This is a genomic window from Vulcanibacillus modesticaldus, assembly GCF_001730235.1.
Lineage (GTDB): Bacteria > Bacillota > Bacilli > Tepidibacillales > Tepidibacillaceae > Vulcanibacillus > Vulcanibacillus modesticaldus.
In genome coordinates this window covers 1-46,485 of sequence record NZ_MIJF01000008.1, presented here as the reverse complement: position 1 = coordinate 46,485, position 46,485 = coordinate 1, and the positions used below count along the sequence as shown (strand labels likewise).

The window sequence follows — 46,485 nt, the reverse complement described above, 5'->3', positions numbered from 1 at the left end:
TAGAAAGAGTATTTGCAGATATGAAAGAGAAACATGGTTTGCGTTGGACTACGTTAAGAGGTTTGAAAAAAGTCTCGATGCAGGCGATGTTAGTTTTTGCTGCCATGAATTTGAAAAAGCTAGCGAATTGGACGTGGAAGAGACGTCCGAATCGCTCTCAATTTTTTATTTCATCCAAGATTTTAAGCATTTTTGACAAAAATAACTTCATACTAGGTAATTTAGCATGAGGTTAGTCTTCAGTCTGAAAGAGTCACCCAAGTGACTCTTTTTTAAAAACGATATTCATATATCCATTTATAACGTTCATAAAAAAATAATACCCTTTGGATATAATGCCTTGTTTCACCATATGGTATCCGATTTACTTTTTCAAGGGTACCATCCCAAATTCCTTCCTTAAACCACTTTGATACTTTATTAGGTCCAGCATTATATGCCGCAATTGTAGCAACTATGTTTCTATCAAACTGATGAAAAATATTTGATACATACCAACTTCCTAAAGCAATGTTTACTTTAGGCTTTGCTAAATCCTCTAACTTATATGAAAAACCTGCTTGATCAATAATCCATATCGCTGTATCAGGCATAATTTGCATCGGTCCTACTGCACCTTTTTTAGAGGTTCTATCCTCTTCAAAACTGGTTTCTACTTGAATAATAGATAAAATCAAAAATGGATCGACATCAAAACGTCTTGAATATTCCTCAATCTCATGTTCATACTTTATTGGATAAATCAATTCCCAGAGCCATTTAGTATTGATCGATAAAAAAACTAAAAAGAGTAATGTATAAATTATTAAATTTTTTTTGGAAATAAATACGCTTAACATTATTTTATTTATCCAACTTTCCCATTTATCTTTTTTATAATGTCAATGACCTGTTTTTTAGTTTCCTCAATGGTTTTATCGTTATAAATTACTATGTCAGCCCATTTAATTTTATCATCCAAAGGGATTTGGGAATTAATCTTAGATAATGCTTCATTTCTATCGATATGATCACGTTCCATTAATCTCTTTATTTGAGATTCTTTATCTACATACACTACAATAATAAGATCAAATAAAGATTCTCTTCTTGATTCAAATAATAATGGAATATCTACGATCACACGTTTGTATGTAACCTGGAGTTTTTTTGCCCTAGATAATATTTCAGAAATAATTATTGGGTGAGTGATCTCATTTAATTTTTTTCGTTTATTTTCATCTTGGAAAATAATATTACCCAATTTTTTGCGATTGATGGATTTATCGGGTAATAAAATTTCCTCACCAAAATAATCAACAATTTTTTTCCAGGCCTCTCTACCAACTTCTACAACTTCTCTAGCAATTAGATCTGCATCAACAACAGGAATCCCCTCATTCATAAAAAGTTTTGTTACTGTACTTTTTCCACTAGCTATTCCGCCTGTTAGCCCTATTAACATTTTATTCACCCTAATACCAGTAATTTTGAATTTAAAAAAATTTCATGATCCCAATAAGCACCAATATTATTCCAGGTACTATGGTAAACTTTTGCAACCATTTGATCTCAGAAAACCAAAACCCCAATCTCATCCCAATACGGATAAACAAGCCACTCATACCTGCTATTGTAATTGCAGTAAATAATGGTTTAAATCCAACCAAAGCAGCTCCTAAACCGGCCCCAAAAGCATCAAGCGAAAGGGCTAAACCCAAAAATACAGCTTCCAAAGATGAAATTTTTCCTGAACGGTCTATATCAGCCTCCATTGGAGTTTTTAATATTTGGATTACTAATCCTAATTTCTTTATTTCAATTGAAAGAAGCTTTTTCCCTTCCTGTTGTGTCTGTTTTTTTATTTCTTCATTATCATTTTGCTTATGATGATTAGATACTTGGAATATTGCCCATAAGCCAACGATAATCAAAATTATTGCACCTATCCATTTTGCTAAATATGGGGATATCATTATACTAATCCATACACCTAATTGCATAGATAATAAAATCATTGATGCAGAAGCCAAACTGATTATGAAAATAGATGTGTTCGGAATTTTTACCTTTCTAAGCCCATATGTTACCCCAACGCCAAAGCTATCTAAACTCACGGCTAATGCTAAAATAAAAAGATAAATAGTGTTCATTCTCTTATCCCCTCCACTGATATTTCTTAAGATGAAGGGGTTAATAAGCCCCTTTTTGAATCTTATATATCTTATGGAAGGAGCTTAGGCACTGTGAATAATGTTTATAGCTTTAGCCGATATTTTTATTTTTGACATGTTGGACAATAATGAGTTCCTCTCCCACCTACCTTTATTTTCTCTATGGGCGTTCCACAATAATGACATGGTAGATTCGTTCGACCGTAGACAATCAAATGATCTTGCATCGATCCTTTTCCATGCAAACTTTCAAACGTCCTAATCGAAGAGCCACCCTTTTCAATTGCTTTATTAAGTACTTCAATCATTGAATTAGTTATCCGGGCTATTTCTTCATCAGTTAAGGAAGTTCCCAATCTTAAAGGATGAATTTTACTCATAGCTAGGGTGTCATCAACATAAATATTTCCCAAACCACTTATTATCGTTTGATCTAATAAAATTTTTTTGATTGCAATATTTCTTTTTTGCACTTTTCTTTTAAATAATTCTTGATCGAATAAAGGGTCTATTGGTTCTTGCCCTAATTTTTTTAAGGAAGCTAATTTTTCTTCTTCTCCCTTAAAGACTAACTCCATTGTTCCGAATTTTCTAACGTCATGGTATTGAAGTTCACTTCCGTCATTAAAGTAAAAAACCACATGAACATGTTTGTCCAAAGAAACACTTTTTTCAGCTTTATATAGATATTTTCCTTCCATCCTTAGATGGGAAACAAGGGTTACTTGATCGAATCTGAATAGGAGGTATTTTCCTCTTCTATCTATCTTATGCAATGTCTGACCCTTTAATAACATCTTAAATTCTTCTATGTCATGTGGATGCCTAATTATCCTAGGATAAAATACATCTACCTTAGTAATTGTTTTGCCGATGATCTGTTTCAGTAATGCTCGCCTAACTGTCTCAACTTCTGGAAGCTCAGGCATATGAATCTCCTTTCCTTGCTACTTGGCTTCGTACCATGTCTTTCCTATGTTTATATCCACTTTAAGTGGTACTTTTAAGTCCATGGCTTCTTCCATAGTTTCTTTTACCAATGTTTTCATTAGATCTATCTCAATAGGATCAACCTCAAAAATTAATTCGTCATGAACTTGTAGTAACAATCTGCTATTTAAATTACGGTCTTCAATCTTGTTTGCGATTCGGACCATTGCTATTTTAATAATGTCTGCTGCTGTTCCTTGGATTGGGGTATTCATTGCTGTCCTCTCTGCAAAACTCCGAATATTGTAATTTGAACTGTTGATATCTGGTAGGTATCTGCGCCGATTCAATAATGTACTCACATATCCTTTTTTCTTAGCTTGCTTGATAATTTCTGTCATATAATTTTTCACACCAGAAAATACAGAAAAATATTTATCGATAAATTCTCCTGCTTCTTTTCTCGATATGTTTAAATTTTGAGATAATCCATAATCACTTATCCCATACACAATACCAAAATTGACTGCCTTAGCTTGTCTTCGCATCAAAGATGTTACCTCATGTTCAGAAACATTAAATACATCCATTGCCGTTTTGGTATGAATGTCTAAATCGTCGATAAAAGCTTGAATTAAATTTTCATCTTCTGAAATATGTGCCAACACCCTCAACTCTATTTGAGAATAATCAGCTGACAAAATCAACCATTCTGATTCTGATGGAATGAATGCTTGTCTAATTTTACGTCCTTCTTCAAGTCTAATTGGGATATTTTGAAGGTTTGGATCAGTGCTACTTAACCGTCCTGTTGCCGTAACTGCTTGGTTGAATGATGTATGGATTTTATGTGTTTCTGGGTCTACTACCTTTAATAAACCTTCAACATATGTGGAATATAATTTTCCTAATTGACGATAATGTAATATTTTACCGATTATCGGATGATATGGCTCAAGTTTTTCTAAAACATCAGCACTGGTTGAATACCCCGTCTTAGTTTTTTTAATCACTGGTAACTGTAGTTTATCAAATAAAATTTCTCCAAGTTGCTTAGGAGAATTTATATTAAACTCTCGACCAGCTAATTCATATATTTCATCTGTTAAACCTTTTAACTTCTGATTAAATTCATCACCCATCTGTTCTAACCGATTCACATCGATTAAAACTCCATTCTTTTCCATTTTAGCCAATACCCTAGATAGTGGTAGCTCAATATCATATAAAAGCTTTTCCATCTTATTTTCAACAATTTTGTTGTTTAACATAGGTACCAAGGAATATATGATGTATGCTTTACTACTTATATGTTCCATAATAACTTCAGGATCTGGTATAACCTTTTTAGCACCTTTTCCATAAATTATATCATCTGCCTGTAAATCATTATAGCCATGTTCTTTAGCGATTTTCGCCAAATCATTTCCACCATCAGCTGGATTTAAAATATAATTACTTAATAATAAATCTGCTGTAACGCCATTCAACTTAAAATTATTCCAATATAATACCATCTCTATCCTTTTGCCATCATATACCCACTTAGGTGCTGTTGGGTCCGATAACCATTCTTTAAGTTCTGTCCAAGCAATCATTTCTTCAAGTGTTAAATATACCTGTTCTTCACCATCTGATAAAGCTAACCCATATATTTCCTTATCATGTGTTTTTTCGTAATTCGTTTCAACATGTAGTGCTATTTGTTCTTTTTTATGGAATTTTTCATTCCAAACCGATTTAATTTCTTTGGAATAAGTTTGATAATCAATCTTCTCGTAATCTTTTTCTAGATTATTTTCTGTGCTTTCAATCCCTAATCTTTCAATTAATGTGTTGAATTCCCAGTTAATAAATAATTGTTTTACCTCTTCTAGATCTGGCTCTTTCACTTTTAAGTCATCTATCTCAAAACCAATTGGTACTTCTTTGAAGATAGTAGCCAATTTTTTACTTAAGAGTGCCTGTTCTTTATTTTCTGCCAATTTTTCTTTAAGTTTTTTTCCTGAAACTTTTTCAATGTTTTCCAAAACACCTTCAACAGTTTCAAATTGATGTAGCAGTTTTATGGCTGTTTTTTCACCGACACCTGGTACACCAGGAATGTTATCTGAAGTGTCACCCATCAATCCTTTAAGATCAATTATTTGTTTCGGAGTCAATTGATATTTATCCATTATCTCTTTTGGACCAAATATATCAACTTCTGTTATGCCCCTACGAGTGAGAAAGATAGAAACCTTATCAGAGGCCAATTGTAGCATATCTTTATCTCCAGTGTAGATGATTGTCTCGATTTCCCTTATTTCAGCTGATTTGCTAATAGTACCGATAATATCATCAGCTTCATATTCCTCTAGCTCAAAATGTTTTATTTGTAAAGCATCTAACAATTTTTTGAGCATTGGAAATTGGCTAGATAATTCACTAGGTGTCTTTTTTCTTTTTCCTTTATAATCCTGATAATCGGTATGCCTAAATGTCACTTTTCCAGCATCAAAAGCAACTAGCATATAATCTGGCTTTATCTCTTTTACTATTTTGATAATAATTTGTGCAAATCCATATACTGCATTTGTATATAAACCTTCTTTATTAGTAAGTAAAGGTAAGGCATAAAATGCCCGATTGGCAATGCTGTTACCATCTATCAATACTAATTTCCCCATTATTTCACCTCATTGAATTCAACGTTTATTAGGAAAGTTTAATCCTCCTGATTTTTAATCATATCACACAATTATTTTAACATGCAAAAACAGCCAACGATATATCGAAGGCTGTTTAAGTATTTATTGATCTATGGAATTTATATCAATAAAAGGAACTGTTCCTCCTGTTACACTTGGTAATTTTCCATCCCATTTTTTAATTTCTTCCATTTGTGCCTCAATTTTTCTTAATTCAATTAACTCAGGGGTAACTTCTTGTTTTTGAAGCCTTAATGATTCAGCCTCTGCCCTTGCTTGCTCAACTTTTTGTTTAGCTTCAATTTCTATCCTTTGTAAGTCAAGTTGAGCTTTTAAAGCTTGTTGTTCTGCAATTTGTTTTTGTTCAATAGCATCATTATATTCTTCACTAAATTTAAACTCAGTGATATTAATATCATCTAATTGCATGTGGTAATTTGCCAACTTGTTAGACAAGGTTTCTTTTATCTTTGCACTTACTTCAGATCTCTTTGATATCAATTCTTCAGCTGTATATAAGGCTGTCACAGCTTTGACAGCTTCACCTACTGCCGGGTCAACAATTCTTTCTTTATACGCTAAACCTACACGTTGATACAAATCTTGTACTTCTTCTGGGATAAGGTGAAAGTTAACAGCTACTGTAGTTGATACAACCTGCAAATCTTTTGAGGCAGCTGTTTCTTCAGATTGTGCTTTTTGTACCCGTACTTCTAATGGGATAACTTTTTGAACAAATGGAATTATAAAATGGATACCTTCTTCCAATGATACTGGTTTTACTGCTCCTAGTTGCAATACTACTCCCCTATGTCCGGCTTCTACGATGACATATGAGTTAAAAGCAATTCCTATAAATAATACTAAAATTAATATAAGGGATATAGTACGTCCTAACTTAAAATTAGACTTAGGCTTCATATCTATTACCTTTTCTTCCATGTTTATTCCTCCTATCTTAAATACATAACAATCATCTTATACGTAATCAATTATGATTAGGTTTCATATATATCATACTTTTTTTTAGGAAATATAATAGTAAATTTTGAACCCTTTCCTACTCTACTTTCAACATGAATACTACCACCATGAGATTCAATAATATGCTTGACTATTGCAAGTCCAAGTCCCGTTCCCCCTGATTCTCTCGATCTGGCCTTATCTACTCGATAAAATCTCTCGAATATCCTTGGTAAGCTCTTCTCCGGAATTCCAATTCCAGTATCTTCGACCTCTATTTTAATGAAGTCTTTATTATGTTGATATAACCTAACTGTAATCGAACCGTTCTCCGGTGTATATGCAATACCATTATTTATTAGATTGATCATAACTTGTCTTAAGCGATCTTCATCGGCTTCTACTTGGACTTCATCCAATTCTTCGTAAATAGATATTTTATTTTTTTCTATTTGTGGTCGCATTGTTGCTATCGTTGATTGAATTAAAGATTTTAAATCTACTTTCGAAAAATTTAATATTTCTTTATTTTGTTCTATTTTTGTTAAATCCAATAGATCAGATATAAGTCGATGTAGACGGTCACTTTCTTTATGGATAATCTGTAAAAAGGTTCTTCTCGTGTCTTCATCATTTATTGTTCCATCTAATAATGTTTCGGTAAATCCTTTGACGGCAGTAATAGGTGTTCTTAATTCATGGGAAACGTTAGCAACGAATTCAGTTCTCATTTTCTCTAACCGTTTTATTTTGGTTATATCGATTAAAAGAACCAAAACATTATTTATCTCTCCACTAGAATCTAAAATTGGCACCACATTAGCATCTAAATATTTCTTTGTGGGATAATAAATGCCTATCTCAGTATGAATAGATTCTTTATTATTTATTGCGCGCTCTATCAACTCACTGATAGATTCTTGTTTTCCTACTTCATAGTGATATTTCCCTATCAAAGTATTTTCTGAAACACCAATTAGCCATTCCACTGCCGGATTTGCAAAGATTATTATTCCATTTTTATCTATAAGAATTACTCCACTTGACATGTTATTTAGCACTGTCGACAATTTTTTTTCATTTTCATGGATTGTTTTCATTTGATTTTCTAAGCTATCAGCCATTATATTGATGGCTCTACCTAATTGTCCTATCTCATCTTCCCTATTTATGTCTAACCTTTCACTATAATCTTTTTTGGTTATTTTTCGTGCAATTTCGGTGATATGTTCAAGCGGTTGAGTAATTCTATTTGTTAATTTAGTGCTGATAAAAATTGTAATCAAAAATACAATGGTAAGAGCTAAAATTAAGTTATACCAAAATCCTTTAATTGACGACCTGATCTCATGTAAAGGAAGTGCTAAACGGATAACCCCCAACAAATTATTATCCTTATAAAGTGGTGATGCTAAATATAACATATCAATTCCTAAAGTATCACTATAACGGATTTCCTTCCCTACTTTTCCTGATAACGCCACCAATACCTCTGGTCTATTCAAGTGGTTTTCCATTTTATTTTTATCATATTGAGAATCAGCTAAAACTTCCCCCTTTGTATTGATTAGCGTAATCCTTGTTGAAATGTCCTCTCCAAGTTCTTTTGCAAACTCCTCAAGATTATCCGTAAAATCGTATCTATCTTCAAGAGAAATTATCGTTGTTATCATATTAATTTCTTCAAAAAGCCGTTTTTCTAAGGCGTCAATATAAATATTTTGAATTAAATAAGAAATGTAAATTCCTAAAAAAAGAGCAAAAACTCCTATTATAAAAGTATAAATAAGCGTTAATCGATGCTTTATCCTTCTCATCTTATAACATCCTCAAATTTATAACCTATTCCTCTAATTGTTTTAATATATTTTGGCTTTTTTGTATCTTCTTCTATTTTGTCACGGAGATGGCTAACATGAACGTCCACTATCCTCGAATCTCCCATAAAATCATAATTCCAAACGGAATTTAATAACTGATCTCTTGTTAAAACCTTACCCCTGTGCTTTATCAAATATAACAATAGTTCAAATTCTTTCGGTGTTAAATCAAGTAGTTTTTCATGTAAACGCGCTTCATACTTATCCTCATCAATAACCAAGTCGCCGATTTTAACCCGATTACTCTCTTCTCTTTTCTCATTTACTCTATAGGATTCAATATTAGCTAAGCGCCGTAAAATTGCTTTAACACGCGCTGTTAATTCTCTTGGGCTAAATGGTTTAGTCATATAATCATCTGCACCAAGTTCTAGTCCCAGAATTTTATCCAGTTCTTCATCTTTAGCTGTAAGGAGGATAACGGGAATTTCGATATGATTTTTTCTTAATTCCTTTAATACTTCTATCCCATCTAATTCTGGTAACATAATATCTAAAACCATCAAATCAAATTTTTCTTGATTACATAATGAAACAGCATCTTTTCCATTATTGGCCGTATGAACGATATATCCTGATTTTTCTAAATTAAACTTCACTAAAGTAACTATTGATGGTTCATCATCTACTACCAATATGCTCTTTGCCATTAATTCCAAATCCTTTCACAATACAAATATTATTTTCAATTGCTATTATACTAAAAAATGTTATAATATTTATCAACATTTTGTCTCTTAATTAGATATTTGATATTATTAATTATGTCTTTATCATAACTACAATAAAATAAGGAAGGTTATTATGCGACATCGAATTTGGACTATTCGTATACTAATATCTTTAGGATTATCATTACTTTCTCTAATCATCGCATTCTTTTTAAAAGATAGTTTATTTCTCAATTATATTAATACATCATTTATGATCGGACTGTTTTTCTTAGTAATTAGCGGGATCTCTTATGTGATCATTTCAGGTTTTTTTGATGTTTTTGTAATTGGCTGGAAAAACTTGTTTTTTAAAAAAGATCCCTATGTGGATAAAAACCACTGGTCATACGATAATAATGTTAGTACGGTTGATGATGAAATTAAAAAACTAAGAAAAAAAGCTAAATTAGAATTATTTATCTATTTACCTCTATTCATTGGCTTTTTTCTAATTTCTCAATCATTCATTCTTCTGTTTTTGTTTTAAACTATTTATTAATTTTTAAGTTAAGCAAAGAACAAAAATGTTGACTCAAAATTAATTTTGGATTGTATTTTGTATAAGTGCGGCTTTTGCTTATCCACAAAAAATACCCTCGTTTCTGATGAAACGAGGGTTCCTTATTAATATAAATGACAAGCCACAAAATGGCCAGGTTGAGCTTCCTTAAATTCAGGCCTTTTTTCAGCACATATGTCCATAGCTTTAGGACAACGAGTTCTGAAAGGACAACCACTAGGTGGGTTCATTGGACTTGGAACGTCCCCTTCAAGAATAATTCTCTGACGAGTACGTTCAATCTCTGGATCAGGAATTGGAATGGCAGACAATAATGCCTCAGTATATGGATGAAGTGGATTTTCGTATAACTCAATACTTTCTGTTAACTCCACAAGATGACCCAAATACATAACTCCAATACGATCACTAATGTGTTTAACCATTGATAAGTCATGGGCAATAAATAGATATGTTAATCCTTTTTCTTTTTGAAGGTCCTGTAATAGGTTAACAACTTGAGCTTGAATTGATACATCCAACGCTGAAATAGGCTCATCAGCGATGATGAAATCAGGATCTAATGCTAATGCCCTTGCAATACCAATCCTTTGACGTTGACCACCACTAAATTCATGTGGAAATCTATTAGCATGTTCACGATTAAGGCCTACTGTATCCAATAAGCTATAAATACGTTCCAATCTTTCTTTGCCAGATAATAAGTTATGGATATCAATTCCTTCACCAATGATATCTGCAACTGTCATTCTTGGATTTAATGAAGCATAAGGGTCTTGGAAAATCATTTGCATTTCACGATTGAATTTTTTTAATTCTCTTCCCTTTAATTTTGTAACATCTCGACCCTTGAAGATTACCTCTCCTTCAGTAGGTTCATATAGTCTAATAATTGTTCTTCCTGTTGTAGATTTACCACAGCCAGATTCACCTACAAGTCCTAAGGTTTCTCCTCTTTTAATTGAGAAGTTCACACCATCAACTGCTTTAACTACACCATTTCCAACATTGAAATGTTTTTTTAGATTTTTTACCTCTAAGATAATTTCATTATTATTTTGCTTCATTATTTGCACCTCCAATCTTTATCGGTACATCCACTTTTGGTGCATCAGGGTGCTGAAGCCAACAATGTACTTTATGATCATCAGTAATCTTGGTTTCTTCTGGGAAGTGATTTACGCACACTTCCATCGCATAATCACACCTTGGATAGAATGGACATCCCTTTGGAGGATCTAGCAAATCTGGTGGTGTACCTTCGATTGATTCTAACCGTTGTCCTTTAGAATCCAATCTAGGAACAGATCGCAATAATCCCCAAGTATATGGATGTTGTGGATTGTAGAAAATATCATCTAAACTACCTTGCTCAATGATTTTTCCTGCATACATAACAACTACCCTTTGAGCTAAGTCAGCCACAACACCTAAATCGTGGGTAATTATGATAATTGAAGTACCAAATTTATTCTGTAAGTCCTTCATTAAGTCGATAATTTGTGCTTGAATAGTAACATCAAGAGCAGTAGTAGGCTCATCAGCTATTAATAATTTGGGGTTACAAGATAATGCAATAGCTATCATAGCCCTTTGTCTCATTCCACCACTGAATTCATGTGGATATTGTTTTACTCGTGCTTCAGGATTTGGAATACCAACTAAACGCAACATTTCAACTGCGCGTTCCATCGCTTCAGATTTATTTAAACCTTGGTGCTTGATAAGTCCCTCTGCTATTTGTTTACCGACAGTCATTGTTGGGTTAAGAGATGTCATTGGATCTTGGAAAATCATACCGATTGATGAACCACGAACCTTTTCCATCTCACTATTGTTTAAATTTAATAAGTCCTGACCATCAAATATAATTTCTCCATTTTTGTATACACCAGGAGGACTTGGGATTAACTGCATAATAGATTGTGAAGTAACACTTTTACCACTTCCTGATTCACCTACTATCGCAACAGCCTCTCCTTTTTTAACATCAAATGTAACTCCACGAATTGCCTTTACTTCGCCAGCATATGTCAAGAAGGAGACTTCTAAATCTTTTACTTCTAAAATTTTATCAGTCATAATACATTCTCCTCCATTACTTTCTTAATTTAGGGTCTAATGCATCGCGTAGACCATCGCCAAACACGTTAAATGCGAACATTGTTAGGGAAATCATAACTGCTGGGAAAAATAATCTCCACCAGTATCCGGATAACATAACAGCTACACCTTCATTAACCATTGTCCCCCAACTTGCTAAAGGTGCTTGTACTCCCAAGCCGATAAAGCTCAAAAATGCTTCGGCAAAAATCGCACTTGGAACAGTTAGAGTCATATTAACGATAATTGGTCCCATCGAATTTGGAATTAAATGTTTAAATAACAACCGCTTAGTACTAGCACCTAAGGTTCTAGCTGCTAATACAAATTCCATTTCTTTCAATTGCAATATCTGACCTCTAACTAAACGTGCCATACCAACCCAACCAGTTGCTGCCAAAGCCATGATAATAGTAATAATACCACGTGTTTCCATAACTACCATCATTAAGATAACTACTAGTAAGTAAGGTAAAGCATATAGAACGTCTACAATCCTCATCATTAATTGGTCTATTTTTCCACCACGATAACCAGATAACCCACCATATATAACTCCAATGATCAAGTCACTAAGCGCAGCCATGAGTCCGATTAATAGAGATACTCTTCCCCCGTTCCAAATACGAACAAATATATCCCTTCCAAGATCGTCAGTACCAAACCAATGTGCAGCAGATATTCCTTGGTTTTGATCTTCTAGCACTTGGAAATCATATGTGTAAGGGACTAAATACGGACCAAATAGTGCCATTACAACTAAAAAGATAATTAGCCCTAAACCAAACATAGCAAGGTTGTTCATTTTTAAACGTCGCCAAGCATCTTGCCAGAAATTAATGCTAGGTCGAGCTATAACTTCAGCCTCACTTTTGTCTACTTCAATTCTTCTAAACATTTCTTTAGTAATTTCCGGCATCCTATTCACCCCTTACTCCAACCTTAATTCTAGGGTCAATTAACCCATAAGCGACATCAACTAAAAAGTTAGCAGTAACAAGTACAGCACTGTAGAAGATTGTCGTACCTAAGATAACCGGATAGTCCCGATTATTAACACTTTTAACGAAGTATTTACCCATTCCAGGGATAGCAAAGATTTGCTCTACAACAAATGTACCTGTTAACAATGCAGCAGTTAAAGGTCCCAAAATAGTTATAACTGGCATTATCGCATTTCTAATGGTATGTCTCCATACCACGGCAAATTGACTTAGACCTTTTGCTCTTGCAGTCCTAATGTAGTCTTGTCCCAATACTTCTAACATATTTGATCTCATTAAACGAGCAATAACAGCCATTGCTTGTACTCCTAATGCAGTTGCAGGAAGTACTGTATGAGCAAATGTTCCCCATCTTGCAATAGGAAACCATCCCAATTTTACAGAAAAAACGTTAATTAAGAGGGGAGCTAATACAATGTTAGGAACGGATACCCCCAAAACTGCTATAACCATTGCTGTATAGTCTAGTGCACTATTATGTTTTAGTGCAGCAACTGTCCCTAAAGCAACCCCAAACATTACAGCAATAGTTAAAGCTTGTATCCCAAGTCTTGCAGACACTGGAAAATTATTCGCAATTATATCATTAACTGACTGGGTCTTCGAAAAATAAGATGGTCCTAAATCAAATTTTGTTAATTTTATCAGATAAGAAACATATTGTTCTGGTAACGACTTGTCCAATCCATAATATTTCATTAAATTCTCTTTAGTAGCTTCCGGCATTCTACCTTCCTTGGAAAAAGGGTCACCTGGAATTGCGTGCATCAAAAAGAATGTTAAAGTAACAATAACCCATAAAGTGACTACTAACATCCCTAAACGACGTAAAATAAACTTTAACAATAACATACACCTCCATTATTAAATGGGCATCAAGAGGGTGCTAGAGGTATGCAAACAAGCATACCCCTAACCCACAGATGTCAACACTATTACTTTTCAATATATGCCCAAGTATAGTCAGTTGCTCCGTCTCCGTGACGTACAACTCCTTTTACATAGTCTTGTTGGATATAAACTCTTGTATAGAAGTAGATAGGCGCAACAGCCATATCATCCAATAGGATTTTTTCTGCCTTAGATAATGCTTCTAGGCGAACCTTTTGATCAGCAGTGGATTTTGCTTTTTCAATTAAAGCATCGTATTCAGGATTGCTATACTTAGGACTGTTATTTCTACCACCAGTTACGTACATATCCAAGAAAGTCATTGGATCCATGTAGTCACCTAACCAACCATGACGGCCAATTTGGTAATCGCCAGAGTTTAAAGTTTCTAGGAAAACTTTCCATTCTTGATTTGTTAATTCAACGTCAACACCTAGGTTTTGTTTCCACATTGCTTGGATAGCTTCCGCAATCTTTTTATGTCCTTCGCTGGTGTTATATGAAATTGTAACCGTTGGTAATTCTGTAAGTCCTAACTCTTTTAAACCAAGCTCTAGGTATTTCTTAGCTTCACTTACATCTGGGATAAGATTGCCGTTATATTCACGGAAGTCAACTCCCATGTCTGGTGAAGATCCTGGAGGCACAAATCCGTATGCTGGTATTTGTCCACCTTTAGTTACTTGATTTACAATCGCATCACGGTCGATTGCTATTGAGAATGCTTTACGAATATTTTTGTTTTTAAAGATTTCATCTTGAGTATTAAATACATACATGTAAGTACCTAAGATTGGAGTTGATGTTGCTTCTCCCTTTTGAATTAATTCATATGTTAACTCTTGTGGAGCTGAATCAATATCAATTTCATTATTTAAGAATAATTGATACGCAGTATTGCTGTCATTAACCATTACCCAGCTAATCTCGCTTAACTTAACAGCATCTTTATTCCAATAATCCTCATTCTTTTTAACAATTACTTCAGAATCATGTTCCCAAGTTTCTAAAGTAAATGGACCATTACTTACGTAAGTTGATGCGTCAGCAGCCCAATCTGGATTTGATTCTACAACATTTTTATTAACTGGATATAAAGTACCAAATGCAGTTAATTGTAAGAAGTACGGAGTTGGTGCTTCTAGTACAACTTCTAAAGTCTTATCATCTAAAGCTTTAACTCCTACTTCGTCAGCAGTAGCTTCACCATTATTATAAGCTTCACCATTCTTTAAATAGTAAAGTTGGTAAGCATAGTCAGCTGCAGTATCTGGATTTAATACACGCTTCCAAGCATACTCAAAATCTTGAGCAGTTACTGGATCACCATTGCTCCAAAATACATTATCTTTAATATAGAAAGTGTAAGTTAATTGATCATCACTTATTTCCCAGCTTTCAGCCATACCGGAACCTTGTTGAACTTTTCCATCTTTATCCAAACGAACTAGTCCTTCCATCAAAACACGCAAAATTTCGAAAGAAGTACTATCTGAAGCTGTTGCTGGATCCAAACTTGGTGGTTCGGTGCGTGCGTTTAACCTTAGCACTTGTTCTGTTGCTTCATCTTCACTGGTTCCACTACCGCAAGCAACAAGCGTAATACTTGATGCCACTATGATAGTGAGAATCAGCAATAACCATTTGCTAGTCTTTCTCATAATGATGTCCCCCTTAAGTATTGTGTAATATGTGTGAGTTTATATTAAGGTTGTAAAACAACCTTATTACTTAATATGGTATTTTTTAGCTAAAATAATTACATCTTTTATAAAAGCGTCTAAAATTAAATCGCTTATGTATTTCCTTAATTTTCTGTTAATTGCGATTCTCTTAATATTTTGAATTATAAGCTAAAAAATTTAATAACGATATACTAGGATTATACTAGGTTACATAAAATATAACAAGTAGAAAATATTACTCCCGGATTTTATTAATAAAATTATCAGGTTATAGTAAGCACACTAGATATATATTAACATAGATTAAATATTCTGAATAGCATTTTATATAAACCAATTTACTTTTGCTATCATTATACCAATAGAAATTTTTAAAACTTTACTATTTTATTCTATTAAAATTAAAAAAATTGGGTAGTATGCTGAGATGCATACCACCCAATTTTTATATTTTGTAAATTAATTTAATTTTTACTTCTCAATATATGTCCAAGTGAAGTCAGTTGCTCCGTCACCGTGACGTACTACACCTTTTACATAGTCTTGTTGGATAAATACTCTTGTATAGAAGTAAATTGGTGCTACAACAGCTTCATCCATTAAAATCTTTTCAGCTTCAGCTAATGCTTCTAGACGAACCTTTTGGTCAGCAGTGGATTTTGCTTTTTCAATTAACGCATCATATTCTGGATTACTATAATGCGCTCCATTGTTTCCTCCACCTGTTACCCACATATCCATGAATGTCATTGGATCCATGTAGTCACCCAACCATCCATAACGACCGATTTGGAATTCTCCTGCATCGATAGTCTCTAGGTAAACTTTCCACTCTTGGTTGGATAATTCTACTTCTACACCTAAGTTATCTTTCCACATTGCTTGGATAGCTTGAGCGATCTTTTTGTGCCCTTCACTTGTGTTGTAAGAAAGAGTAATTGTTGGTAATTCTGTAAGTCCTAACTCTTTCATACCTAACTCTAGGTATTTCTTAGCTTCACTTACATCTGGAATAAGATCTCCGTTATATTCACGGAAGTCAACTCCCATGTCTGGTGAAGATCCTGGAGGTACAAATCCGTATGCTGGTATTTGTCCACCTTTAGTTACTTGATTTACAATCGCATCACGGTCGATTGCTATTGAGAATGCTTTACGAATATTCTTGTTTTTAAAGATTTCATCTTGGGTGTTAAATAAGTACATATAAGTACCTAAGATTGGAGTTGATGTTGCTTCTCCCTTTTGAATTAATTCATACGTTAACTCTTGTGGAGCTGCATCAATATCAATTTCTTTATTTAAGAATAATTGATATGCAGTGTTATCGTCGTTAACCATTACCCAGCTAATCTCATCTAACTTAACTTCATCCTTATTCCAGTAATTTTCATTTTTAGTAACAACTACTTCAGAATCATGTTCCCAGCTAGCTAACTTAAATGGACCATTACTTACATAAGTTGATGCATCAGCAGCCCAGTTTGGATTTGATTCTACAACATTTTTATTAACTGGATATAAAGTACCAAATGCAGTTAATTGTAAGAAGTACGGAGTTGGTGCTTCTAGTACAACTTCTAAAGTCTTATCATCTAAAGCTTTAACTCCTACTTCGTCAGCAGTAGCTTCACCATTATTATAAGCTTCACCATTCTTTAAATAGTAAAGTTGGTAAGCGTAGTCAGCTGCAGTCTCAGGGTTTAAAACACGTTTCCAAGCATACTCAAAATCTTGAGCAGTTACTGGGTCACCATTGCTCCAGTAGATGTCATCTTTTAGGTAGAAAGTGTAAGTTAATTGATCATCACTTACTTTCCAATCCTTAGCCATACCTGAACCTTTTGTAACTTGACCATTCTTATCTAGACGTACTAGACCTTCCATAAGAACACGTAAAATTTCGAAGGAAGTACTATCAGTTGCTGTACCTGGATCCAAACTTGGTGGTTCAGTACGAGCATTTAATCTTAATTTTTGTTCAACAGCTGGCTTATCTTTGTCAGTAGTACCAGATGTTGAACTTTGTTCTGTAGGTTCGTCGCTAGTATCTGTACCACAAGCAACTAGACCAACGCTTGCTACGATTACAATAGCAAGAAATAATACTAACCATTTGCTAGTCTTTTTCATAATTTTCCCCCTTGTATTTTAATAATTTATTGCAAAGGTTGATTCATCAACCTTTAACACCATAATAAAGTTATTACTACCTCTAAATAAAACCAAATGATAATCTAGTGAACATTATTTGTATTCTTAATTTTCTGTTAATTAAATCTACCAATAATCTACAGGTTATTTATGAAAATAAGATATTTGGGGACTAGATTCTAATCCCCTTCTACTAAATTATTCTACAAAATGATTTTAAATTATATAATTATCCTACTTGTTGTATATAATAACATAGATTAAATATTCTGAATAGATGTTTTTTAAAAAATTATATTTTTTAATAATTTTCGCATAATTAAATCTCTCAAAACACTTGATACATTAGTATTTTCGATATTTTTCAGCACCTTGGAGATATAAGTCATTACCATGAACATCATTGATTACGATCACTGGAAAGTTCTCAACTTCTAACTTTCTGATAGCTTCAGGACCTAAATCTTCATATGCAATCACTTCGGCTTTTTTGATTCTTTTAGCAATTAATGCACCTGCACCACCAACTGCAGCCATATATACCGCTTTATTCTTAATCATAGAGTCCTTTACTTCTTGACTCCTACCACCTTTTCCAATCATTCCACGCAATCCTAAATCTAATAATGTTGGTGAATATTTATCCATCCGATAGCTAGTAGTAGGACCTGCGGATCCTATTACTTTACCTGGTTTAGCCGGAGTTGGGCCAACAAAATAAATCAGCTGATCCTTTATGTCAAATGGAAGTTCCTTACACTGCTCAACCAATTCTACCAATCTTTTATGAGCTGCATCTCTAGCGGTATAGATTACACCTGAAATATATACTTGATCACCAGCTTTTAATTTAGAAATCTCTTCTGCAGAAACTGGAGTTGTTAAATATACCTTTGCCATATTTTCTCCCCCTTTTAATCGGAAAATCCTTATTGATATACTTTTAAAATAGTAATGATCCTAACCAACAATACGATAATATAATCCAATAATTTATAAAATAACCTCTTTATGTCTTCCGGCATGACAGTTAATATTAACTGCAACTGGAAGTGATGCTATGTGAGCTGGATAAATTTCTATATGAACATCTAACGCTGTCGTCCTTCCTCCCATACCTTGCGGACCAATTCCTAGCTTATTGATTTTTTCTAGTAACTCTTCTTCTAACTCAGCTATTTCTGGCAATTTGCTCCTCTTTCCAATTTCTCTAAATAATGATTTCTTAGCTAAATATGCTGCCTTTTCAAACGTTCCTCCAATACCTACCCCAACAACAATAGGTGGACAAGGATTTGGTCCTGCAGTTTTTACACATTCAATGATAAAATCCTTAACACCTTCAACACCATCTGATGGCTTCAGCATTTTAAGAAAAGACATATTCTCACTGCCTCCACCTTTTGCAGACATATGGATCTTCAGCTGATCACCTTCAACTAGTTCGATATGGATAATAGCTGGGGTATTATCACCAGTATTTTTTCTCTCTAAAGGGTGACCTACAATCGATTTGCGAAGATACCCTTCTTTATACCCCCTTCTAACACCTTCATTTATAGCATCATTTAGATTTCCACCAACAATATGAACATCTTGTCCTAACTCCACAATAAACACCGCAAAACCAGTATCTTGACAGATAGGAACCCTTTCTGTGCGTGCAATCTCAACATTTTCAAGGAGTTGATTTAATACATCCCTACCGGTTGGAGACTCTTCTTTATTTAGTGCTTGTTTAAAAGCATTTTCTACATCTCCACCTAAATCAAAGTTAGCAGTTTGAACCATTTTGGATACAGCATCAACGATTCTATCAATATGAATTTCTCTCAATGTTCTTCCCTCCACCTTATTTTATGGATTTTTTCTTTTATTTTAACATAACTTACTTTTAGAAAATGAAAAAATATTCTAACTATCTTTAATTAAAAATTTATTAAACCCCGAAGAAATCTCCGGGGCTTAAATAGTTAACATCGAATTTTAACAACTATCTAACTAACTTAATTACGTTTTCGACAGCTTCAGCAGACTTGTCTAATGCAGCCTTTTCCTCTTCTGTCAACTCCAATTCAAATACCTTCTCGATACCGTTACCACCTATTAAGGTTGGCACTCCTAAATAAATATCGTTATAACCGTATTCACCTTCTAGATAAGCAATAGTTGGAATAATACGCCTCTTATCTTTAATTATCGCCTCAGCCATTTGGGCCAAAGCTGCTGCAGGTGCATAATAAGCGCTTCCATTTCCTAATAGATTTACTATTTCACCGCCACCTTTACGTGTACGCTCAACAATAGCATCCAACTCTTCCTTAGGTAATAATTTTTCTAACGGAATTCCCCCAGCAAAGGAATATCGAATTAACGGTACCATAGTATCTCCATGACCACCCAAGACAAAGCCAGTCACATCTTCTACAGAAACTTGGAGAGCCTGAGCTACAAATGTTCTAAATCTAGCAGTATCTAATACTCCGGATTGTCCGATAACACGCTCTTTAGGAAAACCAGTAACTTTATAGGCAACATAAGTCATTGCATCAACAGGATTCGACAAGACGATTACAAAGGAATTAGGAGCATAATTTTTAACCTGTTCAGCAACTGATTTCATTATCTTCGCGTTGATATTGATTAAATCATCGCGGCTCATACCAGGTTTTCGTGCGACACCGGCAGTAATTATAACGATATCAGAATCCGCAATATCTTCATAATTGCTTGTCCCAATAATATTTGCATCCACACCTAAAACGGGTGTTGCCTCTAACATATCTAACGCCTTACCCTTTGTAGGATTCTCTAATTGCGGAATATCAACTAATACTATATCACCTAACTCCTTTTGAGCTAGATACAATGCTGTGGTTGACCCAGTAAAACCAGCTCCAATAACAGCAATCTTATTTCGTTTCATCGCCATTTTTGTTGTCCCCCTAATCTTACATATTCTTGATTAGTTCATTACCAAACTCTGAACACTTTAACTCAGTAGCACCTTCCATTAATCTAGCAAAATCGTAAGTTACCTTCTTACTTGAAATTGTCTTTTCCATAGCTTCTATAATTATATCTGCTGCTTCATCCCATCCCATATAACGTAACATCATCTCTCCTGATAAGATTACAGAAGATGGGTTTACCTTATCTAAACCTGCATATTTAGGTGCTGTTCCATGTGTTGCTTCAAATAATGCAATTCCAGTTGTATAATTGATGTTTGCTCCTGGAGCAATACCAATACCACCAACTTGCGCTGCAAGTGCATCAGAAATATAGTCACCGTTTAAGTTCATTGTTGCAATTACGTCATATTCTCTTGGTCTTGTTAAGATTTGTTGTAAGAAAGCATCAGCAATAACATCTTTTACAATAATCTTTCCAGCCGCTATCGCTTCATCTTGAGCCCTATTTGCAGCATCTTTTCCTTCATTTTCTAGAATACGATCATATTGAGCCCATGTAAATACTTTATCACCAAACTCTTTTTCTGCTACCTCATAACCCCAATTCTTAAACGCTCCCTCAGTATACTTCATAATGTTACCTTTATGAACTAAAGTAACACTTTTACGATTATTCTTAATTGCATATTCGATCGCCGAACGCACTAAACGGTATGTACCTTCTTTAGAAACAGGCTTGATACCGATTCCGGACGTTTCTGGGAAGCGAATTTTTTTAACTCCAAGTTCATCTTGTAGGAAATCTATAAGTTTTTTAACTTCAACAGACCCTTCCTGCCATTCTATACCTGCATAAATATCTTCTGCATTTTCGCGGAAAATAATCATATTTGTCCATTCAGGATGTTTAACTGGTGAAGGTACTCCTTTAAACCAACGAACTGGTCGTACACAAGCATATAAATCTAATTCTTGACGTAAAGCAACGTTTAAAGAACGAAAACCACCACCAACCGGTGTTGTTAATGGACCCTTTATTCCAACCAAGTATTCTCTCATCGCAGTCAATGTATCTTCAGGAAGCCATTCACCCCATTTATCATATGACTTTTCACCAGTATATACTTCAAACCATTCGATTTTTCTCTTACCATTATACGCCTTTTCAACTGCGGCATCCAAAACTTTTTGTGCAGCAGCCCAAATATCTGGCCCTGTTCCATCTCCCTCAATAAATGGAATGATTGGATTATCTGGAACATTTAACTTTCCATTTTCCATTGTGATTTTTTCTCCGTTAGTTGGCATATCGAACTTCTTAAAAATTGACATAATAGTATTTACCTCCCACTTTCCCCTATTCTTAATAGTTTCTTTGTAAATTTCTTTAAATTTTTAAATCTTTATATAATAATCTCTATATTAAATAATAACACGAAAAATATAAATTTTTTTATCTATTTTTATATTCAGATAATTTTCGTTGCAAACTACCTCTTTTCAATCGGTACATATTCTTGATGTGTCGGACCAGTATATTCTGCACGCGGACGAATTAGACGATTATTTCTGTATTGTTCCATCATATGAGCAGTCCAACCAGATGTGCGACTAATAGCAAATATTGGAGTGAACAAATCTCTAGGAATACCTAAATATGTGTATACTGATGCCGAATAAAAGTCTACGTTTGGTAGTAATCCAATTTTTGCGGTAACAATCTCATTTATTTTAACTGACATATCGTACCATTTAGTGTCTCCATTTAATTCTCCTAATTGGCGGGACATCTCTTTTAAGTGTTTCGCACGTGGATCACCTTGTTTATAAACACGGTGACCAATACCCATGATTTTTTCTTTTTTTGCAAATTTTTCTTCTAAATATGCTTCAATTCGATCCAATTCGCCAATTTCTTCAAGCATAGCCATAACTCGTTCATTCGCTCCACCATGTAAAGGCCCTTTTAATGTTCCAATTGCAGAAACAATTCCAGAATGCATATCAGACAAAGTGGCAACGGTTACACGAGAAGCAAAAGTAGAAGCATTAAACTCATGATCAGCATGTAAAACTAATGCCTTATTAAAGGCTTCAATAGATATCTTATCAGGCTTTTCTCCATTTAACATATATAAAAAGTTTTCTGCAAAACTTAATGATGGATCAGGTGACAAAGGCTCTAAATCATTTCTTACTCTATGAAAAGCAGCAACTATCGTAGAAATCTGCGTTAGTAAACGTTTGGCTTTTCTTAGATTCGCCTCATCCGATAGATCTTGCATATCTGGATCATATAATGATAACGTAGAGACTGCTGTTCTCAGAGCTGCCATCGGATTAACATCCTTTGGAAATTTTTTGATAGTTTCGATAATCTCATTAGGAAGGTTACCCATACTATTAAGCTCTTCTTTAAATTTCGTTAATTCATCAATGTTAGGTAACTTACCGTACCATAGCAGATAAACCACTTCTTCAAACTCTGAATTAGTAGCCAAATCATCAATATTATAACCTCTATAGGTTAAAGTTGCCCCAACAATTGAGCTGATGGATGATTGAGCCGCTATAATACCTTCTAGACCTTTTGAAGCTGTCATAAATACCTCTCCCCTTTTTGATTTAAATTTAGATATAATTACTACCTTCAACTACGACGATTAGTAGAAAAAGAAAGCTATATTTTTTTATAAACCCTATCCTAGTTAAATTTTAATATATTACAACGGTTTTGTGAATAACTATTCACATTTTTCTAAAAGATTATATTATTTTTTATTATTTGAAAATTTACAGTTTAAAAGAGGGGTGAAACATCAAGATTTATTTAAGATGTTCACCAATTCCAAAATTCTTATTATAGACATTGCAATACCAGCTCCAATCAACGGTCCAACCGGTACTCCTTTTAAAAAAACAACTCCTAGGATTGTACCAACCACTAAAGAAATTGTTACTTGTGGAGATTGGTCTAGTAATTGAACTCCATATGCGCCAAATATTGCTACGAGGATACCAGCAAACAATGCTATTAATCCATAACTAGACATCAAAGAATGATACATATCTAATAAACTAATTTGCCCAGTGGCAATAGGAGTCAATACTGCAACGGTAATAATGATAATCCCAACTTTAATCCCCTGTTTATCAAGAACAGGAAAAATATTATTTCCTAACCCACTAAACCTGATTACCAACAATATTATTACAGAAATTACAATAGAGTCATTTTTACCAAATACACCTAATAAGAGTAAGAATAGCAAAAAGATAATTTCCTGCGAAATAATCAATGAATTTTCCTCCAATATAAATCGCCATTCATCATTTTTTTCTCTAACCATTTTTTTAAATAATATTGAATTATTTTGCGTGTAGTTGGTAATACCAATATGAATCCGACGGCATCTGTAAAAAATCCAGGAGTTAACAATAATAAGCCACCAGCAAAAATACTAATCCCATCTAATATAGCTTTACCCGGGATTTCACCTCTTCTTAGACTATATTGTGCACTGGTCCATGTTTTTAATCCCTCTTGTTTTGCCAAGTACGCCCCAATTACTCCAGTGGCTATAACAGCTAAAAAGGTCTGAAAACCACCGATAAATTGTGCCGCAGTTACAAGTCCCCAAATTTCTAATGCTGGAATTCCTATCATTAACACTAATATAACCCTAAACATTACTACCCCCCCTGATTAAAAGTAAGAAATCTTCGTTTCCACTAAGATAATGATTGCTTAATATTATTGATAATTTTTAACTATATTCTATCACAAATATCAAAAATCTAAGAATCATTATCCAAATCAACTATTAAACAGATAAAGAGAGGCTAAATAAGCCCCTCTCGTCATTATATATTTATTATCTTATATTAGTTTACTTTGACCTACATAAACGTGCCCACGTCCAGTATCTACGGTAACAATCATTCCGTCTTCAAATTTATTATAAGCGTTCTCGGCACCAACTATAACCGGAATTCCTAATTCAATTCCTACAACAGCAGCATGGGAAGTTAATCCACCTTCTTCAGTAATAACTGCTGAAGCCTTCTTAAAGGCATCCATCATATCTTTATCTGTGCTAATTGTAACTAACACAGCCCCTTCTTCCATTTTTTCTCTAATTTCAGCTGCATTTTTTCCTTTTACTACTTTTCCGGTTACAACCTTATTCCCAATACCTTGTCCTCTTACTGTCAAATCCCCAACTAGATGTACTTTCATAAGGTTTGTGGTTCCCGGTTGTCCTACAGGTACTCCAGCCGTGATAACAACTAGGTCACCATGCTTAATATAACCTGCTTCTAAAACCTTTTCAACTGAAGAAGTTAACATCTCATCAGTAGAATTTAATGTAGTTCCTATTACAGGAATTACCCCCCAAACAAGACTAAGCTTCCGTAGAACATCTTCATGAGGTGTAACTGCAATAATAGGTGCCTTAGGACGGTATTTAGAAACAAATTTTGCAGTTTGTCCACTTTCTGTAGGAGTTAAGATTGCATTCACATCTAGATCAATTGCTGTGTTAACTACAGACTCACTGATAGCATCTGTCACTGTAGTATGTTTTGCCTTACTTCTATTTTTGAAAATTTCTTTGAAATTCAAGGACTCTTCAGTACGCATTGCAATACGAGCCATTGTTGCTACAGATTCAACAGGATACTTTCCAGCAGCAGTTTCTCCAGATAACATAATCGCATCTGTTCCATCAAAGATAGCATTTGCTACATCGCTTGCTTCGGCACGGGTAGGCCGTGGATTGCGTTGCATCGAATCAAGCATCTGGGTAGCAGTAATGACTGGTTTACCAGCCTCATTACACTTATTAATAATCATTTTTTGTACTAATGGTACGTCTTCTGCTGGAATCTCTACCCCAAGGTCTCCTCTAGCGACCATTATTCCATCAGAAACTTGCAAGATCTCATCAATATTTTCTACACCCTCTTGATTTTCGATCTTAGAAATAATTTGAATATCAGCATCATATTCTTCTAAAATCTTTCTTATTTCCAAAACGTCACTTGCTTTTCTAACAAAGGATGCAGCGATAAAATCTAATCCCTGCTCGATACCAAAACGAATGTCATTAGCATCCTTCTCAGTAATACCTGGTAAATTAATTTTTACCCCTGGTACATTTACACCCTTTTTACTCTTTAAAATTCCACTATTTAATATCTTACAATGAATTTCATTTTCTTCAATTTCTAAAACTTCAAGACCGATTAAACCATCATCGATTAAAATAGTTGAACCAGGACTAACATCATTTGGTAATCCATCATAGGTTATAGAGATTTTATGTTCATCTCCAATTATTTCTTCGGTGGTTAAAATAATGTTCTCTCCCTGTTTTAATTCAACCTGTGGAGCACCAATTACTCCCGTACGGATTTCCGGACCTTTAGTGTCTAAGAGGATAGCCACAGTTTTACCAGTTTCTTTCGCAGCTTGCCTAATATTATTAATTCTTGCACCATGCTCCTCATAATCACCATGAGAAAAATTTAATCGTGCCACATTCATTCCATTTTCAATTAATTTCTTTAATACTGCAACTTCTTCACTTGCTGGTCCAATAGTACATACAATCTTTGTCTTTCTATACATTTAATGCCACACTCCTAATTTTAGTTTAATCATTCACCTATTATTATTTTATCTTTTAGATAGCCAAAATACTTGCCAATTGATAAAGGGAAAGATCTACCCTATGTTTTTGCATTAGTGCATCATCAATTGATAAAGAAATAATTTGATTATTTTTTATTCCTACCATATATCCTGATTTGTTTTTCATTAACATTTCTACAGCTTCAGCACCTAATCTACTTGCCAATACACGGTCAAATGCAGTTGGAGAACCTCCTCTTTGAATATGACCTAAAACAGTAACCCGAGTTTCTTGCCCTGTTTTTTCCTTAATTTGTCTAGCAAAATCAACTCCACTACCGACACCCTCGGCAACAATGATTATACTATGTTTCTTTCCACGTTTACGACCACGTTCTAGACGGTCTATAATTTCATCCATAGTAAAGTACGCTTCAGGAATTATGATGCTTTCGGCACCATCAGCTAAACCAGACCACAAAGCAATATCCCCAGCATTACGTCCCATAACTTCAATCACATAGGTTCTTTCATGAGAAGTTGCGGTATCCCTAATTTTATCTATTGCATTGATTACTGTATTAATAGCTGTATCAAAGCCAATCGTAAAATCTGTTCCAGGTATATCATTATCAATAGTACCGGGAACACCTACTGTTAAAATACCATGTTCTGCTAATTTTTGAGCTCCTTGGAAAGAGCCATCCCCACCGATAACAACTACGCCTTCAATTCCATGGTTTTTCAATTGTTCAACAGCTTTTTTCTGTCCTTCAGGTGTCTTAAATTCTTCACTTCTTGCAGAATAAAGAATCGTTCCCCCTCTATGTATAATATCTCCCACAGAACCAATGTCTAATTTTTTGATTTCACCATTTATCATTCCAGTATAACCACGATAAATACCATATACTTCTAAATTATGATAATACCCTTTTCTAACTACAGCCCTTATAGCTGCGTTCATTCCCGGTGAGTCACCACCACTAGTTAGAACAGCAATACGTTTCATTTTAATCACCTCAATAAAATCTTATATTTAAATAGTACCTTCTATACACATATTTGTCCATACGGGACTTTTTTCGTCCTTCGTTAATAAAAAATAGTGTACCCTTTAGGGTACCCTCATATATTTATTATATCATGAATAGGTAGATTTTATTGAAATCTTATAAGTTATTTATCATAACACAGATATAAACTTGCCAATTTTTCTAAACTTTTGATACCTTTGTTCAACAAGTTGCTCTTCATTTAAACTTTGTAATTCTTTAAGTGATTTTTCAATAGCCATCTTTATTTCTAAAGACTGGAGTTTTATATCTTTATGTGCACCACCTAAGGGTTCAGGTATTATACTTTCGATGATACCAAATTCTAAAGCATCTTCAGAGGTTATCTTCATAGTATTGGCAGCTTTTTCAGCCATCGAGGCATCTTTCCATAATAAAGCTGCTGCACCCTCTGGCGATATTACAGAATAAATAGCATTTTCTAACATGTGAATATGGTTACCAATACCTAACGCTAAAGCACCACCACTTCCACCTTCACCGGTTACAATACAAATCAAAGGAACTTTTAATGATGCCATTTCCCTCAAATTACGCGCGATCGCTTCGCTTTGACCTCTTTCTTCAGCTTCCACCCCAGGATAAGCACCTGCAGTATCGATAAAACAAATGATCGGACGTTTAAATTTATCAGCTTGATACATCAATCTTAATGCCTTTCTGTAACCTTCCGGATGTGGCATCCCAAAGTTTCTTCTGATATTCTCTTTGGTATCCCTTCCTTTTTGATGCCCAATTACAGTAACTGGTGTTCCGTTGAATTTAGCAATCCCACCTACAATAGCCGGGTCATCACCATACTGACGATCTCCATGCAGTTCGATAAAATCACTAAAAATATGTTCAATATATTGTAATGTTGTTGGCCTTTCCGGGTGGCGAGCAATTTGGGTTTTATTCCAAGGAGTTAAAGAACTATAAATTTCTTTCTCAAGTTTTTCTGCTTTTTTTTCTAATTCTTTGATTTCATCAGAAAAATCGATTTCTTCAGTATCAATAAAACGCTTTAATTCCTCGATTTTTTTTCGCAATTCAATTAGGGGTTTCTCAAAGGATAATTCAGACGCCATCACATCCCCCCCTTTACTTGATGGATATCAATCAATTTGATTAAAGTTTTTCTCATGTCTTTTCTATGGACAATCATATCTAGTTGTCCATGTTTAAGTAAAAATTCAGAGGTTTGGAAATCGTCAGGTAATTTTTGTCTGATTGTCTGTTCAATAATTCTTCTCCCAGCAAACCCTATTAATGCATTAGGTTCAGCAATATTTATATCTCCTAGTGAAGCAAAACTAGCTGATACACCTCCAGTTGTTGGGTTTGTTAAAACTGAGATGAATAAAATACCTTTTTCATGTAATTTCGCTAATGCCGCACTGGTTTTAGCCATTTGCATTAAGCTTAAAATCCCTTCTTGCATCCTTGCCCCTCCTGAGGCAGAAAATAAAATAAATGGGTATTGCTTGACTAGCGCTTTTTCAATTGCCCTCGTAATCTTCTCACCTACAACAGATCCCATGCTTCCCATCCGAAAACGTGAATCCATAACCCCAATAACTACGGGATAACCACCGATGGTACCTTCACCAGTTACTACTGCCTCATTTAAATTGGTCTTTTCCATATCTTTTTCTAATTTATTGATATAACCTTCAAAATTGAGAGGGTCAGTAGAAATTAAGTCTGTATCGTATTCAAAAAAATTACCGTCATCTAAAACCATCCTAACCCTATCTGGAGCAGATACAGTTAAATGATGATCACAATGGGGACAAACATGATAATTTTTTTCCAATTCCTTTGCAAATGTAATCTTATGACACTTATTACATTTGACTATTAAGCCCTCGGGAATATCCTTTTTGGAACGCTCGGATGGAATAGTGGCATACCTTTTCTTCTTATGGAAAAAATTTTTTAACACGATAACACCTCACTAAAGGAATATAAAGAGGTTAATAGCATCAGTAAAATTTATATGATATATGATTTATTATATAAACAATTCGTTTTGATAATAATATTATAACTGTACAGCTATTGCAAGAAATGAATAACTGTAGTTTTTTACAATAATCAAAACTATTAATAAGAATGGAACTTATTCTCAAATCATGAACAAGTTCCATTTAATTTAAAACTAATCTAAGCATAAAATTCACTTTTAGCTAAATGTGCTCTCATTTGTTGTTCAGCTTCTTTAACATTTTTATCTTTTAAAGCTCTAATAATCTTCTTATGCTCTGAGATTGACACTTCCGGTCTTCCGTTGCGCTCTAAAGAACCCTCTAATATTGTTTTCCCGTATTCAATAGCCATATTCCAAATTTTATATAAAAGTTTATTATCACTTGCTAAGGCTATTGTTTTATGGAATAGATAATCCTCATTTAAAGGAATTTCACCCGATTTAACCTTTTCTTCCGAGCGTTTGAGTATTTCTTCTAATTCTTGAATATACTCTTTAGTAATCCGCTCAGCTGCCAATCTTACCAGATCAATCTCAATTATTTTTCTTAGTTCAAGTAAATCTTTCTTAGCTTTTTCATTTCTCAAAACATAAAAAGAGATTATTTCAACTAAACGATGAGAATTATGATCTTCGATATAAGTTCCTTCGCCACGTCTAGTGGAAATTAAACCGAGGAGCTCCAATGCCCTTAATGCTTCACGAACTGATGACCTACCAACATTCAAACGTTCTGCAAGTTCCCTTTCAGAAGGTAAGCGATCACCAATAGTCAACTTATCTTCCTCAATAATATCATTTATTTTTAGTAGAACTTCCTGGTATAGTTTAAGATTTTGGCTATCACCAAGCATCGGCGCACCTCTTTCACTTATTTAATCTATTTTATGACTGCCATTTTTTTAGTTTTTTCTTCAATTTCATTTGGATCTACATTAATTCTAGCAACTCCTGAATCCATAGCAGCCTGTGCAACCCTAGCTGCAACACGTGAAGCAACACGTGGATCAAATGGATCTGGGATTACATAATCTTCATTAAGCTCTTCTTCAGATATTAACTCTGCAATCGCATATGCTGCAGCTATTTTCATTTCTTCATTTATATCTGTTGCCCGTACATCTAATGCCCCTCTAAATAGCCCAGGGAATGCTAAAACGTTATTAACTTGGTTAGGAAAATCTGAACGTCCAGTCCCAACAACTTTCGCCCCAGCCTTCTTAGCATCTTCTGGGAAAATCTCTGGGGTTGGGTTTGCTAGTGCAAAAATGATAGGATTTTCATTCATTCCTTTAATCATATCTTGCGATAACGCTCCAGCCACGGATACACCGATGAATACATCTGCTCCCTTTAATGCATCCTTTAAATCACCAGATACTTTATCCCTGTTAGTAATTTTAGCAATTTCTTCTTTAAAAGGATTCATTCCGTAAGGACGTCCTTCATAAATGATACCTTTGGTATCGCACATGATAACATCCTTAACTCCCATGCTCATTAAAAGTTTAATTATTGCAATACCTGATGCACCAGCACCATTAGCTACTACTTTAATTTTATCTATCTTTTTATTAACAATTTTTAAAGCGTTAATTAAACCTGCTAATGTTACTATCGCTGTTCCATGTTGGTCATCATGGAATATTGGGATATTAGTCTCTTTTTTTAATCTTTCTTCAATAATAAAACAATTTGGTGCCGCAATATCTTCTAGGTTAACACCACCAAAAGTTGGTTCTAATAATTTAACTGTTTCTACGATCTTATCAATATCAGTGGTATCAAGGCAAATTGGAAAAGCATCTACTCCAGCAAAGTTTTTGAATAGGACTGCCTTTCCTTCCATTACAGGCATCGCTGCTTCTGGTCCGATATTACCAAGCCCTAAAACAGCCGTACCATCAGAGACTACAGCTACAGTATTACCTTTCATGGTATAGTCATATACCTTCTCTTTGTCATCGTGGATTTCAATACAAGGTTCTGCTACACCTGGAGAATAAGCCAAACTAAGGTCGTGAGCATCAACAAGTTTTACTTTTGCTTTAACCTCTAATTTCCCTTGACTCTCTCGATGCATTTTTAATGATTCTTCTTTTAAAGTAGCCACAGCTATTCATCCCCTAACCCTATTATTTTATTTCTTTAAAGTATTGTTAGAATTAAAAGTGGTCTGACCACCCCTATTATACCAAAAAAGAAACTGATAAAACACATAAATCAAATTAAATAGATTATTAGAATAATAGTGAATTTTCTAAAAAAAATCACAAAATATTATAGGGTTATTCATATTCATTTTATGATTATAGAACCACTCCCAAGCAGCTCTTCAACAGAATGTTTAAAGTTTTCATCATATTTAATTCTATATTCATCGGAAAGCCGGATCAGCCTTTTATTCCTTTCATAATAAAGAATTACAGGTATAGAACCTTTAAATCTGCTTAATAGATTTTTTAGTTGATTTAGTTTATTTCTTTTATCGTTATTAACAGATATTTTGATTATTAATCTCGTTATCTGTTTTTCTTTTTTAATTTTCTCAAGGAAAGATAATAATGTTATTTTTTTAACTATGATGGTTGGTTCCTCATCTTTATAACTTATTCTTCCTTGAACTAAGATTCCCTGTTCATCAATTAATTGAGCCCTGTATTGTTGGAATTCATTCGGAAATACAATCAGTTCTACATCATTAGAATTAATCTCTAGGGTTACAAATGCCATTGGCATTCCTTTCTTTGTTAATATTTGTTTTATACCGGTTATCAACCCACCAATAATCACCTGTTTTCCTTCTGGCAAAGAGCATAATTCTTCATAGGAGTGGGTCACATACTGATTTAAGATAGTCTCATAGGATTTTAGAGGATGTCCTGAAAGATAAAGACCTAGTACTTCCTTTTCCTTTTGCAAAAGCTCTTGATTAGAATATGGCTTAACTTGAATCCAGTCAAATTCGTTATCAATCTCACTATCTAGGTCATCAAACAAGCGAATTTGTAATTCATCTTGCAACTTTTTCTTTTTTTGAACCCGCTCAAGAAGATCATCTAAATTAGCCATTAATTGTGCCCTATGAACACCAAAAGAATCTAGAGCTCCGCTAAGTATTAATGCTTCCATCGTTTTGCGATTACACACCTTATTATCTGATTGCATACAAAAATCGAAAACCGTCTTATATTTCTTATTGGCCTTTCTATGATTAAGAATTGATTCTATCACATTTATCCCGATGTTTTTGATCGCTGCAAGACCAAATCTAATTTTTCCATCTTCAATACTAAAATTATAGTCACTAAGTAAAACATCAGGAGGTAAAACTTCAATCCCCATTTTCCTAGATTCCTCAATATATTCGACTACTTTGCCCGGATTGCCCATGGATTCAGAGATTAAAGCAGTCATAAATTCTACAGGATAATGTGCTTTTAAATAAGCAGTTTGATATGCTAAAACACTATAGGCCACAGCATGGGAACGATTGAATCCGTAATTAGCAAAACGGACGATCATATCATACACTTCATTAGCAATACCTTCTTGATAACCATTTTTGATAGCACCTTTTACAAAATGCTCCCTCTCTTTTAATAAAATCTCTCTTTTTTTCTTACCTACCGCTCTTCTTAATAAATCAGCTTCACCTAAACTGAAACCAGCCATTTTAGAAGCTATTTGCATAATTTGTTCCTGATAGATAATAATGCCGTAAGTATCAGACAAGATAGGTTTAAGATTTTCATGGGGATAAGTTACAGACTTTTGACCATGCTTTGCTTTAATATAATCAGGAATGAACTCCATAGGTCCAGGACGATATAAAGCAAGAACTGCTACAATATCCTCAAAATGAGAAGGCTTTAATTCTCTAAGTACCTTTGTTACCCCAGCAGATTCTAATTGAAAAATTCCTTTAGTATCACCATTACTAAGTAGCTGATATGTTAATTCATCATTTATGTCAAGTTCGTGTAAGCTAAGATCTATATTTTTAGTTTTTTTAATCCAATTTAAGGTTTTTTCAATTATCGTTAAGTTTCTTAAGCCTAAAAAGTCCATCTTTAATAATCCGATTTCTTCCAAAATACCCATCGGAAACTGGGTTAAAGAAATATCTTCTTGTCCCCTTTGAAGCGGAGTATAATCTGTCAAAGGTTTATCAGCTATAACTACACCTGCAGCATGGGTGGAGTGATGCCTAGGCATACCTTCAATTTTAATTGCTATGTCAATCAGACTCTTAAGGTTTTCATCCTTTTGATATAACTCTCTCAATTCCTTAACTTCACTAAGTGCTTGTTTAATCGTGATACCCAATTGGTTAGGAATTAGTTTGGCAATCTTATCAACTTGAGAATACGGCAAATTTAATACCCTACCTACATCACGAATTGCCGCTTTTGCAGCAAATGTACCGAATGTTATTATTTGTGCCACTCGATTAGCACCATATTTTTCCGATACATATTTGATTACTTCGTCACGTCGCTCATAGTTGAAATCAATGTCAATATCAGGCATATTGACCCTTTGCGGGTTCAAGAATCTCTCAAACAACAATCCATACTTAATCGGATCTACGTCAGTAATTCCTAAAACATAAGCTACTAAACTTCCAGCTGCCGAACCACGCCCTGGCCCTGTCATAATCTTCGATTTATGAGCAAACTTCATGAAATCCCATACAATCAAAAAATAATCAGCGAAGCCCATCTTTTCAATAATTGATAACTCATAAGATAATCTATCCCGTAATTCTTTTGTAATATTATGATACCTTTTTTGTAATCCCTTTAAAGATAAAGCTTTCAAATATTCAATCGCTGAAACCTCTTTAGGTACAGGGTATTTTGGTAATGCAGTTTGCCCCAAATCTATTTCAATATTACACCGTTTTGCAATCATGGCTGTTTGTTCAATAGCATTAGGCAGTTTAGAGAATCTTTTTCTCATCATTTTTTCATCTTTTAAATAAAACTCTGTGGTTTCAAAACGCAGTCGATTGTCATCTTCTAATTTACTTCCTGTTCCTATCGCTAAAAGAACATCTTGAATTATAGCATCTTCCTTATTAATATAATGCACATCATTAGTTGCAACTAAAGGTATTTTGATCTCTTCACTCAATTTGATTAGATGAGGAATTATTTTTTTTTGTTCCTCTAATCCATGATCTTGAATTTCTAAATAAAAGTTATCTTTTCCAAAAATATCACGATATTCTAATGCTGCTATTTTAGCCTTTTCATATTGATCATTTAATAGGTAGTGATTAATTTCTCCAGCTATACAACTACTTAAAGCAATTATCCCATCACTATATTTTTCCAATATTTTTTTGTCTACTCTTGGCTTATAATAAAAACCTTCTAAATGAGCGATTGATACGATATTCATTAAATTCTTATAACCAGTTTGATTCTTTGCCAGTAGAACCAAATGAAATATTTTCTGTTCCTGCCTTGATTCCCTATCTTTCCTATTCCCCGGGGTTAAATATATTTCACAACCGATAATAGGTTTGATACCTTCCTTTAAACAGGCTTTGTAAAAAGGGACTACCCCGTACATATTACCATGATCTGTAATACTTAAGGCACTCATTCCTAATTCCTTAGCTTTTTTTACCAACGATTCTATTCTAGATGCACCATCCAATAAACTATACTCGGTATGAACATGGAGATGGACAAAACTCGACACAATAATTACTCCCTTTTTATAAAATAGTTCCGAACGGATTTAATATAATTCCATTATATCTAATTATATGGTACATCCACTATCTTTACCAAATAAACCAGCACCTTATAAAGTTTTTTAATCATTTTCTTCAAAAATATCCATACATATTAGTAAAGGACAAGTGATGTTAGGGAGAAGGATTATCAATGGAATTTATTAAAAATGTTATTATGTACTATTTTATCGCATTTGGTGTATTGCTGGGAGGATCACTATTTGGAGGGTTAGGGGCCTTTTTAACCAATCAACCTCCTATTTTCACCATGCTTGATTACGCTGATAGACTAAAAATATGGGCTTTAGTCGTTGCACTAGGAGGGACTTTTGACGCCATTAAAGTTTTTGAAATTAGCATCATCGATGGAAATATATCCTCACTTATAAAACAAATAATTTATATTTTGATGGCTTTAGTAGGAGCACTTACAGCAGAAATAGTTCTACATTGGTTGTTTAAAGGGGATATAAATTGATGAGATACGTATTTTGGAAAAATCATAAAAGTTTTGTACGTAACCTTATTTTCTTTATCATGGGTATCTATACAGGCTTCTTTTTCTTTTTATATCTTCATGGTAAACAGATAGATGATCTGATGAAAATTAATGACAGACTAACCGTGGAATTAAAAAACTGTAAAAACGAAAATGAAACCCTGAAACAAGAGAGAAAACAACGACAACAAAACCAACTAATTCGAATTATCAAATTCCACTATGATGATCAACTAGATCCCTTCATAGAAACAGAGTTACTTGAAAAGTTAATGGATGAAACCCAGTTTTTGATTGGAAAAAAGATAGAAGATGTAAAAAAATCTCCTGATTTTATCTTTCAGTTGCTCAATCAAAGGATATATAAGATTAAAGAAAAAAATTATCAAATAAATGTCAAATTTGTCTCAATCCAGTCTACTACTGAAATATGGATAGTAATCAGAGAGCATAAAAAGGAATAGTATACCCCAGAAGTCGCAAAAAAATATTATTTTGTGTAAAATAGATATAAGAAATTTTTTTCAAACATAAATAATCGTTTGAAAAGGGGGCAGATATATGATAATTAATAGAAAAGAATTAGCAAGGGCAAAAGTAAATAAGATTAAGAATGGATTTTCAGCATATGCAGAAACTACCGAAGTTATCGAATTAATTAAAAAAGAATTGGAAAGAGAAAATATTTCAGTTATCATAGATGAAACTCCTCAAGGGTGCTGGTTCATCCCTAATAAAGATAGTGAATAATCAATATTTAAAATGAGATAACCCGACATCTAACAGTAGTGTCGGGTTGAAGAATTTTAATCACCTTTCAATGACTTGTGAAGTCATTAAAGCTTTACCTACGATTTTATTATTATGCCAAACTTCAACTTCAATTTTACCGAACTTCCTACTAACTTCAATCACTTTCGCCTTTACTTCTATCTCATTTTCGATTTGGATTGGTTTTATAAAATAAATCATAATGTTTTCTGGTACGAGGTCTCCCTTTTTGTATTTTCGTAAAACCCTATGGGCTGCTTCTTTAATAAGACTAGTCAAAGGACCGATCGATAAAGAACCAAATTGGTTAGTCATTTGAGGGGTTACAGTTCCTTTAATAATCACTGAATCATCTATTTTATATTCTTCAAACTGTTTCAAGATAAGATCGTCTATCGTTTCACCAATTTGAGGTTGATTTTGAATATATTGCAAGGCTTTTAATACATCTTGTCTACTGATAACACCGAGTAACCTACGATAAGAATCTACTACTGGTAAAAGTTCTATCCCTTCCCAAACCATCAAGTGAGCAGCTGAAGCAATAGATGTTTTCGGTAATACTGATATCGGATTTCTAGTCATTACCTTATCAATAGAGATAGTCGTTTCTTTACCAATCACATCCTTGGAAGTTACAACTCCAACTAATTTCATTTGGTGGTCTACTACAGGAAATCTGCTATGCTTAGTTTTTTCCAGTAATAACTGCCAATCACCAATTGTTTGGTAATCATACAGATAATTTACCTCTTTTTGCTCATATATGATATCCTCTACCATCATTATTTCCTTTTTAATCAATCGGTCATAGATAGCACGGTTGATGATAGAAGCCACTGTAAAAGTATCATAGCTAGTCGAAAGTATTGGTAACTCCAACTCATCAGCAAGAAGTTTCACCTCTTCGCTGGTATCAAATCCACCGGTGATCAATACTGCTGCCCCATTTTCTAAAGCTAACTTATGAGCCTCATAACGATTGCCAACAATAAGCAAACTACCCGATTCAATATACTTCATCATTGCTTCTAACTTCATAGCACCTATAACAAATTTATTTAATGTTTTGTAGAGTCCTTCTCTTCCTCCTAAAACATGCCCTTCTACAATATTAACTACCTCAGCAAATGTTAGTCGTTCAATATTTTCTTTGTCTTTTTTTTCAATCCTAACTGTACCAACCCGTTCAATTGTACTTACGTAACCTAAATTTTCGGCATCCTTGATCGCCCGATAAGCTGTCCCTTCACTTACACCCAAATCACGGGCTACTTGCCTTACTGAAATTTTACTACCAACTGAAAGTTTCTCAATATAGTTTAATATTTGTTCATGCTTTGTAGCCAAGTATATTCACCATACCTTCATATAATCAACTGTTATATTATATTTTTTTAACTGTATCATTCTCCATTATAACAGAAATAAAAAAAAGTGCATAATTGCACTTAATGTTAATGTACCTTTGATTAAGTATTGTATTTTGTATCAATTATAATCCTTTATTTGTTTATACACTTGAGCTTTATTCCTAAGGTAATTCTGTTCTTGCTTCCAAAGTTGATATTTCTTCAACCTCATTAGATTTTTTTGTTTTTTCTCATCATAGTCTAATAACCGTTCTAGTTGGGCTCCAATTACTAGAAGAGCAAAAAACAACCATATTATACTAAAAAGCCTGGCCTCAACTTCATAACTTAATATTGGAATTCGCAATATAGCATAAAATACTGTGGCCAAAGCAAAAATTAAATAGATAATATTTTTCAACATTTTAAAACACCCCTGAACTAGTCTATGCTGCCTTTAGATTGAATAGAACAAAATCAGGGGAACTATAATCTTACCCATTTATTAAAAGGTAATATTTCTCCTTCTATTCCTAATTTATTTAACCGTTCCACGTAGTTAGTTGGATTCTGTTTAATATATGGAAAAGTATCATAATGGATAGGTACCACTTTCTTAGCCCTAATCCACACAGCTGCCAATAAAGCATCATCTGGTCCCATTGTAAAATTATCACCAATAGGTAAAAAAGCTAGGTCAAGTTGTTCTCTTTCCAATAATCTCATGTCATTAAATAAGCCAGTATCACCAGCATGATAAATCTTTTTATCCCCTAACTCAATTATTACCCCACTAGGCATTCCAAGATAAACAATTTCTTTTCGTTCTTCATCAACAAAAGAAGAACCATGAAAAGCAGGTGTTGCCTTTACACGTCCAAAGTCGAATTGAAAACTACCACCAATATGTAGGGGATGAACTTTGACACCTTGCCAACTTAAAAAAGTAGCTAACTCATATGGTGCGATAATTGTTGCATCATTATTCTTAGCAATTTGGATAGCATCTCCTAGATGATCACCATGACCATGTGTAATGTAAATATAATTCACCTTAATTTCATCCACTGAAACACTTGCTAGTGGATTATCCTTTATAAAGGGATCGATAATAATTGAAACCAAATCTCCCCTAAATTCTACACAACTGTGTCCATGATATCTTACTTCCATTTTTCACCCACCTATCTTAATGATTAAAAACTATTGGTTATTAGTATTTTTAGAACTAATCTTGACCAATGGTTCGGTTAGTATCTTACTAATATCACTAATTAAGATGCTAAAACGTTCCTCAGTTTCAAATAATTTTTTAATATCAGGATTAGAAATTAGCTTTTGGTAGAGATCATTGACTTCTCTTAAATCTTCATCACTAACCTGGATTCCTTGAGATTGTTTTTCTTGTAGTTTTAGTTGTAATTGTTGATATTTATCAATCAGCTTCACTTGTTCCGAGTTTTTTTTTACTTTAGCAGTTATCTCTTTAAGATCTAGATAGATTTGATCATTTTCAATCATTCTTGCTAATTCGTAAGCCTTATCATAGAGATTTTGCATAAGCCACCTCCTTTCAGAAATTTAGTTCTTAAAACAATATTCTTTTTTGAGCTAGCAAAACCTTCCTACTATTAAAAATTTATATCAATAAACTAAATATAATATTCCTTGAATTAATCCCAATATTCCACCAATAACTCCCCCTAAGTAGGTTATCATCTTCAATTCTTTTCCGGAAACTTCAATGATCAATTTTTCTAAATGCTCTAATGAATAGTTTTCTAACTCTTCCTTCACTACATTAGAAATTGATAAAACTTTAAATAATTTGTCCATTCTCTCTATAAAAAAGCTAACACCAAATTCATATCCTCTTTTGATTAGATTTCTCTTTTCTAAAGACTCGATTAGTTGTTTAACTGTTATATAATCTATATGATCTACTACACTTTCATATAAATAGTCTATTTGACGAGAAAATGCCTCTTCAAACTTATCAAGATACTCCAGTAATTGTTTCTTTCTTATTATTTTCCACTCTTTATCAATAAAAGTATAAATAATATCTTTTGTCTCTTCCTTTTCAAGGGTTTCTTCAATAAAATTCATTATTTTTTGTTGGATTTGATTAGAATCTACCAATAGCCCTGCAAAAAAACCTAGCATTTTACTTCCATTAAACATTTGTTTAATAATATTTTCAATCTTATCAAGTCCTTCTTCTGAAAGGAGATATTCTTTAATTCCAATAACTAAATGCTCTGATAATTGTTCTAAGTAGCCGTCTATAATATTAAGAGTCTTTTTTGATAACACTTCTTCTATAGTTTTATTACCAAGCTGATCACTTCTTAAAAATCCCAAAAGTCTTTTCTTTTGATAACTTTTCAAACTATCCTTCCACTTATCACCAAAGGCTAATGCTATTAAATCACCCACAGTTTTATCTTCATCTTTTAAATGTTCAAGCCTAACCATTAAACTATTATAAAGTTGATCCTTAACTCCTGACTTTTCAATAAAATTCTTAGTTCCTTCTGGTGTAAATAAATATTCCTCAACCATGTAACCTACTTGTTCAGCAAGTTCTCCCCTTCTTTTAGGAATTAAGCCAGGAGTAAATGGCACCTGCCATTTACCTATTTTCCAAGGTTTATACGGGCGAAAGAGCATCTTTATTGCTAAAGAGTTAGTAAATGCCCCAATCACAACACCAACTATTATTGCAAAAAATACTATATACATTATATCCATCCTCTCTTTCATAAAGGCCATAGCCTAACACCATGTTATTAAACTATACATATTATGAAGTAGCCAATTTATTATTTTCAGTTATAGTAATTTGGAAGGAGTATAGATATGACGCTAGTAACGATTCAAATAGATCAACAATTTTTAGTACCTAATACGATATACGTTAATCCAACAATCGTCAACAAATTAAACCTTCCAATAAATAAAGCATTTCTTCTTTCTTTTGGTAATAAGACAGCGTCAGTTAGATTAGAGTTAAGATCTAACAAAAGTAACTTGATCCGCATTTCATCCTATGTAGCTAACCTTCTCCAACTACCGAATGGCATACAAATTCATGCAAAATACCATAAATCGACTGGATTAATTCTAGGGCCGATATTAGGTATTTTAGTACAATCAATTGAAAATAATCAACCTCACTCCCCCTTTGGCAAATTTACTTCTTTTGCAAATGAAGTAACTCATAAAGCTTATACAAATGGAATTCTGCCCTATTTTTTTACCGTTGATGATATCAATATTCAAACAGGAGATATATCTGGATGGCGACTTATAGGAGAAAAATGGGAGAAAGGAACTTTTCCCGTACCAAATGTAATCTACAATAGGATTTCCTCTAGAAGAGCTGAAAAAATGGTTTTACCTAAAATTAATCAATTGCAGCAAAAATACACATTTACTTTTTTCAATAGTAATTTTCTTAACAAATGGGAAGTATACAAAATCCTAATTAGAACACCTATAAGAACAATAATTCCTAAGACAATTGTATATAGAGGATATAAATCCATTAAAGAGATGCTAGCCAATCATTCTATAATCTATTTAAAACCAACGAACGGGTCATTAGGCAGAGGAATTATCAAAATAAATAAAATTTCCAACGGTTATATAGTTGACTATACCCGGGCCCAGAGCTCAACAACCGTTACTTTTAATTCTTTCACCAAAATGTACAAATACTTACAGCCAAGACTATCTAGAAATTATTTAATTCAAATGGGTATAAATCTGATTAAATATCAAAATCGCCCTATAGATTTTAGAATTCTAGTTCAAAAAAATTCTTCTGGTAAATGGTCCTTAACCTCAATGGTTGCAAGGATCGCTAGAGATCAACATATTGTTTCCAATATCGCTCAAGGAGGAACTCAAAGTAAGGTTATGGCAGCTATTAGATTAGCAAATCCTGACTTAGCTAAAAAAATTAGACGTCGGGATATTAGCAAAATAGCTCTGCTAATAGCTAATTATATTGAAAAAGCTTCCGATGGAAATTTTGCTGAATTAGGGATTGATTTAGGCTTAGATGATTCAGGGAAAATTTGGTTAATTGAAGTAAATTCTAAACCATCAAAATTAGATGATCAAAGGGAAATAAATGCACCTAGACCATCTGTCAATCGATTAATCCAATATGTTTTATACATCACCGATTTCAAATAGAAAATCCAAATATATAAATGTATTTTTTGTTATTACCATTAACTAGGTCGGGTGGAACTCATGGAGAAAGCATTATTATTAGGGATAATGGTTTGTAAGACAAAAAACTTATTTAGTGAAAAAGATTTTTATAAATTATTACAAAAAGCCGGAGAAAAGTTAAAGATCATTGTTTATGTTTTTTATCCAAACCAAATAGATTGGAAAACCAATAAAGTTAAAGGATTTCAATATAATTTTTCATTAAATAAGTGGGAGGATCAATGGTTTCCTTTACCTGACTTCATCTACGATCGCTGTTTCTATTCTTCTTCCCATTCTTATCTAGCCTATAAACCGTACATTAAAAAATTAAAGGAACAAAAAAAAATTCGTTTTCTAGGTAATGGCTTAAAAGGTAAATGGTCTGTTTACAAAATATTATCCAGTAATCCTGAATTTATTAAATACTTGCCAAAAACAGCAATATACAATGATAGTACTCAATTGTTTCAATGGTTAGCTGATTTCCCAATAGTTCTTAAACCAACCGGAGGTAGCCACGGCAAAGGTATTATTAAGATTGATTTTAAAGATAACAACTACCAAATTGTAGGACGTGATATAAATAATAATAAAATTAATCAACAAATTAGAGATCAAGATATTTTAGGAGATTGGGTTAATTTATTTATTGATAAAAGAAGTTATTTAATTCAGCAGTATCTTGATTTAATAACTTTGAACAATGAACCTTATGATATAAGAGTTTTAGTTCAAAAGAACCAGTACGGAAAATGGGAAATAACTGGTAGCGCAGTACGAATTGGAGATGCAGCCAATATTACTTCAAATCTACATGGTGGCGGCCAAGTCCAAAATACTGAATCACTGTTAATTAAGCAATTTGGTAAACAAAAGGCCAAAGAAATATTGAAGCAAATAAAACAGCTTGCAGAGTCAATTCCATCCTATATCGAATCGGTCCATGGAAATTTATTTGAATTAGGCTTAGATCTCGGGGTTGATCTTTCAGGTAAAGTTTGGATAATAGAAGCCAATTCTAAACCAGGTAGAAAAGTATTTTCACTATTAGGCAAAGTAGAAGAAAGAAAGAAATCTCTTATTCAACCCCTTGTTTACACAAAACATTTGGCTAAAACCATAGATAGCAACAATTTTAATTAATAATTTGCGGTTTCAATATATAGGAGGAAGTATACTATGAATTCTATTACTGTCAAGCTAAAAATACAAAAAAGTAGATCCAATAAAATATATTTACCAAACCACATATTACAAAAGTTAAATCTAAAACATAATCAAAGTATTCCAATATATTTTGGATTAACAAGTAGTAAAGTAGCAACCATTCGTGGTTTTAATTCACATTCTAATATAATAGTAATTACTTCATCATTAATGGAAAAGCTATTACTTCCATATAAAAAAGATATCATGATTAAAAAGGAACAAGATGGTTTACGCATCGGTCCAATCATTGGTATCTACACCACAGATTATACAGGAAAAAAATTCTCTAATGATCCATCAAACAAACATCCCTTTGGTTTCTTTTTCAAAAACCTCCTTTCATCAGAAACTAAATACCCTGTATATTATTTTGTCTTCACCCCTGAAGAAATTGATTGGGGTAAAAAGACTATTCATGGCTATTTCTATCGTAAAAACTACTGGCAAAAAATCACTGTTCCATTTCCAGATGTAGTATATAACCGAATTCCTAACCGTAGTGTTGAGAAAAAACCTTCTATTAGTAACTTTAAACAGACCTATCTAAATTTTGGAGGAAAAATGTTTAACCCTGGCTTCTTCAACAAATGGGATATGTATCAAATTCTCGTACAAGAACCAGATACCGTTAAATACATTCCAGAAACTTATATGAAACCTTCTTTCTCGATATTTAAAGACATGTTAAAGAGGCATTCAATTGTCTATTTAAAACCAGCAAATGGCAGTCTCGGATTAGGTATTTATAAAGTCAACAGGAAATCAAACAGTTATTTAATTCAATATCGAGTAGGGTCCAAAAATTTTGCTGTTTCATTTAAAAAAATCACATCTGCTTATAAATATATTTTTCAACATAAAAAACCACAGTATTACCTAATTCAACAGGGCATCAACTTAATTAAGTATCATCAAAATCCCGTAGATTTTCGCATCCAATTACACAAAGATAGTTTAAACCAATGGCAAGTGATCGCAATAGGTGCTAAAGTAGCTGGTAAAGGTAGTGTAACGACCCATCTCAGAACAGGAGGAAAAATGATTGATTCTTTAAATTATTTGGAAAAAGTATATGGAAATAATACTTATAAAATTTTAAGAGAAATAAACAATATGGCTATTCTGATCGCTAGAACTGTAGAAGAAAAGCTTGGTAGCCCCGTTGGCGAATTGGGCTTAGATGTCGGGATTGACACTAACAACCGAATTTGGTTATTTGAAGTTAATTCCAAACCAGGTAGATCAATTTTTAAACATCCAAGTCTAAAGGATGCACGCAATAAATCGAGCAATAAGTTATTGGAATATGCCATGTATCTTTCAAGATTTACAACTAAACATTCCCCTCCATCTAAGGAGGCGCTATGATGAAATTATCACAAAATGCCTGGATCAAAATCCTTCCTATGAATAATTGGCAACTAATACTATCTAATATTAATTCTAAAAAAAGAATTCTCCCGATAGTCATCGGTTTTAATAATAGATTATATCCAGCGATTATCAGAAAAAAGATGGCCGTTAATCATAAAGATGCTTTCCCCATTAGTTTAAAAAAATTAAATCATAATTATAAAGTAGGCCCACTGGTTGGTATTCTTACAACTAAGAGTTCTAGGTGGTTTAGGGGGAATCAAACTAATTTTAAAGACCTAATTAAAACAGGAATTAAATATGGCGTGTTAATTTACGTTTTTACAGCTGAATCAGTTGATAGGAAAAATAAAACAGTCAAAGGCTTTTTATACTTACCTAATCAAAATACATGGATAGTACGAAAAATGCCACTACCTGATGTTATATATAACCGTATTCCATCCCGGACAGAAGAGAATAGACCATTGGTTAAAGAAACCATCGAATTTCTTATTAATGAAAACATTCCCTTTTTCAATCCTCATTTTTTCGATAAATGGACATTGTACAAATGGTTAAAAGAATCTCCTAAATTTAACAAATTACTACCTGAAACGACTACCCTTACCATGGAAAATTTAATATTTTTTCTAAATAGATACCCAATGCTGTACCTAAAACCAATTGACGGAAAAGCCGGGATTGGTTTCTTTAAGATTGATAAAAAAGATAACCTTTATTTACTTAGATATCAGTCTAGTAAAACAACACATTATGAAGAATTTAATAATGTCAAGTCCCTTATCAAAACAATTAACCACTTAACTAAGAGCAAAAAATACATCATTCAACAAGGTATAAAACTTAATACTTACAATGGTAACCCTTATGATTTCCGAATTTTAGTACAAAAAAACGGTGTAGGAAAGTGGGCTTTGTCTGGAATAGGAGTTCGGGTAGCTGGCATTAACAGTATTACCACACATGTACCACGGGGAGGACACATTCAATCGGTCCATAGGGTAACCAATTATGATAAAAAACTAATTGATGAATTATCAAATATCGCGATTGATATCTCCAAATTTATCGAAGAAAAATCTGAAAATAATTTAGGTGAATTATCAATGGACATTGGGGTTGATCAAAATAGGAATATTTGGTTTTTTGAAGCAAATGCTAAACCCATGAAATTTGACGAACCAAACATCAGAAAAATCTCTTTACAAAGATTAATTCAGTACTTTAGATATCTCTCAGGTTTCGTCAAATAAGGAGTGATTTGATGAAAAAGATTAAAATTAATCCCAGAACACCTGAAAATTTACGCAAATATATCATTCGTTTTGTTAGCAAGTATGGGGAGGGTCATATCACAAAACAAGCCATAAATTGGTTGAGAAAAACTCCATTTTCTTCATTAAACAAAGATAATGGAGACCTGATCCATATTTATTTAAGCGAAAGCAATAGAATTATTGGTGTCATCGCCATAGCTAATTATGGACTTAAGCAAGCGATAATAGTTGTCCACCCTAAAGCAAGAAAGAAGGGAATTGCTTATAAACTTACAACAGGAGTCTTAGAAGATATTGATCGTTTATACGTTAAAGTTGCTAATGATAACATTCCTAGTATTAAACATTGTTTTAATGTAGGTATGAGAGCCTTTGATTTGATAAAGGGTCCCACCGGTAAACCAACCTTAATATTAGGATTTGGCAACTGGAATAAAGAAGAATGGAAAAAAAGAGAAGCATCAGATATATCGAATATCTGATGCTTCAGCTTGTAGACAAAGTCTTTATTTAGACAAATCTACAAGCTTTTTTTGTATAATAAGTATGTAATAAATATCTTGTGAGGGGAGAAACATGTTAACAAAACGTAAGGAAGATGTAAGAACTCAAGTTGAATTAGTATCAATAGAAGATTTAGTACCAGAGGATCATCTAGTGAGGAAAATAGATCAAGCAATTGACTTTAGCTTTATATACGATTTGGTTAAAGATACCTATTCTTTAGATAA

At 33.4% G+C, this 46,485-nt stretch carries 44 protein-coding genes; 11 read left to right on the top strand and 33 right to left on the bottom strand.

Annotated features, from left to right (window positions below):
• The coding region (locus BHF71_RS12225; protein WP_084024117.1) for a transposase at positions 1-230 on the top strand (230 nt) is incomplete at its 5' end.
• A 42-nt stretch (positions 231-272) separates the two neighbouring features.
• On the opposite strand, the gene BHF71_RS02360 is transcribed toward BHF71_RS12225, so the two are convergent.
• The 8 genes from BHF71_RS02360 to BHF71_RS02325 all read right to left on the bottom strand — a co-directional run bounded on the left by BHF71_RS02360 (position 273) and on the right by BHF71_RS02325 (position 9,266).
• Positions 273-839 (bottom strand): lytic transglycosylase domain-containing protein, encoded by a 567-nt coding sequence (locus tag BHF71_RS02360; RefSeq protein WP_069656070.1) that lies wholly within the window; start codon positions 837-839, stop codon positions 273-275.
• Between the two features lie 8 nt (positions 840-847).
• The gene (gene coaE / locus BHF71_RS02355) at positions 848-1,444 is read right to left on the bottom strand and encodes a dephospho-CoA kinase (protein ID WP_069656069.1); all 597 of its coding nucleotides are present in this window, start codon (positions 1,442-1,444) and stop codon (positions 848-850) included.
• 31 nt (positions 1,445-1,475) lie between these two features.
• Positions 1,476-2,132, bottom strand: a complete 657-nt coding sequence (gene ytaF / locus BHF71_RS02350) for a sporulation membrane protein YtaF (RefSeq protein ID WP_069656068.1) — start codon at positions 2,130-2,132, stop codon at positions 1,476-1,478.
• A gap of 125 nt (positions 2,133-2,257) precedes the next feature.
• Complete coding sequence (gene mutM, locus BHF71_RS02345) at positions 2,258-3,082, bottom strand: DNA-formamidopyrimidine glycosylase (protein ID WP_069656067.1); 825 nt, start codon at positions 3,080-3,082, stop codon at positions 2,258-2,260.
• An 18-nt stretch (positions 3,083-3,100) separates the two neighbouring features.
• Positions 3,101-5,752 (bottom strand): DNA polymerase I, encoded by a 2,652-nt coding sequence (gene polA, locus BHF71_RS02340; RefSeq protein WP_069656066.1) that lies wholly within the window; start codon positions 5,750-5,752, stop codon positions 3,101-3,103.
• A 123-nt stretch (positions 5,753-5,875) separates the two neighbouring features.
• Entirely contained in the window at positions 5,876-6,715 is an 840-nt protein-coding gene (locus BHF71_RS02335) for a prohibitin family protein (RefSeq protein WP_069656065.1), read from the bottom strand.
• 56 nt (positions 6,716-6,771) lie between these two features.
• Positions 6,772-8,553: a two-component system histidine kinase PnpS gene (pnpS, locus tag BHF71_RS02330; RefSeq protein WP_069656064.1), complete on the bottom strand. Its 1,782-nt coding sequence runs from the start codon at positions 8,551-8,553 to the stop codon at positions 6,772-6,774.
• On the bottom strand, positions 8,550-9,266 hold the full coding sequence (locus BHF71_RS02325) for a response regulator transcription factor (protein ID WP_069656063.1): 717 nt from the start codon (positions 9,264-9,266) through the stop codon (positions 8,550-8,552). Before BHF71_RS02325 ends, pnpS begins: the two co-directional genes overlap by 4 nt.
• A 154-nt stretch (positions 9,267-9,420) precedes the next feature.
• Here BHF71_RS02325 and BHF71_RS02320 point away from each other — a divergent pair, with 154 nt between their 5' ends.
• A complete protein-coding gene (locus tag BHF71_RS02320; protein ID WP_069656062.1) occupies positions 9,421-9,816 on the top strand; it encodes a DUF3899 domain-containing protein in 396 nt (131 codons plus the stop codon).
• A gap of 137 nt (positions 9,817-9,953) precedes the next feature.
• On the opposite strand, the gene BHF71_RS02315 is transcribed toward BHF71_RS02320, so the two are convergent.
• The 20 genes from BHF71_RS02315 to BHF71_RS02220 form a co-directional block, all read right to left on the bottom strand.
• Positions 9,954-10,916 carry an ABC transporter ATP-binding protein gene (locus BHF71_RS02315; RefSeq protein ID WP_069656061.1) on the bottom strand — a complete coding sequence of 321 codons (963 nt, stop codon included), beginning with the start codon at positions 10,914-10,916 and terminating at the stop codon, positions 9,954-9,956.
• On the bottom strand, positions 10,903-11,931 hold the full coding sequence (locus tag BHF71_RS02310; protein WP_069656060.1) for an ABC transporter ATP-binding protein: 1,029 nt from the start codon (positions 11,929-11,931) through the stop codon (positions 10,903-10,905). Before BHF71_RS02310 ends, BHF71_RS02315 begins: the two co-directional genes overlap by 14 nt.
• 16 nt (positions 11,932-11,947) lie before the next feature.
• The gene (locus BHF71_RS02305; RefSeq protein ID WP_069656059.1) at positions 11,948-12,871 is read right to left on the bottom strand and encodes an ABC transporter permease; all 924 of its coding nucleotides are present in this window, start codon (positions 12,869-12,871) and stop codon (positions 11,948-11,950) included.
• Position 12,872: 1 nt separating this feature from the next.
• Positions 12,873-13,802: an ABC transporter permease gene (locus BHF71_RS02300; RefSeq protein ID WP_176717282.1), complete on the bottom strand. Its 930-nt coding sequence runs from the start codon at positions 13,800-13,802 to the stop codon at positions 12,873-12,875.
• A gap of 89 nt (positions 13,803-13,891) precedes the next feature.
• A complete protein-coding gene (locus BHF71_RS02295; protein WP_069656057.1) occupies positions 13,892-15,508 on the bottom strand; it encodes a peptide ABC transporter substrate-binding protein in 1,617 nt (538 codons plus the stop codon).
• A gap of 495 nt (positions 15,509-16,003) precedes the next feature.
• Positions 16,004-17,665 carry a peptide ABC transporter substrate-binding protein gene (locus BHF71_RS02290; RefSeq protein ID WP_069656056.1) on the bottom strand — a complete coding sequence of 554 codons (1,662 nt, stop codon included), beginning with the start codon at positions 17,663-17,665 and terminating at the stop codon, positions 16,004-16,006.
• 366 nt (positions 17,666-18,031) lie between these two features.
• Positions 18,032-18,586 (bottom strand): Fe-S-containing hydro-lyase, encoded by a 555-nt coding sequence (locus BHF71_RS02285; RefSeq protein WP_069656055.1) that lies wholly within the window; start codon positions 18,584-18,586, stop codon positions 18,032-18,034.
• A 93-nt stretch (positions 18,587-18,679) separates the two neighbouring features.
• Positions 18,680-19,522, bottom strand: a complete 843-nt coding sequence (locus BHF71_RS02280) for a fumarate hydratase (protein WP_141705317.1) — start codon at positions 19,520-19,522, stop codon at positions 18,680-18,682.
• 157 nt (positions 19,523-19,679) lie between these two features.
• Positions 19,680-20,618, bottom strand: a complete 939-nt coding sequence (gene mdh, locus BHF71_RS02275) for a malate dehydrogenase (protein WP_069656054.1) — start codon at positions 20,616-20,618, stop codon at positions 19,680-19,682.
• A gap of 19 nt (positions 20,619-20,637) precedes the next feature.
• On the bottom strand, positions 20,638-21,933 hold the full coding sequence (icd, locus tag BHF71_RS02270) for an NADP-dependent isocitrate dehydrogenase (protein ID WP_141705316.1): 1,296 nt from the start codon (positions 21,931-21,933) through the stop codon (positions 20,638-20,640).
• Positions 21,934-22,091: 158 nt separating this feature from the next.
• Entirely contained in the window at positions 22,092-23,204 is a 1,113-nt protein-coding gene (gene citZ / locus BHF71_RS02265) for a citrate synthase (protein ID WP_069656053.1), read from the bottom strand.
• A 216-nt stretch (positions 23,205-23,420) separates the two neighbouring features.
• The gene (locus BHF71_RS02260) at positions 23,421-23,900 is read right to left on the bottom strand and encodes a DUF441 domain-containing protein (RefSeq protein WP_245683805.1); all 480 of its coding nucleotides are present in this window, start codon (positions 23,898-23,900) and stop codon (positions 23,421-23,423) included.
• Complete coding sequence (locus BHF71_RS02255; protein WP_069656052.1) at positions 23,897-24,292, bottom strand: FxsA family protein; 396 nt, start codon at positions 24,290-24,292, stop codon at positions 23,897-23,899. The genes BHF71_RS02260 and BHF71_RS02255 overlap by 4 nt, the downstream gene beginning before the upstream one ends.
• A gap of 189 nt (positions 24,293-24,481) precedes the next feature.
• Positions 24,482-26,236, bottom strand: coding sequence for a pyruvate kinase (gene pyk, locus BHF71_RS02250; protein WP_069656051.1), 1,755 nt, complete (start codon positions 26,234-26,236; stop codon positions 24,482-24,484).
• A 55-nt stretch (positions 26,237-26,291) separates the two neighbouring features.
• Positions 26,292-27,251 (bottom strand): 6-phosphofructokinase, encoded by a 960-nt coding sequence (gene pfkA, locus BHF71_RS02245; RefSeq protein WP_069656050.1) that lies wholly within the window; start codon positions 27,249-27,251, stop codon positions 26,292-26,294.
• A gap of 174 nt (positions 27,252-27,425) precedes the next feature.
• Positions 27,426-28,385 (bottom strand): acetyl-CoA carboxylase carboxyl transferase subunit alpha, encoded by a 960-nt coding sequence (gene accA / locus BHF71_RS02240; protein WP_069656049.1) that lies wholly within the window; start codon positions 28,383-28,385, stop codon positions 27,426-27,428.
• The gene (accD, locus tag BHF71_RS02235) at positions 28,385-29,242 is read right to left on the bottom strand and encodes an acetyl-CoA carboxylase, carboxyltransferase subunit beta (protein ID WP_069656048.1); all 858 of its coding nucleotides are present in this window, start codon (positions 29,240-29,242) and stop codon (positions 28,385-28,387) included. The genes accA and accD overlap by 1 nt, the downstream gene beginning before the upstream one ends.
• A gap of 221 nt (positions 29,243-29,463) precedes the next feature.
• The gene (locus BHF71_RS02230) at positions 29,464-30,141 is read right to left on the bottom strand and encodes a FadR/GntR family transcriptional regulator (protein WP_069656047.1); all 678 of its coding nucleotides are present in this window, start codon (positions 30,139-30,141) and stop codon (positions 29,464-29,466) included.
• A gap of 26 nt (positions 30,142-30,167) precedes the next feature.
• On the bottom strand, positions 30,168-31,400 hold the full coding sequence (gene ystJ, locus BHF71_RS02225) for an NADP-dependent malic enzyme (protein WP_069656046.1): 1,233 nt from the start codon (positions 31,398-31,400) through the stop codon (positions 30,168-30,170).
• A 185-nt stretch (positions 31,401-31,585) separates the two neighbouring features.
• Positions 31,586-35,002 carry a DNA polymerase III subunit alpha gene (locus BHF71_RS02220; protein ID WP_069656045.1) on the bottom strand — a complete coding sequence of 1,139 codons (3,417 nt, stop codon included), beginning with the start codon at positions 35,000-35,002 and terminating at the stop codon, positions 31,586-31,588.
• Positions 35,003-35,190: 188 nt separating this feature from the next.
• Between BHF71_RS02220 and BHF71_RS02215 the strand changes: the two genes are divergently transcribed.
• The 3 genes from BHF71_RS02215 (at position 35,191) to BHF71_RS02205 (ending at position 36,288) form a co-directional block, all read left to right on the top strand.
• Positions 35,191-35,517: a YtrH family sporulation protein gene (locus BHF71_RS02215; RefSeq protein WP_069656044.1), complete on the top strand. Its 327-nt coding sequence runs from the start codon at positions 35,191-35,193 to the stop codon at positions 35,515-35,517.
• Complete coding sequence (locus BHF71_RS02210; protein ID WP_069656043.1) at positions 35,517-36,002, top strand: sporulation membrane protein YtrI; 486 nt, start codon at positions 35,517-35,519, stop codon at positions 36,000-36,002. Before BHF71_RS02215 ends, BHF71_RS02210 begins: the two co-directional genes overlap by 1 nt.
• A 97-nt stretch (positions 36,003-36,099) precedes the next feature.
• Positions 36,100-36,288, top strand: coding sequence for a YtzJ family protein (locus BHF71_RS02205; RefSeq protein WP_069656042.1), 189 nt, complete (start codon positions 36,100-36,102; stop codon positions 36,286-36,288).
• A 60-nt stretch (positions 36,289-36,348) separates the two neighbouring features.
• Here BHF71_RS02205 and BHF71_RS02200 read toward each other — a convergent pair whose 3' ends face one another.
• From BHF71_RS02200 to BHF71_RS02180, 5 genes are all read right to left on the bottom strand, one after another.
• The gene (locus tag BHF71_RS02200; RefSeq protein ID WP_069656041.1) at positions 36,349-37,659 is read right to left on the bottom strand and encodes a DRTGG domain-containing protein; all 1,311 of its coding nucleotides are present in this window, start codon (positions 37,657-37,659) and stop codon (positions 36,349-36,351) included.
• Between the two features lie 141 nt (positions 37,660-37,800).
• Entirely contained in the window at positions 37,801-38,085 is a 285-nt protein-coding gene (locus BHF71_RS02195) for a hypothetical protein (protein WP_069656040.1), read from the bottom strand.
• Positions 38,086-38,147: 62 nt separating this feature from the next.
• Entirely contained in the window at positions 38,148-38,834 is a 687-nt protein-coding gene (locus BHF71_RS02190; protein ID WP_069656039.1) for a metal-dependent hydrolase, read from the bottom strand.
• Between the two features lie 30 nt (positions 38,835-38,864).
• Positions 38,865-39,221, bottom strand: coding sequence for a YlbF family regulator (locus tag BHF71_RS02185; protein WP_069656038.1), 357 nt, complete (start codon positions 39,219-39,221; stop codon positions 38,865-38,867).
• Between the two features lie 84 nt (positions 39,222-39,305).
• On the bottom strand, positions 39,306-40,406 hold the full coding sequence (locus BHF71_RS02180; protein WP_176717280.1) for a DUF445 family protein: 1,101 nt from the start codon (positions 40,404-40,406) through the stop codon (positions 39,306-39,308).
• 117 nt (positions 40,407-40,523) lie between these two features.
• On the opposite strand from BHF71_RS02180, the gene BHF71_RS02175 reads away from it, so the two are divergent.
• The 6 genes from BHF71_RS02175 to BHF71_RS11430 all read left to right on the top strand — a co-directional run.
• Positions 40,524-41,867, top strand: coding sequence for a YheC/YheD family endospore coat-associated protein (locus BHF71_RS02175; RefSeq protein WP_069656036.1), 1,344 nt, complete (start codon positions 40,524-40,526; stop codon positions 41,865-41,867).
• A 60-nt stretch (positions 41,868-41,927) separates the two neighbouring features.
• Positions 41,928-43,034 carry a YheC/YheD family endospore coat-associated protein gene (locus BHF71_RS02170; protein ID WP_069656035.1) on the top strand — a complete coding sequence of 369 codons (1,107 nt, stop codon included), beginning with the start codon at positions 41,928-41,930 and terminating at the stop codon, positions 43,032-43,034.
• Positions 43,035-43,070: 36 nt separating this feature from the next.
• The gene (locus tag BHF71_RS02165) at positions 43,071-44,468 is read left to right on the top strand and encodes a YheC/YheD family endospore coat-associated protein (protein WP_069656034.1); all 1,398 of its coding nucleotides are present in this window, start codon (positions 43,071-43,073) and stop codon (positions 44,466-44,468) included.
• On the top strand, positions 44,468-45,730 hold the full coding sequence (locus BHF71_RS02160) for a YheC/YheD family endospore coat-associated protein (protein ID WP_176717279.1): 1,263 nt from the start codon (positions 44,468-44,470) through the stop codon (positions 45,728-45,730). Before BHF71_RS02165 ends, BHF71_RS02160 begins: the two co-directional genes overlap by 1 nt.
• A gap of 11 nt (positions 45,731-45,741) precedes the next feature.
• Positions 45,742-46,236: a GNAT family N-acetyltransferase gene (locus BHF71_RS02155; RefSeq protein ID WP_069656033.1), complete on the top strand. Its 495-nt coding sequence runs from the start codon at positions 45,742-45,744 to the stop codon at positions 46,234-46,236.
• Positions 46,237-46,330: 94 nt separating this feature from the next.
• On the top strand, positions 46,331-46,485 hold a 155-nt coding region (locus BHF71_RS11430; RefSeq protein WP_084024111.1), incomplete at its 3' end, for a transposase.

Coding starts and splice junctions, on each gene's coding strand:
- BHF71_RS02175 (WP_069656036.1), top strand. CDS start 40,524: ATGACGCTAGTAACGATTCAAATAGATCAACAATTTTTAGTACCTAAT.
- BHF71_RS02310 (WP_069656060.1), bottom strand. CDS start 11,931: ATGACTGATAAAATTTTAGAAGTAAAAGATTTAGAAGTCTCCTTCTTG.
- BHF71_RS02160 (WP_176717279.1), top strand. CDS start 44,468: ATGAAATTATCACAAAATGCCTGGATCAAAATCCTTCCTATGAATAAT.
- BHF71_RS02335 (WP_069656065.1), bottom strand. CDS start 6,715: ATGGAAGAAAAGGTAATAGATATGAAGCCTAAGTCTAATTTTAAGTTA.
- BHF71_RS02215 (WP_069656044.1), top strand. CDS start 35,191: ATGGAATTTATTAAAAATGTTATTATGTACTATTTTATCGCATTTGGT.
- BHF71_RS02180 (WP_176717280.1), bottom strand. CDS start 40,406: ATGTATATAGTATTTTTTGCAATAATAGTTGGTGTTGTGATTGGGGCA.
- coaE (WP_069656069.1), bottom strand. CDS start 1,444: ATGTTAATAGGGCTAACAGGCGGAATAGCTAGTGGAAAAAGTACAGTA.
- BHF71_RS02230 (WP_069656047.1), bottom strand. CDS start 30,141: ATGCTTGGTGATAGCCAAAATCTTAAACTATACCAGGAAGTTCTACTA.
- pfkA (WP_069656050.1), bottom strand. CDS start 27,251: ATGAAACGTATTGCTGTTCTAACTAGTGGTGGTGACTCACCGGGAATG.
- BHF71_RS02305 (WP_069656059.1), bottom strand. CDS start 12,871: ATGCCGGAAATTACTAAAGAAATGTTTAGAAGAATTGAAGTAGACAAA.
- BHF71_RS02255 (WP_069656052.1), bottom strand. CDS start 24,292: ATGTTTAGGGTTATATTAGTGTTAATGATAGGAATTCCAGCATTAGAA.
- BHF71_RS02325 (WP_069656063.1), bottom strand. CDS start 9,266: ATGGCAAAGAGCATATTGGTAGTAGATGATGAACCATCAATAGTTACT.
- pyk (WP_069656051.1), bottom strand. CDS start 26,236: ATGTATAGAAAGACAAAGATTGTATGTACTATTGGACCAGCAAGTGAA.
- BHF71_RS02190 (WP_069656039.1), bottom strand. CDS start 38,834: ATGGAAGTAAGATATCATGGACACAGTTGTGTAGAATTTAGGGGAGAT.
- BHF71_RS02295 (WP_069656057.1), bottom strand. CDS start 15,508: ATGAGAAAGACTAGCAAATGGTTATTGCTGATTCTCACTATCATAGTG.
- mdh (WP_069656054.1), bottom strand. CDS start 20,618: ATGGCGATGAAACGAAATAAGATTGCTGTTATTGGAGCTGGTTTTACT.
- ytaF (WP_069656068.1), bottom strand. CDS start 2,132: ATGAACACTATTTATCTTTTTATTTTAGCATTAGCCGTGAGTTTAGAT.
- BHF71_RS02210 (WP_069656043.1), top strand. CDS start 35,517: ATGAGATACGTATTTTGGAAAAATCATAAAAGTTTTGTACGTAACCTT.
- BHF71_RS02285 (WP_069656055.1), bottom strand. CDS start 18,586: ATGGCAAAGGTATATTTAACAACTCCAGTTTCTGCAGAAGAGATTTCT.
- BHF71_RS02360 (WP_069656070.1), bottom strand. CDS start 839: ATGTTAAGCGTATTTATTTCCAAAAAAAATTTAATAATTTATACATTA.
- BHF71_RS02170 (WP_069656035.1), top strand. CDS start 41,928: ATGGAGAAAGCATTATTATTAGGGATAATGGTTTGTAAGACAAAAAAC.
- polA (WP_069656066.1), bottom strand. CDS start 5,752: ATGGGGAAATTAGTATTGATAGATGGTAACAGCATTGCCAATCGGGCA.
- BHF71_RS02155 (WP_069656033.1), top strand. CDS start 45,742: ATGAAAAAGATTAAAATTAATCCCAGAACACCTGAAAATTTACGCAAA.
- citZ (WP_069656053.1), bottom strand. CDS start 23,204: ATGACAGCTTCAAAAGGTCTAGAAGGTATTATAGCGGCTCAATCATCC.
- BHF71_RS02185 (WP_069656038.1), bottom strand. CDS start 39,221: ATGCAAAATCTCTATGATAAGGCTTACGAATTAGCAAGAATGATTGAA.
- mutM (WP_069656067.1), bottom strand. CDS start 3,082: ATGCCTGAGCTTCCAGAAGTTGAGACAGTTAGGCGAGCATTACTGAAA.
- BHF71_RS02320 (WP_069656062.1), top strand. CDS start 9,421: ATGCGACATCGAATTTGGACTATTCGTATACTAATATCTTTAGGATTA.
- accA (WP_069656049.1), bottom strand. CDS start 28,385: ATGGCGTCTGAATTATCCTTTGAGAAACCCCTAATTGAATTGCGAAAA.
- BHF71_RS02195 (WP_069656040.1), bottom strand. CDS start 38,085: ATGTTGAAAAATATTATCTATTTAATTTTTGCTTTGGCCACAGTATTT.
- pnpS (WP_069656064.1), bottom strand. CDS start 8,553: ATGAGAAGGATAAAGCATCGATTAACGCTTATTTATACTTTTATAATA.
- BHF71_RS02315 (WP_069656061.1), bottom strand. CDS start 10,916: ATGAAGCAAAATAATAATGAAATTATCTTAGAGGTAAAAAATCTAAAA.
- BHF71_RS02165 (WP_069656034.1), top strand. CDS start 43,071: ATGAATTCTATTACTGTCAAGCTAAAAATACAAAAAAGTAGATCCAAT.
- BHF71_RS02290 (WP_069656056.1), bottom strand. CDS start 17,665: ATGAAAAAGACTAGCAAATGGTTAGTATTATTTCTTGCTATTGTAATC.
- BHF71_RS02205 (WP_069656042.1), top strand. CDS start 36,100: ATGATAATTAATAGAAAAGAATTAGCAAGGGCAAAAGTAAATAAGATT.
- icd (WP_141705316.1), bottom strand. CDS start 21,933: ATGTCAATTTTTAAGAAGTTCGATATGCCAACTAACGGAGAAAAAATC.